Annotated in this window: 51 protein-coding genes and 1 pseudogene (1 of these 52 running past the window's edge); 26 read left to right on the top strand and 26 right to left on the bottom strand. The window is 48.3% G+C overall.

The window, feature by feature from the left end:
* Positions 1 to 821, top strand: the 3' portion of a protein-coding gene (locus KO512_RS07510) for an alginate export family protein (protein WP_215951715.1). 460 nt of this gene lie to the left of the window's left edge; only the last 821 of its 1,281 coding nucleotides appear in the window; the start codon falls outside the window, past its left edge; it ends in the stop codon at positions 819 to 821.
* Positions 822 to 916: 95 nt separating this feature from the next.
* On the opposite strand, the gene KO512_RS07505 is transcribed toward KO512_RS07510, so the two are convergent.
* Together KO512_RS07505 and KO512_RS07500 are read right to left on the bottom strand one after the other, a co-directional pair.
* A complete protein-coding gene (locus KO512_RS07505; protein WP_215951714.1) occupies positions 917 to 1,387 on the bottom strand; it encodes an NADAR family protein in 471 nt (156 codons plus the stop codon).
* A gap of 342 nt (positions 1,388 to 1,729) precedes the next feature.
* Entirely contained in the window at positions 1,730 to 2,782 is a 1,053-nt protein-coding gene (locus KO512_RS07500) for an aldehyde dehydrogenase family protein (protein ID WP_252734901.1), read from the bottom strand.
* On the opposite strand from KO512_RS07500, the gene KO512_RS07495 reads away from it, so the two are divergent.
* On the top strand, positions 2,762 to 2,959 hold the full coding sequence (locus KO512_RS07495) for a helix-turn-helix domain-containing protein (protein ID WP_215951713.1): 198 nt from the start codon (positions 2,762 to 2,764) through the stop codon (positions 2,957 to 2,959). The genes KO512_RS07500 and KO512_RS07495 overlap by 21 nt on opposite strands.
* 51 nt (positions 2,960 to 3,010) lie before the next feature.
* Here KO512_RS07495 and KO512_RS07490 read toward each other — a convergent pair whose 3' ends face one another.
* The gene (locus tag KO512_RS07490) at positions 3,011 to 3,655 is read right to left on the bottom strand and encodes an MOSC domain-containing protein (protein ID WP_215951712.1); all 645 of its coding nucleotides are present in this window, start codon (positions 3,653 to 3,655) and stop codon (positions 3,011 to 3,013) included.
* A gap of 171 nt (positions 3,656 to 3,826) precedes the next feature.
* On the opposite strand from KO512_RS07490, the gene KO512_RS07485 reads away from it, so the two are divergent.
* Positions 3,827 to 4,480: a YceH family protein gene (locus tag KO512_RS07485; RefSeq protein ID WP_215951711.1), complete on the top strand. Its 654-nt coding sequence runs from the start codon at positions 3,827 to 3,829 to the stop codon at positions 4,478 to 4,480.
* Positions 4,481 to 4,496: 16 nt separating this feature from the next.
* Here KO512_RS07485 and KO512_RS07480 read toward each other — a convergent pair whose 3' ends face one another.
* Positions 4,497 to 4,679, bottom strand: a complete 183-nt coding sequence (locus tag KO512_RS07480) for a hypothetical protein (RefSeq protein ID WP_215951710.1) — start codon at positions 4,677 to 4,679, stop codon at positions 4,497 to 4,499.
* A gap of 166 nt (positions 4,680 to 4,845) precedes the next feature.
* Between KO512_RS07480 and KO512_RS07475 the strand changes: the two genes are divergently transcribed.
* Together KO512_RS07475 and betI are read left to right on the top strand one after the other, a co-directional pair.
* Positions 4,846 to 5,250, top strand: a complete 405-nt coding sequence (locus KO512_RS07475; RefSeq protein WP_215951709.1) for a hypothetical protein — start codon at positions 4,846 to 4,848, stop codon at positions 5,248 to 5,250.
* 127 nt (positions 5,251 to 5,377) lie between these two features.
* Complete coding sequence (betI, locus tag KO512_RS07470) at positions 5,378 to 5,959, top strand: transcriptional regulator BetI (RefSeq protein ID WP_215951708.1); 582 nt, start codon at positions 5,378 to 5,380, stop codon at positions 5,957 to 5,959.
* Between the two features lie 177 nt (positions 5,960 to 6,136).
* Here the strand turns inward: betI and KO512_RS07465 are convergent, their stop codons facing one another.
* From KO512_RS07465 to KO512_RS07400, 14 genes are all read right to left on the bottom strand, one after another.
* A complete protein-coding gene (locus KO512_RS07465) occupies positions 6,137 to 6,859 on the bottom strand; it encodes a TorF family putative porin (protein ID WP_215951707.1) in 723 nt (240 codons plus the stop codon).
* 161 nt (positions 6,860 to 7,020) lie between these two features.
* Complete coding sequence (gene choV / locus KO512_RS07460; RefSeq protein ID WP_215951706.1) at positions 7,021 to 8,226, bottom strand: choline ABC transporter ATP-binding protein; 1,206 nt, start codon at positions 8,224 to 8,226, stop codon at positions 7,021 to 7,023.
* A gap of 2 nt (positions 8,227 to 8,228) precedes the next feature.
* On the bottom strand, positions 8,229 to 9,074 hold the full coding sequence (gene choW, locus KO512_RS07455) for a choline ABC transporter permease subunit (RefSeq protein ID WP_215951705.1): 846 nt from the start codon (positions 9,072 to 9,074) through the stop codon (positions 8,229 to 8,231).
* Positions 9,075 to 9,223: 149 nt separating this feature from the next.
* Complete coding sequence (locus KO512_RS07450; RefSeq protein ID WP_215951852.1) at positions 9,224 to 10,159, bottom strand: choline ABC transporter substrate-binding protein; 936 nt, start codon at positions 10,157 to 10,159, stop codon at positions 9,224 to 9,226.
* 154 nt (positions 10,160 to 10,313) lie between these two features.
* Positions 10,314 to 12,020 (bottom strand): choline dehydrogenase, encoded by a 1,707-nt coding sequence (gene betA / locus KO512_RS07445; RefSeq protein WP_215951704.1) that lies wholly within the window; start codon positions 12,018 to 12,020, stop codon positions 10,314 to 10,316.
* Positions 12,021 to 12,136: 116 nt separating this feature from the next.
* Positions 12,137 to 13,594 (bottom strand): betaine-aldehyde dehydrogenase, encoded by a 1,458-nt coding sequence (betB, locus tag KO512_RS07440; RefSeq protein ID WP_215951703.1) that lies wholly within the window; start codon positions 13,592 to 13,594, stop codon positions 12,137 to 12,139.
* Positions 13,595 to 14,300: 706 nt separating this feature from the next.
* Entirely contained in the window at positions 14,301 to 15,305 is a 1,005-nt protein-coding gene (locus KO512_RS07435; RefSeq protein ID WP_215951702.1) for an isopenicillin N synthase family dioxygenase, read from the bottom strand.
* 115 nt (positions 15,306 to 15,420) lie between these two features.
* Positions 15,421 to 16,371 (bottom strand): GlxA family transcriptional regulator, encoded by a 951-nt coding sequence (locus KO512_RS07430; RefSeq protein ID WP_215951701.1) that lies wholly within the window; start codon positions 16,369 to 16,371, stop codon positions 15,421 to 15,423.
* Positions 16,372 to 16,391: 20 nt separating this feature from the next.
* Entirely contained in the window at positions 16,392 to 17,438 is a 1,047-nt protein-coding gene (locus tag KO512_RS07425) for a GlxA family transcriptional regulator (RefSeq protein ID WP_215951700.1), read from the bottom strand.
* Positions 17,439 to 17,592: 154 nt separating this feature from the next.
* A complete protein-coding gene (locus KO512_RS07420) occupies positions 17,593 to 18,927 on the bottom strand; it encodes an MmgE/PrpD family protein (protein WP_215951699.1) in 1,335 nt (444 codons plus the stop codon).
* A 119-nt stretch (positions 18,928 to 19,046) separates the two neighbouring features.
* Complete coding sequence (gene proX / locus KO512_RS07415) at positions 19,047 to 20,075, bottom strand: glycine betaine/L-proline ABC transporter substrate-binding protein ProX (RefSeq protein WP_215951698.1); 1,029 nt, start codon at positions 20,073 to 20,075, stop codon at positions 19,047 to 19,049.
* 50 nt (positions 20,076 to 20,125) lie between these two features.
* A complete protein-coding gene (proW, locus tag KO512_RS07410; protein ID WP_215951697.1) occupies positions 20,126 to 21,061 on the bottom strand; it encodes a glycine betaine/L-proline ABC transporter permease ProW in 936 nt (311 codons plus the stop codon).
* A 33-nt stretch (positions 21,062 to 21,094) separates the two neighbouring features.
* Entirely contained in the window at positions 21,095 to 22,270 is a 1,176-nt protein-coding gene (gene proV / locus KO512_RS07405) for a glycine betaine/L-proline ABC transporter ATP-binding protein ProV (protein ID WP_215951696.1), read from the bottom strand.
* Positions 22,271 to 22,707: 437 nt separating this feature from the next.
* Positions 22,708 to 23,919 carry an aromatic ring-hydroxylating oxygenase subunit alpha gene (locus KO512_RS07400; RefSeq protein WP_252734899.1) on the bottom strand — a complete coding sequence of 404 codons (1,212 nt, stop codon included), beginning with the start codon at positions 23,917 to 23,919 and terminating at the stop codon, positions 22,708 to 22,710.
* 247 nt (positions 23,920 to 24,166) lie between these two features.
* Here KO512_RS07400 and KO512_RS07395 point away from each other — a divergent pair, with 247 nt between their 5' ends.
* On the top strand, positions 24,167 to 25,147 hold the full coding sequence (locus KO512_RS07395) for a LysR family transcriptional regulator (RefSeq protein ID WP_215951695.1): 981 nt from the start codon (positions 24,167 to 24,169) through the stop codon (positions 25,145 to 25,147).
* Between the two features lie 152 nt (positions 25,148 to 25,299).
* Here KO512_RS07395 and KO512_RS07390 read toward each other — a convergent pair whose 3' ends face one another.
* The 4 genes from KO512_RS07390 to KO512_RS07375 all read right to left on the bottom strand — a co-directional run bounded on the left by KO512_RS07390 (position 25,300) and on the right by KO512_RS07375 (position 28,276).
* The gene (locus tag KO512_RS07390) at positions 25,300 to 26,871 is read right to left on the bottom strand and encodes a GMC family oxidoreductase (RefSeq protein ID WP_215951694.1); all 1,572 of its coding nucleotides are present in this window, start codon (positions 26,869 to 26,871) and stop codon (positions 25,300 to 25,302) included.
* A gap of 20 nt (positions 26,872 to 26,891) precedes the next feature.
* A complete protein-coding gene (locus KO512_RS07385; protein WP_215951693.1) occupies positions 26,892 to 27,416 on the bottom strand; it encodes a twin-arginine translocation signal domain-containing protein in 525 nt (174 codons plus the stop codon).
* A 53-nt stretch (positions 27,417 to 27,469) separates the two neighbouring features.
* Positions 27,470 to 27,865, bottom strand: coding sequence for a VOC family protein (locus KO512_RS07380; RefSeq protein ID WP_215951692.1), 396 nt, complete (start codon positions 27,863 to 27,865; stop codon positions 27,470 to 27,472).
* A gap of 105 nt (positions 27,866 to 27,970) precedes the next feature.
* Entirely contained in the window at positions 27,971 to 28,276 is a 306-nt protein-coding gene (locus KO512_RS07375) for a ribbon-helix-helix domain-containing protein (RefSeq protein WP_215951691.1), read from the bottom strand.
* A 264-nt stretch (positions 28,277 to 28,540) separates the two neighbouring features.
* On the opposite strand from KO512_RS07375, the gene KO512_RS07370 reads away from it, so the two are divergent.
* The 14 genes from KO512_RS07370 (at position 28,541) to KO512_RS07305 (ending at position 45,330) form a co-directional block, all read left to right on the top strand.
* Positions 28,541 to 29,467: a dihydrodipicolinate synthase family protein gene (locus KO512_RS07370; RefSeq protein ID WP_252734897.1), complete on the top strand. Its 927-nt coding sequence runs from the start codon at positions 28,541 to 28,543 to the stop codon at positions 29,465 to 29,467.
* Positions 29,468 to 29,470: 3 nt separating this feature from the next.
* The gene (locus tag KO512_RS07365; RefSeq protein ID WP_215951690.1) at positions 29,471 to 30,970 is read left to right on the top strand and encodes an aldehyde dehydrogenase; all 1,500 of its coding nucleotides are present in this window, start codon (positions 29,471 to 29,473) and stop codon (positions 30,968 to 30,970) included.
* Positions 30,971 to 31,089: 119 nt separating this feature from the next.
* Positions 31,090 to 32,436: an NAD(P)/FAD-dependent oxidoreductase gene (locus KO512_RS07360; protein WP_215951689.1), complete on the top strand. Its 1,347-nt coding sequence runs from the start codon at positions 31,090 to 31,092 to the stop codon at positions 32,434 to 32,436.
* Positions 32,437 to 32,504: 68 nt separating this feature from the next.
* Positions 32,505 to 33,614: a hybrid-cluster NAD(P)-dependent oxidoreductase gene (locus tag KO512_RS07355; protein ID WP_215951688.1), complete on the top strand. Its 1,110-nt coding sequence runs from the start codon at positions 32,505 to 32,507 to the stop codon at positions 33,612 to 33,614.
* An 86-nt stretch (positions 33,615 to 33,700) separates the two neighbouring features.
* Positions 33,701 to 34,405: an AzlC family ABC transporter permease gene (locus KO512_RS07350; RefSeq protein ID WP_215951687.1), complete on the top strand. Its 705-nt coding sequence runs from the start codon at positions 33,701 to 33,703 to the stop codon at positions 34,403 to 34,405.
* Positions 34,398 to 34,730 carry an AzlD domain-containing protein gene (locus KO512_RS07345; protein WP_215951686.1) on the top strand — a complete coding sequence of 111 codons (333 nt, stop codon included), beginning with the start codon at positions 34,398 to 34,400 and terminating at the stop codon, positions 34,728 to 34,730. The genes KO512_RS07350 and KO512_RS07345 overlap by 8 nt, the downstream gene beginning before the upstream one ends.
* 107 nt (positions 34,731 to 34,837) lie before the next feature.
* Positions 34,838 to 35,770, top strand: coding sequence for a pseudouridine synthase (locus tag KO512_RS07340; RefSeq protein WP_215951685.1), 933 nt, complete (start codon positions 34,838 to 34,840; stop codon positions 35,768 to 35,770).
* A gap of 312 nt (positions 35,771 to 36,082) precedes the next feature.
* Positions 36,083 to 37,345, top strand: coding sequence for a serine hydroxymethyltransferase (gene glyA / locus KO512_RS07335; RefSeq protein ID WP_215951684.1), 1,263 nt, complete (start codon positions 36,083 to 36,085; stop codon positions 37,343 to 37,345).
* A gap of 64 nt (positions 37,346 to 37,409) precedes the next feature.
* Complete coding sequence (locus tag KO512_RS07330) at positions 37,410 to 38,663, top strand: sarcosine oxidase subunit beta family protein (protein ID WP_215951683.1); 1,254 nt, start codon at positions 37,410 to 37,412, stop codon at positions 38,661 to 38,663.
* A 12-nt stretch (positions 38,664 to 38,675) separates the two neighbouring features.
* Positions 38,676 to 38,960, top strand: coding sequence for a sarcosine oxidase subunit delta (locus KO512_RS07325; RefSeq protein WP_215951682.1), 285 nt, complete (start codon positions 38,676 to 38,678; stop codon positions 38,958 to 38,960).
* Between the two features lie 13 nt (positions 38,961 to 38,973).
* Positions 38,974 to 41,991, top strand: coding sequence for a sarcosine oxidase subunit alpha family protein (locus KO512_RS07320; RefSeq protein ID WP_215951681.1), 3,018 nt, complete (start codon positions 38,974 to 38,976; stop codon positions 41,989 to 41,991).
* Complete coding sequence (locus KO512_RS07315; RefSeq protein ID WP_215951680.1) at positions 41,984 to 42,655, top strand: sarcosine oxidase subunit gamma; 672 nt, start codon at positions 41,984 to 41,986, stop codon at positions 42,653 to 42,655. The genes KO512_RS07320 and KO512_RS07315 overlap by 8 nt, the downstream gene beginning before the upstream one ends.
* 142 nt (positions 42,656 to 42,797) lie before the next feature.
* Positions 42,798 to 43,670, top strand: coding sequence for a formyltetrahydrofolate deformylase (purU, locus tag KO512_RS07310; protein WP_215951679.1), 873 nt, complete (start codon positions 42,798 to 42,800; stop codon positions 43,668 to 43,670).
* A 280-nt stretch (positions 43,671 to 43,950) separates the two neighbouring features.
* Positions 43,951 to 45,330 carry an L-serine ammonia-lyase gene (locus KO512_RS07305; protein WP_215951678.1) on the top strand — a complete coding sequence of 460 codons (1,380 nt, stop codon included), beginning with the start codon at positions 43,951 to 43,953 and terminating at the stop codon, positions 45,328 to 45,330.
* Positions 45,331 to 45,423: 93 nt separating this feature from the next.
* Here the strand turns inward: KO512_RS07305 and KO512_RS07300 are convergent, their stop codons facing one another.
* Positions 45,424 to 46,515 carry a GlxA family transcriptional regulator gene (locus KO512_RS07300; RefSeq protein WP_215951677.1) on the bottom strand — a complete coding sequence of 364 codons (1,092 nt, stop codon included), beginning with the start codon at positions 46,513 to 46,515 and terminating at the stop codon, positions 45,424 to 45,426.
* 426 nt (positions 46,516 to 46,941) lie between these two features.
* On the opposite strand from KO512_RS07300, the gene dctP reads away from it, so the two are divergent.
* The 3 genes from dctP to KO512_RS07285 all read left to right on the top strand — a co-directional run bounded on the left by dctP (position 46,942) and on the right by KO512_RS07285 (position 49,940).
* Positions 46,942 to 47,949, top strand: a complete 1,008-nt coding sequence (gene dctP, locus KO512_RS07295; protein WP_215951676.1) for a TRAP transporter substrate-binding protein DctP — start codon at positions 46,942 to 46,944, stop codon at positions 47,947 to 47,949.
* Positions 47,950 to 48,132: 183 nt separating this feature from the next.
* Entirely contained in the window at positions 48,133 to 48,636 is a 504-nt protein-coding gene (locus KO512_RS07290; protein ID WP_215951675.1) for a TRAP transporter small permease, read from the top strand.
* A gap of 14 nt (positions 48,637 to 48,650) precedes the next feature.
* The gene (locus KO512_RS07285) at positions 48,651 to 49,940 is read left to right on the top strand and encodes a TRAP transporter large permease (protein ID WP_215951674.1); all 1,290 of its coding nucleotides are present in this window, start codon (positions 48,651 to 48,653) and stop codon (positions 49,938 to 49,940) included.
* A 138-nt stretch (positions 49,941 to 50,078) separates the two neighbouring features.
* Here the strand turns inward: KO512_RS07285 and KO512_RS07280 are convergent, their stop codons facing one another.
* From KO512_RS07280 to KO512_RS07270, 3 genes are read right to left on the bottom strand one after another with little or no spacing between them, the layout of a single operon-like run.
* Complete coding sequence (locus KO512_RS07280; protein ID WP_215951673.1) at positions 50,079 to 52,394, bottom strand: ATP-binding protein; 2,316 nt, start codon at positions 52,392 to 52,394, stop codon at positions 50,079 to 50,081.
* Positions 52,391 to 53,185, bottom strand: coding sequence for a substrate-binding periplasmic protein (locus tag KO512_RS07275; protein WP_215951672.1), 795 nt, complete (start codon positions 53,183 to 53,185; stop codon positions 52,391 to 52,393). The genes KO512_RS07280 and KO512_RS07275 overlap by 4 nt, the downstream gene beginning before the upstream one ends.
* A complete protein-coding gene (locus tag KO512_RS07270) occupies positions 53,182 to 53,910 on the bottom strand; it encodes a response regulator (protein ID WP_215951671.1) in 729 nt (242 codons plus the stop codon). Before KO512_RS07270 ends, KO512_RS07275 begins: the two co-directional genes overlap by 4 nt.
* A gap of 580 nt (positions 53,911 to 54,490) precedes the next feature.
* Between KO512_RS07270 and KO512_RS07265 the strand changes: the two genes are divergently transcribed.
* The 3 genes and pseudogenes from KO512_RS07265 to KO512_RS07255 all read left to right on the top strand — a co-directional run.
* Positions 54,491 to 55,618 (top strand): GlxA family transcriptional regulator, encoded by a 1,128-nt coding sequence (locus KO512_RS07265; RefSeq protein ID WP_215951670.1) that lies wholly within the window; start codon positions 54,491 to 54,493, stop codon positions 55,616 to 55,618.
* Between the two features lie 114 nt (positions 55,619 to 55,732).
* Positions 55,733 to 57,205 carry a diguanylate cyclase gene (locus tag KO512_RS07260; protein ID WP_215951669.1) on the top strand — a complete coding sequence of 491 codons (1,473 nt, stop codon included), beginning with the start codon at positions 55,733 to 55,735 and terminating at the stop codon, positions 57,203 to 57,205.
* A gap of 339 nt (positions 57,206 to 57,544) precedes the next feature.
* Positions 57,545 to 57,671, top strand: a pseudogene (locus tag KO512_RS07255) (peptidase M19); the annotation flags it as partial.

The following is a 57,671-nucleotide window of genomic DNA, read 5'->3' as shown; positions in this document are numbered from 1 at the left end:
TGAATTTTGGTGAAGGTGTTTTTCCTGATTCGGACCGCGGTGGTGCATACTGGTTGGCTGCTCGTAAGGCGTTTGATAAAACGGCTATTGCTCGTATTGGTGGCGATGATGGCCTACGGGGTGATCTGTTCTATCTGCACTCTGACAACACAGGGCAGGCTGAAATGGAACTGGCCGGTGTAAATATCGAATATGTAACCGATAAAGGTACCTTTGGTGGTACGTATATTAAAGGTCTGGACGCGGTTAACAATCCTGCTCGTGATGGCCAGAAAACCATGAGCATACGTTATCAGGGGAATGCTGGGGTTGAGAATCTGTTCCTGTCGGCTGAATATGCGGATCAGAGCCAAGGCGATAACTCGGATGATGCCAATGCTTGGTATGCTGAGGCGGGCTGGACCTTTGCTGATATAGCATGGTCGCCACAAGTGACTTATCGTTATACCAAATATGATGAGGGTTTTGATTCATTGTTTTACGGCTTCAACCGTGGTTACGGTACTTGGTTCCAAGGCGAAGTGGCGGCTAACTATGCAGGGCCTTTTGGTTCATCTGCCACGATTCAGCATGTCGGGTTGAAGGCTTCACCCACCGAGATGTTATCGATCGGCGCACTCTATTTTGATTTCAGTGATTCCAGTACCTTTGGTGCTAACTCTGAAGGCCAAGAAATCGATCTGTACGCGGAATGGGTGGTTAATGAGCATCTGATTATTAGCCCATTAGTCGGTGTGTATTCACCGGATAATGACAATCAAACTCAGAACACCGGAGATGATAACTTTTACGCGCAGGTTATCGCGATAGTCCCGTTCTAATTAAACAACATAATGATAAGTGAGCCGGTGCCTTTAATCATGTTAAGGCATCGGCATTTCGGTAAGAAAGGAATATGAGAATGAAACAGTATTCGTTATTGCTTCATCTCCTCGGCAAGCTTGTTGCGGATATCCATCAGCATTTGACCGTAGGCATTATGACCTCGCATATCGCGGCCACTGCCCCAGAAATAGTCGTATTGGCTGACATTAGCAATGCCTATATCACCGCTATCTAATAGTGTTTTAGCGATGTCGGGATAGGTACGGCATTTGATGTAAGTACCACGGGTCATGACGGTCACCTTAACCTTATCCCAGTCTTTGCGTTTATCGTGTTGCTTGCTTTTGCCGAGCTTCGCCGCGTCTGTCGGGGTGGGTGCCTGACGGATCTGCTCAGCATACTCCGCATCGCCAAATTTCATTGCCTGATAATAGTGTTCTACCGAAGGCCATTCATGACCGTCCAATTCAAATGTGTGCTTTGAATATGATGACAGTGGGTTATTCGGATCACTACGGTTGACTGTCAGGAGCTTTTTCTCTTCTTTGGGTTTAAAAAACATGTTTATTCCAAGTGATTAACGGCGTTTACCTAACAGTAATAGAATTAGTAGCATTAGAGCGAGTGAACCGTTAAGTGTAAATTTCAGTTGATCATCGGCTGTCAGCCTAGAGCGCTTAACTGATTAAATTAAAGCATTAAATTAGCGGTTTTACTGCTTGAGGGAAAGCGTTGTTTTTACGTGTGCTAATGGGCGTTTTGTGATGAGGCGCTGCTTAGCTGAAAAATAGCGATAATAATCATGGTGAAAAATCGTTTTAGGCGTCGCTGCACCATCTTGATGGGGACAAAAAAAGAGCAACAGATCGCTCTATCACTCTTTTTTGTTAACCGCTGATCGGGTTTAGATGCTCATCAATACCGATTTCACTTCGGTGTAATGTTCAATAACATCACTGCCCATCTCTCGGCCTAGGCCTGACTGTTTATAGCCGCCAAAGGGTAGCGCAGGGTCGAGTGCGGTATGGCAGTTAACCCAAACCGAGCCGGATTTGATGCGCGGGATCATCCGGTGTACCTGCGAGAGGTTGTTTGACCAGATGCTGGCCCCGAGTCCGTATTGGCTATCGTTAGCGATACGCACCGCTTCTTCAATATCATCAAAGGGCATCGCGACCAGCACCGGGCCAAAGATCTCTTCCTGTACCACCGCAGAATTTTGGTCGACATCCACCATCACTGTTGGTTTAACGAAGAAGCCTGGGCCATCTACGGCACCGCCACCGGTGGTGATAGTGGCACCATTCTGACGTCCTTGATCGATATAGTTACACACCCGCTGTTGCTGTTTCGCCGAGATCAATGGCCCCATCTGCGTATTAGGGTTCAGGCCTGCACCGATGGTCATCTCTTCGGCAATGCTTGAGATATCGGCGACGACGTTATCGAAGTGTTTTTTGTGCACATATAAACGTGAACCGGCACAGCATACCTGGCCTTGGTTAAAGAAGATGGCATTGGCTGCACCGGCCGCTGCAGTAGGGATATCGGCATCTTCTAAAACGATGGTGGGGGATTTACCACCGAGTTCTAGCGTCACCCGTGTCATGGTATCCATCGCCGCTTTACCGATGAGCTTGCCGACCTCTGTCGAACCGGTAAAGGTGAGTTTATCAACATCGGGGTGATGAGATAGGGCTGAACCCGCTTCGATACCGGTGCCGGTCACAACATTCAAGACGCCCGGTGGATAACCCGCTTCCAGTGCCAGTTTACCTAGCATCAAGGCGGTGAGTGGTGTTTCATCTGCAGGTTTCAGTACCACGGTACAACCTGACGCGAGTGCTGGGCCGAGCTTCCAGCAGGCGAGTAACAGAGGGAAGTTCCAAGCGACAATAGCGCCGACCACACCGACCGCTTCCCGACGGGTATAGCCATGGAACTGAGCATCCGGCATAAAGGGCACGGAGACATCAACACTGCGTCCCTCGATTTTAGTGGCAAAACCAGCGAGTTGTTAACTATTCAACAGGTGCTAGAGCAGCATGAAGGGAATATTTCGGCAGCCGCCACAGAACTCGGTATCAGCCGAGCAACCCTGTATCGTAAACTTAAGCAACTCGATGATGCTTAGTTGAATGAATGAGTAAGCGTTTTTAGGGGCACTTCCGACTCTTGTACGCTTCTATTCAAAACGCCACTCATCCGACAGCCCTGGGATCTTAGCATTCCCTAAAGGTGCCGGTTGTTTATTTAAGCGTTGCAACAATATCTGCCAGATCTCAGCCACTGGAATACTATTATCCAGCCGCTCGAGAAACTCAATGTTATCTCCGAGACGCAGCTGACCGGCTTCTAATACTCGATAATACCAGCCCGAAATCGCTTCAGACATCAGCAATGAGGCGATATGGGCGTTGCCATATTTATGATTGACCTTCCAGCAGGGTCGGCGGGGCTGGGATACCTGCACAATGGCGCTGCCAAGCCGAAAGGTGTCACCGATATGAACCTCGGTATCGATTAGTCCGTGGGTCGATATATTCTCTCCGATAGAGCCCGGTATAAAGCTATCGCGGAGGTGGGGCAGCGCTTCTTGTAACAGGGCGTAATGTTCCGCTGGGTAATGATAGATCGCCTTTTCTGGCCCACCATGAACCCGTTTATCCACCTGAATATCACCACTCAAACCTAATTCACCGATCGCGTGACATTCATCCGAGGAATGTTTGAAAATGCCAGTGGCCGTGTTGCCTGGACCGATGGTCGATACTTTTCCGATATATAGACCGTCTATCGAGGCTTCATGCTGTGTTCTTTTATTATTCATGAGCGCTACTCGTTATTAATATCCGCTGCTCAGTGTAGGGCTGTATGGCTGGCACCGCCAGTGTCAGCCTTGGATGTCGGGGTTTGAGATTAGAGAATAATTAGGATGCCATTTCCTGAAAATAGGGTAACCTTATGAAAGTGTTAATAATTTATTGTAAGAGGGTACAACATGGATATGGATCTGAGTCTTTTGCAAACCCGAGTGATTGGCTGTCTGATTGAAAAAGAGAAAACCACGCCGGATCAGTATCCTCTCACGCTGAATGCTTTAACCACCGCCTGTAACCAGAAAAGTAATCGTGATCCGGTGATGGATCTATCGGATACCGATGTGCAGGCGGTGATTGATGAGTTGAGTCAGAAGCGCTTGGTGCGTGAAGAAACCGGCTTTGGCAGTCGGGTTGCGAAATATAAACACCGTTTTTGTAATACGGAGTTTTCTGAGCTGAAATTAAGCGAACAGGAACTGGCGATTGTGTGTACGTTGTTTCTACGTGGGCCACAAACCCCTGGTGAGTTACGTAGCCGTACTAACCGTCTATGCAGTTTTCGTGATGTCCATGAAACAGAGACCGTCTTACAAAAAATGAGTGAACGGGAAGAGTTTCCGCTGGTTGTGCGTATGCCGAGAGAGCCGGGTAAACGGGAATCCCGCTATGCACATCTGTTTAGTGGCGAAGTTGAAGCCGCTGATCCATCGGAATATAACGTACCGGCACCCAGTGTTCGGGTGAATCCGGAGATGATCCAAGCATTGGAGGCGCGCGTTACGCTACTTGAAGCGACTGTCGCTGAGTTACAGGCAAAATTAGCGGATAAATGAACGCTGCTGCTTTAGCTTAGTGGCCACTGCTCTTTTTTTGTTGTGAGCCCTGCATGTGGGGGATACCACTAAAACCGGTTGGTACTACGGTCACCTTGCCGCCCTGTTGTAGAAATTGACTCGTTTGCTGGCGAATGGATTCGTGTGTTTCTTCGGCTGGGCGTGGTTTGGGTGTGTTTCTTTGACGCAGGGCTTTCATTTTATTTCTCGCTGGTTGTTAGGTCAGGAATAGAGAAGTATAGGCGATATTTGTCAGGTTGCTCAAAAAACAGCCAATTAAACTAGAGCTATATCCAAGTAAGACTATGCTTATTCATGTAACAGGTTGAATCGTTTATCTAATCGAATGAATGGGGGTTGCAGGGATGAGACATCTGATGGTGTTGGTCTTGATGGCGGTGTTGTCCGGTTGTTCAAGCAGTAAAGATTTAAAACCCTTTACCAGTGATGGTTGCAGTTCGTTCCCAAATGGTACGCGGTCTGAGAATACGCTTTGGCTTTCCTGTTGCGAACAACACGATTTAGCATATTGGCAAGGGGGTACTTATCAACAGCGGCTTGACGCCGATAATGAGTTAAAAGCCTGTGTGGCTGGCGTCGGTAAACCGGACGTCGCTTTACTCATGTTGGCGGGCGTCAGAGTGGGCGGCAGTCCTTTCTGGCCGACCAAGTTTCGTTGGGGTTATGGCTGGTCCTATTTTAAACCTTACGGTGAGCTAAGCGCCTCGGAGCAGGCGCAGGTTAAAAAGCTATTGCCGCCTAAACCCTAGTTCGTTTCGCTAGAGCGTGACTTATTTTTGTCTGTTATCGGTGCTAGCGTCTGATTATGGGTTGACAGTCTAGGGTCAGAAGAGCATTTTTAATTAAACGACTATTTAAGTATACGGATTTCGATTAATGCCTAAAGTGGGAATGTCTGAAATAAGAAAGCCACAGTTAATCAACGCGACGATGGATGCGATTAATGCTGTTGGTTTACATAAAGCCAGTGTGGTGATGATTAGTAGTTATGCTGGCGTATCTCCCGCCATTATTAATCATTATTTTGGTGGCAAAAGTGGATTGCTTGAGGCGACGATGCGCTCGGTTTTGAAACAACTGTCTGAAGGCGTTAAAACGCGTTTACGGGATACCGATCCAGATGATGCGGTGTTGCGTATTCAGGCGGTCGTCGGCGGTAATTTTTCGTCTGATCAGATGGATAGTAAAGTGGTTAAAACCTGGTTGGCATTCTGGGCTCAATCGATGCACGATGAAACGCTGTTTCGCTTACAGCGCGTTAACGAAAAGCGGTTGCTGTCATATCTACAGCTGGAGTTGAAAAAGTTATTGCCTGTGGATAAAGCGATTTTTGTCGCGCAGGGGATTGCGGCATTGATCGATGGTATCTGGTTGCGAGGCGCATTATCGCCGGAGGGGATTAATGCTGAGCTGGCGCAGCGAATGATTTCTGACTATTTGGCACTTCAGTTGGCTTAATTTTTATCGTGTTTTTTATCTTTTGCTGAATGAATAACACCGTGTTGATTCACAGATGCACCGCGTGAATATAAAAAGCCCCAGCTTAAACTAAACTGGGACTTTTTTACGGTTATAAAGCGTGAAGGGGACTACTTTATCACCTTGGCTTTTATGTAAGCCTATCTGCGAGTGGATTTATTCAAAGGTGCGACCGATGCTAAAGACGGCCCGTGCATCAGCGGTGTCACCCCAGTAGTTATCTTCGATATCCGTGTCGGTATAACCTAACGCTAGATCAAATCCAGCAAGAGATTTAGCGACAGAGATACCCCAATGGTTGTAGGAATCGTCATCTACATCAGAGCCGAAGTAGTAATCGCCACCGTCTTCTAATAACTTGGTATGAGAAGCCTCTAGCGTCAGTGCAAAGTCCTCAGGTAGGTTGAACGTATGGCTCAGGATCAGTACCACCGAGTGGCCAACTTCACCAAAGTAATCATCAGAATAAAGTACTTTAGCGGTGGTGTTGTCTTTGTAGGTAATGGCACCGTAGAGTTCACCGTAATCGAACTCAGCACCGGTATCGTTGGCGCCAGGGTAGGTATAGTAGGCATAACCGACATCATAGCTAAAGTCGTCGTTGATGCTGCTGGCGTAACCCGCATAGTAATCTATTTCGACTTCAGCGCTGCTGTAGCCTGTTTCATCTAAGCCTGAGGCCCAAGCACCGACATAGAAACCGGCATCGTTATACCAATCGACACTCCCTTGAAAGGTGGCATCCCCATCGGTACTACTAACGCCGTTGTATACGTAGTCAGATACCAATGAGACGGTGGCAGACACTTCCGCATGAGCTTGCAGTGCGAAGCTGGCCGATGATGCGATTAAGGTGGTAAGGGCTATTTTCTTTAACATGTTGAATCTCCGCTATTGGTTTGTGTGTATTCGTTATGTTTTCGAGTGTTTGCCCGAATTTAGGTTGTGTTTGGCCGCTACCTGATAAATCAGGTAGTGCGTAAACAGGTTTATGAAAAAGAGCAGGTTACCTATTCAGGTCTCAGCTCTAGCGATCGGTGTTAGCCGCTGGTGACTTCGGCATCAGAGGTAAAGTGTTTACCCAGCAGGGCATGATAGAAATCTTTATCGGAAAGCACGCCTACGAGGCTCTTGTTTTCGCTTAGCAGTAAGGGGAGTCCGGTGTTATAACGAATCTCGATGGCAGCTCGCATTGAGATGTCGGGTGATGCGATAACAAGGCTACCTTCTGTTAGCGAGTCTATATTTTCGCCCTCCTGCCAGTGATACAGTGCTAGAGGTTTATCTTGGCGGCTAGCCGACATCACTTGGCCTGAGGCATCGAGACTGATACGGGTGTTGTCGTTAGGGTTAAGGATGAGCATATCGTCATCACGTGCTAATTGAGCCGTTTCGGTCATCAGTGAACGGCCCTTTAATACATTCAGAGGGTTAGTATGGGCGACAAAGTTTTCCACATAGGTATTGACGGGATTGAGTACAATATCTTCGGGTTTGCCGTGCTGAATAATTTCAGCCGATTCCATAATGGCGATGTTTGTGCCGATTTTTAGCGCTTCATCCAAATCGTGGCTGACAAACAGGATGGTTTTATTTAACCGTTGTTGTAACTCAATTAGCTCATCCTGTAGTTGGCTACGAATCAGAGGGTCGAGTGCCGAAAACGGTTCATCCATCAGTAAGATGTCGCTGTCCATGGCAAAGGCTCTGGCAAGACCAACCCGTTGCTGCATACCACCGGACAATTCATGGGCGTATTTGTCGCTCCACTCATGCAGTCCAACCATCTCTAATTTTTCCATCGCCTTGGCGCGACGTTCCTGTTTACCGATGCCCTGCATCTCCAGACCAAAGGCCACGTTATCCAGTACGGTTAACCAAGGCATGAGGGCGAAGCTTTGAAACACCATCGAGATCCGACGGGTACGCATATGTCGTAAGGTGGTTTCATCGCAGGAACCGATATCGACCATCTGATCGCCATCTTGCACTAACAGCTCACCGCGGCTAACAGGGTTTAATCCGTTGACGGCGCGCAGGAGGCTCGATTTACCTGAGCCAGAAAGGCCCATCAAAACACAGATTTCGCCTTCAGCTACTTCGATATTGGCGTTATGAACACCGACAACACTGCCCGTTAGGTCGATGATCTCCTGACGAGTTTTACCCTGATCCAGTAGCGTTAGGCTGGCTTCGACACTGTCGCCGAACACCACATCTAAATTGCGAATACTGATAGCAGACATGATTAACCTTCCTCTTTAGAGCCTGGATTTTTGAAGATACGATCGAGAATGATAGCGACGAGCACAATGGCTAAGCCTGCCTCAAAACCTTGAGAGATATTCACGGTATTAAGTGCACGGATAACCGGTTTGCCGAGGCCGTCAGCACCGACCAGCGCGGAAATAACCACCATCGATAACGACAGCATGATGCACTGGGTGATACCCGCCATAATACTTGGCATTGCCGCTGGCAGTTCGACCTTAAAGAGCAGTTTAGACGGTGTGGCACCAAACGCTTTGCCGGCTTCGATGAGTTCATCTGGCACCTTGCTAATGCCTAAATAAGTCAGGCGAATAGGGGCTGCAATGGCAAATATGATGGTTGAGATGAGACCGGGTACCACGCCCAAACCAAATAGCACCAAGGTGGGAATTAGATAAACAAAGGTAGGAATGGTCTGCATCATATCCAGAATGGGGCGTAGATAGGTATAGAGTCTGGGTTTATGTGCTGCCAGAATGCCGATGGGAATACCCACGATGATGGAGATAGTCGTCGCGGTAAGCACTAGCACAAAGGTTTCCAGCATCTCTTGCCAGTAACCTAGGTTTAAGATTAATAGCAGTGCCACGACGACAAAGATTACCAGTGGAATGCTGCGGTGCAGAGCCCAAGCAACCGCTGCCGCCATAATCATCGGAACATAGGGTGGAAACCACTGAAAGATATCCACTACCGAGAGGATGACCCACTCGAGGGAGATAGATATCGCATCGAAGAATCCCGCTGCATTAAATGTCAGCCAATCGACGAAAGCTTCCATCCAGCTACCCAATGGGATTTTATGTTCTGTAATCCAGTTCATACAACTGCCTTTTTATAGTTGGGTTGCCGATATTCAGGTTAACGTTGTTGAATATCGGCGGGTAAAGATCACCTCACTATCGGATTAAGTATGCTGATACTTAATCCGATAGCGCTTGAAGAGTATTGCAGGTGTTACAACCCAGCGTACTAAAGTTCTAAATATTGGCGCACAGCAGGCAATGACGCTTTGCCATCCAGTGTGGTGACACCGTCAAGCCAGTTGTTCAGTACTTCAGGGTGGGTTTTTAACCAAGCGCGGGCCGCGGCAGCAGGCTTCATACCATCATCCAAAATGGAGCCCATGATCTGGTTTTCCATTTCTAAACTGAATGAAAGGTTTTTCAGTAGATGGCCGACATTCGGGCATTCTTGGGTATAGTTTTGTCGCACATTGGTATAAATGTTGGCGCCACCATAGTTAGGCCCAAAGACATCATCGCCACCGGATAGGTATTCCATATCAATATTGGCGTTCATCGGGTGTGGTGCCCAGCCGAGGAAAACAACCCATTGCTCACGTTTTGCTGAACGGCTGACTTGAGAGATCATACCCGCTTCGCTGGATTCAACGAGTTTGAAACCTTTTAAGTCGAATGCATTTTCATCGATCATCCCTTGAATCAGGCGGTTGCCGTCATTGCCAGGCTCGATACCGTAGATTCGGCCTTTCAGTTGATCCTTAAATTTTGCAATGTCAGCAAAACTTTTCAGGCCAGCGTCATAAGCGTATTTAGGCACGGCCAGCGTATATTTCGCGCCTTCAAGGTTAGCGCGAACGGTTTCAACGGTTCCCGCTTCACGGTAGCTGGCAATATCTGCTTCCATAGTGGGCATCCAGTTACCCAGAAAGACATCGATATCGCCATTGGCTAACGAAGTATAGGTCACGGGTACGGACAACAGTTGGGTAGAGGGGTTGTAACCTAGGCCAGTAACGACCTCACTGGCGACGGCGGTAGTGGCCGTGATGTCGGTCCAACCGACATCTGAAAAACGAATGTTATCGCACTGACCAGCAAAGGCGGTGGAGGCTGTTAGGCTGGCGACGGTAAGCCCTAATACGCGAGTGAAGCGGTTAAGCATCGGTGTTGAACTGGTGTTTTTCCGTTGTACATTCATGCGTGAATACCTTTGTTGTCATTAAATTAGATGCGCTAGTTTTCTCTTCTATTGTGTTTCTTTGAACGCTGCAACGATCCCTGTGCAGCAAGGCAGAACAATATTCTGCCGGTGTCGATTAATGTGCGTTTATGAGCGGTCTTTTGGCGTTACCTAGACGTTGACGGTTTTGCCATTGATCATCAATCCAGACATCAACATGGGCCGCGGGTAATGGCTGCTTACCTAGAATAAGGTCGGCTGCTTTTTCGGCCACCATAATGGTTGGGGCGTTGAGGTTGCCATTAGGGATCGTTGGGAAAATAGATGAATCAACCACTCGCAGCGCTTCGATTCCTCGGACTTTACACTGGTTATCCAGTACAGCCATAGGGTCGTTATCCGCTCCCATCTTACAACTACAGGATGGGTGGTAGGCGCTCTCTACATTTTCACGCACCCACTGATCAATCGCTTCATCGGATTCAATGTCAGTGCCGGGCTGAATCTCTTCGCCGCGATAAGCATCCATGGCCGGTTGATTGAGTAGTTCGCGGGTGAGACGGATCGTATCGCGCCAGTCCTGTTGATCCTGTGGGGTACTGATGTAGTTAAATAGGATGCTCGGTTTTGCTTTAGGGTCGGCAGAGGTTATTCGAATTCGGCCACGGCTTTCGGGTTTGTTAGGCCCGACATGCACCTGGAAACCATGTCCATCAATCGCTTTGCCGCCATCGTATCGCATGGCCGCGGGTAGGAAATGATATTGAATATTGGGCCATTTCAAGCCAGCTCTTGAACGAATAAAACCACAGGATTCAAAGTGATTGGTTGCGCCGAGACCATCTTTAAATAGCATCCAGCGAGCGCCAATCAGGCCTTTGTTAAAAAAGTCGAGTTTACCGTTCAGAGTGATCGGTTGTTGGCAGTGATATTGGAAATAGACTTCGAGATGATCCTGTAGGTTTTCGCCTACACCGGGTAAGTTTTGGATCACGTCGACCCCTGCATCCTGCAGCACCTTTTCAGGACCGATACCCGAGAGTTGTAGTAGTTGCGGCGAGCCGACAGAGCCTGCTGCCAGAATAACCTCTTTAAGCGCTGTTACTTGAGAGACCTGCCCTTTTTTCTCATATTCGACAGCCACTGCACGCTTACCATCCAACACCACTTTACGGGAGAGTACACCACTGATCAGGGTTAGGTTACTGCGTTTCATGGCATCACGCAGGTAAGCATTAGACGTGGACGCCCGCACACCGTTTTTAACGGTCATATGCATGCTACCAAAGCCTTCCTGACGGTAACCGTTGTAATCATCGGTGGTGGGGTAACCTGCGTCTTCTCCTGCATTAATAAAGGCCTGATAAAGCGGGTTGAGCTGCATATCATTACCACCGCAGGTGGTTAGCGGGCCGGTGGAACCACGATATTGATCGCCACCATGATCCCAGCTCTCTGCTTTTTTGAAGTAGGGCAGACACTGTTGATAACCCCAGCCAGCCGCACCGTGAGCTTCCCATTCTTCGAAGTCGCAGGCATGACCACGGACATACACCATGCCATTTATAGACGAGCCGCCCCCGAGCACTTTACCGCGAGGGCAGTGCATTGAGCGACCGTCTAGATAGGGTTCCTTTTCGCTATGAAACTGCCAAGCGTATTTGGGGGTGTTCATTGGGTAGGATAGCGCGGTGGGCATCTGAATAAAGATACTTTTATCACTACCGCCCGCTTCAAGGATCAGCACACTGTGTTTGCCATCCTCGGTCAGTCTATTGGCTAGAACGCAACCCGCAGAACCTGCGCCAACAATAATGTAATCGTACTGTTTTTTATCTGTCATAGGTCTACCGCTGAAAAATAAGCTGAATATACTGGCCACTCGGTGCCATACCATTTCATCGTTTCGTGACGCCCTTTCTGTTTAAAAGGACGATTGTTAAGAACGATGGGGAAGCGCTATTCGTAAGGGCACTCGACATCACCCAACTCAACATAGACGCTCTTAACTTGGGTGTAATGATTGAGGGTCTCAATCCCATTTTCCCGGCCAACCCCAGACTGTTTATAACCACCGACGGGCATCTCAGCGGGTGAAGCGCCCCATGTATTAATCCAACAGATACCTGCCTGAAGGCGGGCAATGACTCGATGAGCACGGGAGAAGTCGGTTGAGAAAACACCGGCAGCCAGTCCGTATTCGGTATCGTTAGCCCGTTGGATAACCTCGTCTTCGCCGCTAAAGCGCAGAATCGACATCACCGGTCCGAAGATCTCCTCTTTGACATTTGGCATCTCGTCGGTACAGTCAGCAAACACGGTTGGTTTTACAAAGCAGCCTTTCTCAAGGCCGTTTTCAGTGGCCCGCTCACCACCGCACACTAGGCGGGCACCGGCTGCTTTAGCCGCAGAGATGAACCCCAGCACTTTTTCCATATGGTCTGTTGAGATCAGCGCGCCGACCTGCGTATTGAGGTCGGTAGGATCACCAATAATCATTCGCTCGGTTCGTTCGGCAACTTTCTGGACAAACTCATCGTAGATACTATCGTGGACGAATACCCGCGTGCCGTTGGTGCACACCTCGCCTTGGGTATAGAAGTTAGCCAGCATGGCACCGGCAACGGCGTTTTCAACATTGGCATCAGCGAACACAATCAGAGGCGACTTGCCGCCTAGCTCCATGGTGACCTCTTTGAGTGATCCGGCAGCATCGGCCATCACCTTTTTACCCGTACCGCATTCGCCGGTGAAGGATACCTTGGCAATGTCAGGATGACGGGAAAGTGCTTGGCCGACCCGATAATCACCCTGCACAACATTGAACACGCCATCGGGCAAGCCCGCTTCGCTAAAGATTTCCGCCAGTTTAAGCACACTCAGCGGGGTTTCTTCTGAGGGTTTAAAAATCATGCAGTTACCGGCAGCAAGTGCTGGGCCTGATTTCCACATCGCAATTTGAATAGGGTAGTTCCATGCACCGATACCGGCACAGATGCCGAGCGGTTCGCGACGGCTATAAAAGAAGTTTGTGCCGCCTAGATCCTGTTGTTGTCCATGAATGGTTGCTGCCAATCCCGCGTAATATTCGATCACATCCGCGCCGGTGGCGATATCAACACAGTTAGCTTCTTGCAGTGGTTTACCGGTATCCAGCACTTCCAGCAAGGCTAATTCATCATTACGTTCGCGCAAAAGGCTCACGGCTTTCATCAGAATCCGGCCCCGTTCGGCGCCACTCATTGCCGACCATACCTTGAAACCTGCTTGAGCGGCGGCAACGGCTAGATCAACATCGGCTAGAGAGGCCTGTTGCACCTCGGCAAGCACCTCACCTGTTGCTGGGTTGATGCTGTTAAAGGTTTCGCCGGAGGTCGCGTTTTGGTAGCGGCCGTTAATATATAGAGCTGTTTGCATGAGGCTTAGTCTCACTTTTACGGTGCCCATCAATCAGGGCAGGCACCGGTTATGTACAACGAGTCCCGATGAGAAGGGCTGTCGTTAGCGTTATCAGGAACGATCGGTTTTTATTGATTGATCGTTTAATTAAAAATAATACTGGCTATTTAGTGAGCAAATGTCAAAAGTGAAAGGTGTCGTTTTTAGAACTTAAATTTTTTAAGTGACAAGATGGAACCGATCATTATTTAAACATCAGTTTTAATTGTTAATATAAGTATTTGATTTAAATGGATTAAATTTTTTTGGTTTTTTTGGTTGATTTCTGGCTAGGAGAGAAGATATGTCGCAAAAAGATATTTATTTGACGCGAACGGTCAGTGATTTCATGCCGATAAATTGACCATTAGAGAGTATGTCGTTTCTGATTCATGTCGTTTGACGGTTTTAAGCTGCGACTTATCGTTGAATATCTGGGCGAAGACGTTGCTGAATGCTTTGACGTTAACATTCGGGCTTAATCGTCAGTCTCAATGAGTGGGTTATCTGGACGGCTTATCTGGATGACTTATCGATAAGGGATAGAGTATGGAAGTTGTATTATAGCTCTGGAGTGATCGATGTTAATGATTTGAGATGTGAGTCGCTCGAGCATCACTTGGCTCACATCAACGTTGGGCGAGTCCGCTTAAAAAGCGGACCGGCCCTGATTTATGCCTATCGATCAGTGTGCTTGATAGTCATTAAGGTGTTCATAGCTATCAACAAAGCGACGGTACTTATGTTGTCCACAGGTATAGGGCTGATAGCGTGGTGGGTTATCTATCCCCTGACATTGATCAATCACTTTTACTTCAGCATCGAAATCCAGATCCATAAAGAAGGGGATTGAGTAGCGTTCTTGGCCACTGGTGTTAACCACCCGGTGAAGCGTAGAGATATAACGATCATTGGTAAATGTTTGCACTAGATCGCCAATATTAACAATAAAGGTATCATCGATCGGGGGCGCACTGACCCATTCACCATGGGCATTCTGCACTTGAAGTCCGCCAACATTATCCTGCGACAGTATGGTGAGAAAGCCATAATCGGTATGTGCACCGATACCAATTTCACGTTGGCTCACTGCACCTGTCTGCGGTGGGTAGTGGAGTAAGCGTTGAATGGTGATGGGGTTTTGTTGTAGCTTTTCAAAATAATCAGCCGGTAGTCCTAGGCTTAACGCGATACCGCTGACTAAGGTACGCCCTAGCTTCATCATGGCTTGATGGTATTGTTCGGTGATGATGCGAAAACCATCGGGGTCATTTGCGGGCATCAGGTTTGGGCCGAAGAAGGGTGAAACCTCATCCTCGTGCAGGCCAAAATCAAAGACTTCCTTATAATCACGGGTATTGTCTGGGTCTACATTTTCGCCATACATGGGAATGTAGCCGCGTAATGTTGGCCCTGAATGAATAATATTGAGTTTCTGCTTCTCTTCCATGGGGCGATCAAAGAAAGCTTTTGTTTGTGCATACATCTGTGAGATGAGTTGCTTATCGATACCGTGATTTTTGATATAGAGGAAACCGATATGCTCACAGACAAAGGCCAGTTCTTCAGCGACTTGTTGAGGGTTACTACCATCGATCAGAGGTGCTATATCGATGACCGGTATTTCGTTGAAGGTCGTGGTTTTACTTTGTAGTCCTGGATCCATTTGAACTGCAGCGGTAGTAGACATGATATCACCCCTAAAATGATGGTCTGAGTTGTTTTTTCTGTGATCTTAAGTGTCAGTGATGAGGGGGTGTGTGGACTATCACCAAAGCGAAAATATAGCGTGTTAAAACGAGAAATTAATGTTTTCTGAGGGCCGAGGGGGAACAACCGTAGCGCTCTTTAAAACATTTGCCAAAGTGGCTTTGTGAACTGAATCCGGTAGCCTGAGCAATGGCACTGAGATTCAGATGGCTTTCTTCCAGTAACTGTTTGGCTTGCTGTAAACGCAGCTGAACATAGTAACGGCCAGGGGTTGTCTGTTCATATTTTTGGAACACCATTTCTAAATTGCGCTGTGTCGTGCCTATCCGCTTGGCCAATGTGGCAATGGGGTAGGGATTATCAAGGTGCTTCTTCATGAGTTCGACCGCCGCCCCTAAGCAGGGTGATTTAATTCGCAAGCTGACTTGCTGGCAAGTGGTCTGCATCTCAGCACTACTACGGATTCTTTCTTGCATAAATTGCTGCGAGACTTGATAGATAAAATCGCGTCCCTGATCCTGTCCGATAAGGTAGAGCATCAGATCGAGAGTGGCAGTGCCACCGGCACTGGTGCAAATGTTATCGGTGACGGTATATAGGTTTTCCTGCAGAGTAATCTGCGGGTAAAGCTCAGCAAAAATATTCAAATGTTCAGGCACTAAGGTGCAACTCTTACCTTGTAATAAACCACATTTTGCAAGAATAAAGCTGGCGCTACTCAACGAGACAATTCGACGACCCTGTCGGTTTAATTGTTTGAGCAGATGGGTTAACGCTTGGTTGTGATAGCGAGCGCAATGTTGATAGCCGGCAATAAAGACAAGATCGCTTTGGTAGGCGCTATCTAAACTTGCCGTGACCTCAACGGGTACACCATTAGAGCTGATAATATGGTTGAGGTGAGGGCTGCTTTCAGGTGAACAGATAGTGAATTCATATAGCGCTTCACCACTGAGTTGATTGGCAACACTGAGGGCTTCAACCGCCAGCGAAAACGAGGTTAGGGCGAACCCGGGCAGTAGTATAAAGCTAACATGGATACTCAAGGCCGCACCTTTCTTTATGCTCAGCTATTCTGCTTTTGTCGTGCAGCGCTGGGTGATAAACCGAAATAGTCTTTAAAGCAGTTGCTAAAATGACTCGTGCTAACGAAGCCGCAGGCCAGTGACACATTGGTGATACTCTCATTGCTCTGTAGTAACAAGCGGCGAGCATGGGTGATTCGCAGTTCGAGATAATAGCGTGACGGACTGGTTTCTAAGTGTGACTGAAACAGGCGCTCCATCTGGCGGCGGGAGATATCGATACAATCAGCCAGTTCTTCAAGGCTGAGAGGCTCTTCGATATTATTACGCATCAACACCATGATGTTGCGTAGCGTTTCCGGAAAGGTTGGGTTATCACCGACCTGTAACGGAATCGATTCTTGATTTTCAGCAACCTGATCGCAGCTTAAGATCTCTCTTACGGCGCGAACAATGTCATTACCTTGCCGTTGAGCAATCAGTTTCAGCATCATCTCTAGGGCGCTCACGGGGCCGGCACAGGTAGCGCGTTTTTCACCAATTACCAGCGTTTTGTCGGACACCTTGGTGTTAGGGAACTGTTCGCGCATATAAGCATGGTTGTCTGGATGGGCGGCACACTCTTGTTGTGCCATTAGGTCGGCATGTGCCAGTGGAATGGCGCCGTTCCATAGGCCTGCTAAGGTGATCCCCAATTTATCCGCCGCTCTTAGGCAGGTGGTGAGTTTGGCATTGGGGGCGAGTGAACAGCGAAAACCACCGCAGACAACCAGTATGTCCAGCTCATTACGATGTTGAATAGGCAGGGTTTCAATGGTGCCGCCGGTGGCGATATCGATGCCTAGATCACTGGTGACCATACGGGAATCGATCCCGAGGGTCATATAATCAAAGCGTTGCCCCGGCAGTACCAGATTGGCGGTTACCAGCACATCGACCGCGCCAGTAAAGGCTACCATCGAGAAGTTTTTCTGCAGAATGAAACCGACTTTAACCAGCTGTTGCTCAGCGTTATTCTCGTTTAAAAATACCTTGTTGGTATCACTGATCGCTTTGCTGAAGTCTCGTTTGGTCGGTGAGTCTGTCATTGATCGCGTCTCTATAGATGAAAAGATGGGCCGTTTAAGGAGGTAATTGTACTGCTATTTTTAACAATAGATGTAGTCATTACGACCTTAACGGCTTTTTATCTCGCTTTATCAACGGGTTGTGTGGGGCTGGAAAAGCGTTCCAGCGATCTTTTTAGGGTTGCATGATTAGATTAAATAGCGTGTTACAGTGTGGGGCGTTATCCAATTGTTCAACCGCAGCCACTATCTGCTTGCATCGGGCTAGCTCAAGGTTAACACCGGCGAGTCGGGCAAACTTCTCTTTAAACTCTGAGTCACTCATCGGTGTGTCTGGATCGCCTTTGGCCTGGGTGATCGGGCTAGTGAAACAGCGACCGTCTTTCAGCGTTAGGGTAACGCGGGACAGGATCTCTTGCGGAAACCGTGCAGACAGGTCAGCCGCTTCTTTAATCTCGATCTTGCCACTGATCGCTAGAATATCATCGGCAAAGATAGCGTCCCCGGTGACTTCAGACGGGCCTACCTGACCCCTAGCAATTAAGGCGGCGACCGGAAAGGCCAGTCCATATTGCGCTTCATCGGCATTGCGGGGGAAATGCCCTTGGAGTCGCATCGATTCATGAAACGTTTCAATCTCGATTGTATCGACACTGTCTCCGTTAATCTCTGGATGCGCCTGCAGCAACGCCGTGACCGCGGTCAGTGATGGCTGTGCCCAGCGGCAGACAGGCCAAGGCTTAAAGTATTGGGCATCGATCTCCCAGCGTTCACCTAGATCATCCCAACAGTGGGCGATCGTGTCGTCGGCAACGGTTTCTGCCGGTGCGCCGGTAATACCCGATTGCGCCATAAAGACCGCATTAAGACCGGCATAGGCCCCCGCGCCATGAGCATCCCGGAGGTTGGATGGGAAATCAATTAAACGCATCATTGGGCAGCGTGGGCCAAAGTATTCGGCGATCCCCAACGCGTGCATAAAGGTGTCTTCATCCAAGTTCAATAGGCGGGCTGCGCCGCACACCACGCCTAGTCCAGAAAAGGCGCCCGATGCATGGTATTCAGGGGCGTTGTGCATGAGCGCAACACCGGCACGCAGCCCCGTTTCGTAGGCCACGGTCAATGCTGATAAGAAGGTTTCACCGCTGATCTCATGACCCTGCTGACGATAGGCATCCGCCAGTGCCAGTAGGGCAGGTACGACCGTCGCGCCAGCATGACCTTTAGAGGTAAAGTGACCTTCGTGGGCGTCCAAACTATCGGCACTGAAACCACCGGCCCAGGCTGCACCGAGAGGATGCACCGAACGTCCATCAAACAGTAGCCGAGCGTTATGGTTGACGCCAGGGTAGTGTTGTTGGGCATAGTCGCGGATGTTCTGGCTGGTTTGGTTATTGATGGCGCCTGCTAGCACGCCAATAATGTCCAGCAATGAGATGCTGACACGGTGACGGGTTGCTTCCGGTAGGTTAGAAAAACTCAGCGTTTGCACAAAGTGATACAAATTCATGGCAAATAATCCTGCTGATAAAGACTCTGTAGAGGGTAAAAAAGGCACTCGAGAGTGCTTCTTGAAAGTGCTTCTCGAAAGCGTCTCTCGAAAGTGCCTTTGTTTAGCTTAGGGTGAGATTATTTTTCAACGGCACGGGCAGCGGCTAACCAGCTATCAAACTTAGCTTGGTGAGCGGCAATCCAGTCGTGCGCATGACGCTTGATATCAGCAATGGATTTTTCGCCATTTTGCATCTTCAAGTTCTGAGCACTTTCATCACCGGCAGTGATCTGTACCAATGATAGGAACTTAGTGGCGACTGGGTTTTCTTCAGCGAATTCGCGATTCAATACGGATTTCACCTGATCGACCGCAAAACCAAGATTTTTACCCTCGAAGCTGGTGTTAACATCGTTGTTGCCATCGGGAAGTGACGTGTAAGGCACTTCCAACCAGACAACATCTTCACCTTCTACCAGTACACCGGCGATCCATTGTGGAACCCAAGTGAAGTAGAATACTGGCTGACCTTCTTTGTAACGGGTAATGGTATCGGCCATTAGGGCAAAGTAAGATCCCTGATTGTGGCTAACGGTGTCTTCTAGATCATAGGCTTTCATATGATGGTTAATCACCAGTTCACAGCCCCAGCCTGGGTTACAACCGGTTAGATCGGCTTTACCGTCGCCATTGGCATCGAATAATTTGGCAATCTCCGGTTTTTGAAGATCGGTCAGCTTGGTGATGTTGTATTTATCGGCGGTCTTTTTATCGATCAGGTAACCCTGTAAAACACCGGGAATGATATCCCCTGCTTTAACCATGTATTTATCGCCACCGGCCTTTTGATAAAAGCTGTCATGGAGGATATCCCACATGTGTACACTGAAGTCTGCATCACCGTAAGACAGCGCCAGCATCATGGTGGCATATTCGGTTTCTTTAGGCTCTTCAACTTCGTAACCGAGGGCTTCCAATCCGGCAATGGCTATTTCGCCACGAAAACGTTCTTCGGCAATACTAGGAAAGATGGGGGTAACTTCAACGCCTTTGCCCGGCATGGATTCCGCTTGGCTGGTCGCACTGAAGGTCAATGCGGCTAGGGCAGCGGTTGCGGTCAGTTTGACCATAGAGCGGTTGAGCTTTTTCAGGTGTGACTGGATCATGTTTAAATCCTCATTTATTTTTTTAAGTTGAGTTTCATTTAGCTAACGGATTAGCGGGTTTGCATGCTGCGATAGCCACGCACGAAAAAACCAACGGGACCGGTTTCGTACCAGTGCAAGGTATTGCTTGTATCGGAACGTTCACCCATTGCTTGTGTTAAACGATCAAGGAAGATGGCCAGCAGTACCAGACCTGCTCCGCCAACGGTTGCCAGCCCCATATCTAAACGACCAATACCTCGCAATACCATCTGACCAAGCCCGCCGACCGAAATCATTGAGGCGATAACGACCATTGAGAGTGACAGCATCAGGGTTTGGTTTACGCCAGCCATAATGGTTGGCATGGCTAAGGGGAGCTGAACCTTCATGAGCATCTGTTTGGGGGTGCAACCGAACGCGCGGGCGGCTTCAATCTTATCTTCAGGCACCTGACGGATACCGAGGTTAGTGAGGCGAACCAGCGGCGGCAGGGCAAAGATGATGGTGACCAATACGCCGGGCACATTACCAATACCAAACAGCATGACGACCGGCACCAGATAAACAAATGCGGGCAGTGTTTGCATGGCGTCGAGTAGTGGACGGACGATTCTTTCTACGCGGTCACTACGGGCTGACAGAATGCCCAGCGGCACACCGAATACAACACAGAAAAACAGTGAGGTGAGCACTAGTGAAAGGGTGGTCATTGATTCAGACCAGACACCGATCAAACCGAGGCTGAAAAGGGTAATGGCACAAAATACCCCCATTTTTTTACCGGCGAGTTGCCAGCCCAAGAGTGACGATAAGATGATACCGATCAGTGGTGGAATCGATTGTAATATCGCTTCGGAGAACTCTAAGACCTGATCAATTGGCCAGCGGATAGCGCGAAAAAATTCACGAAAATTTTGTACTAAATAGTTGAGAATGCTCTCGACCCAGTCACCCAGCGGGATAGTGAGAAACTGAAAAGGGTCTAGCAGGTTAAATTCTGACATAGTTCTTCCCCGAATTATTGTTATTAAGAGTGATTAGCTGTGGCTCATTGTTTGCAGTAGTAGATCTTTGGAGATCACACCACAGAAACGACCGTTGCGAGCGATGACCGGCACCGGATAGCTAGCATTGGCGACTTTTTTGATCACATCTTTGATCATGTCGTCGCTATAAATGGATTGATGCTGCTTGACCTGCCGAGAGAGTAGGGCATCAACACTGTCGGAGGCGTCAACCTCGTTAAGCGGCACAATTCCCTGTAACTTGTCCTGGCCATCCAGTAGATAACCAAACTGGCTATTGGCTGGATCAAACGGCTGTACAGCGCCATTGATGCGAATGGTACAACCGCTTTCTTTACAGGCAATGTCGCCAGCTTTAAGAAACTTACTGACATCGACACCTTTGAAGAAGGTTTCAACATACTCATCAGCAGGGTTGCTCATAATCTCTTTCGGGGTGCCGACCTGAATAATCCGGCCGCCTTCCATAATGGCGATACGATCGCCGATACGGATCGCTTCATCGAGATCGTGGGAGATGAAAATAATGGTCCGTTCCTGTTCTTTCTGCAGCCGGATCAGTTCACCTTGCATCTCATAGCGAATCAATGGATCGAGTGCCGAAAAGGCTTCATCCATCAGGAGAATGGTTGGGTCATTTGCCAGCGCACGTGCTAGACCGACGCGCTGTTGCATACCGCCGGACAACTGGTGTGGAAAGCTCGAGCCATGTTCACCTAAGCCCACCTGTTCGAGTGCTTCAAGGGCTCTGCGTTCGCGTTCGTGGCGTTCGATACCGGAGATCTCCAGACCGAAAGCGGCATTTTCCATCACGGACATATGTGGCATTAGCGCAAAGGACTGGAACACCATGCTCATCTCTTTACGGCGAACATCCAGCAGGTCGGCATCGCCTAGGGCGGTAATATCTTTGCCGTTTAACTCAATGGTGCCGGCGGTTGGTTCGATCAGCCGATTGAGCAACCGAACCATCGTTGATTTGCCTGAGCCTGAAAGGCCCATGATGACAAAAATTTCACCCTTCTTAACGGTAAATGACGCATCGAAAACACCGACCGTCTGGCCCGTTTTATCAAAAATTTGATCTTTACTTTCGCCGTTACGGAGCATCTGCATTGCCGTATCCGGTTGGTCGCCGAATACTTTATAGACGTTTCTGATAGACAGAATATTTGTGGAGTCTGTCATGCTGCCCTCTATCAATTTTTATGTTTGTTATCTTTATGAACTGCGGTGAGCGTCTCCCCCAGTCCTTTAATGACTGTACCGCCAGTTGATCGTCAAAATGATCAATTTTCGGTGCAGCATTTTTCTTATTGTTCTGTTGTTCACCCCATTTAAGTTAAGGGGTTTAAGAAAAATCGTCCAACGACTAATTTTCCGTAAAAACCATAACGTTTGGTTATCAGTGATGATAAAAATGCAGCTTAAAACTGTATTAATAACTAAAAATGAGGGAAAGGAGGGTGAGAAGGTGAACTAGGTCTATCGTCATATGCAGGGCGTGCGTGTGGCGAGTGTGGTATTGAGAACTATTTTGAAGGACTGTCTTGAGGGCTGTCTTGAGGAGTATAAACAGAAATGCCCAGCCTGCAGAAACAGGCTGGGTTGTGGTCAGTTGCGACTTAACTCAACTTGCTTTTCATTGTGTCGCAGTACCAATCAACAAACTGGCATACGCCATTTTCGGCAACTTCAGAGAATGGACCTGGGATATAAGAGGGCGAGCTAACACCTCTAAAGGTTTCTTCGACGAGCTGACGGTCTTGATCGTTAGTGGCCAGCCAAACTTTGGTGAGTGTGTCGAGATCATAATCGACACCTTCAACGGCATCTTTCGGCACGATCCACTTGGTGGTGACCAATGTTTCGCCGGAGGATAGCGGCAATACCCTGAAGCTCAGTGCATGGTCGCCCAAAAAGTGATTCCAGGTGGATGGGTAGTTGAAATAGAGCAGTGCGCCGATATCTTCAACATCGGTATTATCCAAACGACCATTGACCGCGGGCTTGCCGTCCATGGTGTAACTCACCGCTTTGGCGGCCAGTGGAATACGGGTCATGCGGTATTGGCCCGCTTTATCCATCACTAGGCGGCTTGGTAAACCTGCTGCTTCGCACTTATCCCAATGGGCGGTCAGTTCTGGATCATCGCTACCGCCAACGCCGGCAACCGAGAGGTTTTCGACGAATGAATTTAGCAACTCTGGGTGGTTACTGTCGCAGTGATAACATTCGCGGTTGTTTTCAAATACCAGTTTCCAATTGCCTTTTTCAAGCAAGTTGGCTTCATGGGCGACTTTACAGTTTTCTAAGTTGTGAGGCGCAATAAAGGGTGAAACATCCTGACGAAACTGCTCGAAATCCGGAGCCTGCTCTGCAACACAGATATAGATGAAGCTGTTGACGATCTCGCAGTGTACCGGCATCAGACCGTGATCATCATTGTTGAATTTTTCGCCCATGTTACCCGCGAATAGAAGCTTACCATCGAGGCCGAACGTCCATTTGTGGTAAGGGCAGACTAATTTAGCGGTTTTACCTTTGGCTTCAGAGCAAACGCGCGAACCCCGATGACGACAAGCATTATGAAAGGCGCGCACATTATTTTGATCGTCACGCACAATAACGACTGGATAATCACCCACCTGAATGGTGAGATACTCGCCAGATTTTTCGATCTCAAAAGTATGACCGGCAAAAATCCACTCTTTATGCCAGATCTGTTCTAGATCTTGCTGATAGACCTCTTCGTCACGATAGATCTCGCGGGTGAGTGCATGTCGAGGTTTACGTTGATTGATGAGCTCCAGAGTTTTGGCTTTGCTGGTCATCATTGTGGCTCCTATGACCCTACACTACGGTAGGCTTTTATTGTTATGGCTTTATTGGCCGCTGAAGTTACACTGGTGCTGCTGTCGTTGACGTTCACGCTGGTGTCGTAAAACTGAGAGACGAAACCAGTAGCACAGTTTAAACTGCTGTAAGTAAGTTGAATCCTGCTTATATTTACAATTTCAGTTTATGGCCGGGTGAGAAACCGATAAAGCGACTTTTTATTAAGAGAATTGAATACCTGACGTTATGGTTAAACATGTAGAGCCTGATCAGATTTTGGTGAAGATGCCGTCGTTACGCGCGGTTAGGTCTTTTGTTGCGGCCGCGAAGTATCAAAACTTTACCCGTGCCGCAGAAGCGTTGTGTGTTACTCAGGCGGCAATCAGTCGTCAAATAAGAGAGTTAGAAGCTTCTCTAGGGGTTAGTTTATTTAAGCGAGCAGGTCGAGCCGTTGAGCTAACCGAAGCGGGCACTATTTTGTATGATGCGGCTTACCTATCGTTTGTGAACATTGCTCAGGCAGCGCAGCGGATTAAAAACAGCGATAAACGCAAACAGGAACTTATTATCTGTTGTTCGCCGGCCTTTTCTGCATTTTGGTTATCGAGTCGTCTACCCAGTTTTTTTGCGGATCATCCAGATATTGATGTGAATATTGTTACCACCAATAATTTTTTACAGATGGAGCCGGGTGTTCATCCAGATATCTTTATCAATAAAGTGAGTGATCCCCGCGAAGGCTATCATTCGATTCCGCTGTTTTATGATCTGATCTATCCGGTTTGTTCACCACTGTTTTTGAAGCAGAACCCGGATATCGTGACGCTGGATGGTTTGTTAAACACCACCTTACTTAACCTAAGTCCCTATGGTCGTTCGCAGATTGCGGAACATGTTGATTGGGAAGTGTGGTTGGCCAGCCAGGGGGTGTCCATTGATGTGGATGATTCCGATGGCCGTCGACATGTTTTCAATGCCAATGATTACAATATGCTGATTCAGATGGTGCTCAACCATCAGGGTGTTAGCCTTGGCTGGAATCAGTTAGTGAAACCGATGATCGAGCAGGGTTGGCTGGTGCGGGTCGGTGAGTTTAATACGGATTATCGAGAAAAGCTCCATTATTTAACCTATTCCGAAAGTCGAAAAGATAACCTCGCTTTTCGTTCATTCAGAGACTGGTTTTTGGAGGTTATACAGGCAGAAGAAACGTGGGTGGGGGAGTAGCGTCGCTGAGTTAACACTCATTACTTTTCTATTATCTTTAATAAAAAGCCCCCCGAAACCGAGGGAAATCACTTAGGTTAGATCGCTGACCAATCGTCTCACAGTAAGCACTGTGCCGAATGGCGATCAGTCAGGATCGAGTGAAGAGCGCTTTAGATATTCATGGCCGCCATTTCACGGGCAATGTATTCAGACTGTCGAATGGCTAAGGCGACAATGGTGAGTGTTGGGTTTTCAGTCGCCCCCGTGGTGAACTGACTACCATCGGATATAAATAGATTAGCAATATCGTGGCTCTGTCCCCAGCCATTAACGACCCCATCCTTGGCGTTGAGGCTCATTCTGTTGGTGCCAAGGTTGTGGGTGCTAGGATACGGAGGCACTCGAATGGTATTGAGCGCACCAATCGATTCATATACCGCGGCCCCTTGCTTGTAGGCATGTTCTCGCATGGCAACATCATTCGGGTGATCGGTCACATGAACATTGGCAACCGGTAGACCATATTGGTCTTTGACCTCATGGTTTAGGGTAATGCGGTTGGTTTCTTGCGGCATATCTTCACCAACGAGCCACATGCCTGCCATGTTTTCATAGTTGTCCAATTCGCCGGTAAACTCTTTGCCCCAACTACCTGGATTCAGGAAAGCGGCTAAAAAGGGTAGACCGAGTGATATGGTTTCCATTTCATAGCCTGCGACAAAACCCCGTTTTGGGTTATGTTCGGATTCATCCTGAATAATACCTGCCATGGTGGTGCCGCGATGCATATTGACAGGTTTCTCAAATACACCATAAACGGAACCGGTCACATGGCGCATGTAGTTTCTGCCAACCTGCCCTGAGCTGTTAGCCAGTCCATCTGGAAATAATGCGCTGGCGGAATTGAGTAATAGGCGCGGGCTTTCAATTGAGTTACCGGCCACGCAGACAACGCGAGCCTTCTGGTGATGTTGCTGACCGTTAGCATCGACGTAAATCACGCCGTCGACTTTACCCGCCTTGTTATGGGTTATTTTTAATACATGCGCTTCGGCTCGCAGTTCAAAATGGCCGGTAGCCTGTGCTTTAGGGATCTCGGTATAGAGGGTGGACCACTTAGCGCCCATTCTGCAACCTTGGAAACAAAACCCTAGCTGGCGGCATGATGCTCGGCCATCCCGTGGCTGTGAGTTAATGGCCATCCGTCCGGTGTGAACTTCCTTATAGCCAAGCTGCTTAGCACCTGCTTCCATCACCTTATAGTTATTGTTACCGGGTAGTGCGGGAATGCCGTTGGTTTGCGTGACGCCCATTTTATCTTCGGCCATATCATAATAAGGCTCTAGGTCTTGAAGCGTAATCGGCCAATCTAATAGGTTGGCGCCCTCGACATGGCCATAGGTGCTAAGACCTTTAAATTCGTGTTCTTGAAACCTCAAGCTGGCACCCGCCCAGTGCAATGTTGAGCCGCCGACGGTTTTACAGATCCAAGCGGGTAGGTTAGGAAAATCTTTAGCCACTCGCCATTCGCCGGACGCGGTGCGTTTGTCCAGCCATGCTTCTTTGGAAAACATTTCCCACTCTTTGTTGACGAAATCCGTTTTAAAATCGAGGTGCTTACCTGCTTCGAGACAGACGACGTTAATACCTTTCTGTGCTAATTCATTACTGAGTGTACCGCCACCTGCACCGGAGCCGATGACAACCACGACACTGCTATCGTTTAGATCAAATTTTTTCATTGTTATTGTCCTTAATCTTATTAGTGGTTAGGCAGCCAATCGATATCGTTGAAACCGCGCTCTAGATAACCACCGTAGGGAAAGGAGGGGCCTTCATAACCAAACAGATTCCAGATTTTGTCATTGTTATACAGTGCCACCACGATGTGACTACGTACCTGATCAAAGAAAGGGCTACCCTCGATCTGCTTTACGACAATAAGTTGCTGCTCGGCGGACAGGGCTAAGAAATTGTGTTGGCTGTGTGAGTTGAGGGTTTTAACGCCGTCGTTAAGCAATTTCAGCAATGCAGGGTCGTTTTTGGCTTTCGCATCCAGACTTTCAACGCAAGCGTCATAGTAGACATCAGTCAGTTGGCTGTGAGGGTATAACGTTCGACAGAAAGCCGAGAGGCTCTTGCCGGTTGTATTATCGATGGTTGTCAGCGTCATTGCCCACGCACTAGGACTAATGCTGATGCCTGATAGGGCGAGCGCAACCGCACTTGCAGCGGTAATCGTGCCTTTTTTTAAGAAGCTTCTACGGCTCAAGCTTTGCTTTTTCATACTCAACTCCGGACTTTTATTGTTGTGGTCTTTCGGAATGGTGTAGCGGGTCTCTATTGATAGCGGCCATGTTTTTCTAAAAACTCGATTTTGTAACCGTCTGGATCGGTGACAAAAAAGAAACGGGCTAATAATTGATTGTCACGGTGAAACTCTTTTACCTCAGCAGGTTGATAGCCTAGTTTTGTGAGCTTCTCTTGCGAGGCGGCGGCATTGTCAACACAAACGGCGAGGTGGCCGTAGCCGGTGCCATGGGAGTAGGGTTCGGTTTGGTTGTGATTATGGGTGAGCTCTAATTCGAAATCGTTTTCGTCGTTACGCAGATACACCAGTGTGAAATCGTCAAAGTCGAGACGTTCTGCGATATTCAGGTCTAGCGCCTGTTGGTAAAAAGAGAGTGAACGATCTAAGTCAAATACTCGGATCATAGAGTGGATAGCTTTGGCCATTTCTGAATTAACCTCATCTGATTGATACAGTAGAGGTTAATTCTTTCCGCGCAAGCTTGGTGGTACTGGAGTACCACACGGAAGGTTAGTCAGAAAAAAGATGGTTTAGCTCGCTACCGACAGTTGCTCGTGGGCGGTTGTCATGACTTCGTCGGGTTGTTCTAAGTAAAGGGCGCAGGCACAACGTAACAATGAAGCGAAATTCGGAACATCGCCATTAATAACCAGAGCCTCATCATAAATCTTGGAGAGAAACTGCGGTGTACTCATGACCTGCTCAGCGGCGACCCCATCGAGAATATTCCAGAATTTAGCTTCCAGCTTAACGCTTGTCGAGTGGCCACCTAGACGGAGTGAGCGTGATATGAATTTATAATTCTCAGGATTCTGACCAGCAAAAATATGGCACATGGTGAGGTCTCTTTTTATTTTTAGAATATTTATTGGACAACAGTATAGGTATTAGATGGCTGTGTTTCCAGAGTCGTTACCGGCTACCTAGCGCTTTTTTTCGTTATCTATGGTGGCATGGTCAGCTGATTTATTATTTATTTTCATAACCTAAAGTTATGAATAGCGCGCAAAAAAGGTTGATTGCGGAGATATCGGCCCTGTCGTTACCATTTTAGTAAGTTCGGATAGCCCATTCAGTAAGAAGAATCCGGTCATATAACAATGATAACGAAGGTAAATGAAATGTATTTTGAAGGGATCTATACACCCGTTGTTACGCCGTTTAAAGCCGATTATACGGTTGATTATGATGCTTATGCGATGCATGTACAGTATCTGCTTGATTCAGGTGTTCAGGGCTTAATGATTGGTGGCACCACGGGTGAATACTATGTTGAGAGCCATGCAGAAAGGGTCGAGTTGCTGAAAATAGCGCGCCAGATCTGCGGCGATAAACTACAAATTATTTTTGGTACCGGCTCTCTTAATCCTCTTGAGTCGATCAAATTAGCCGAAGATGGCGCTAAATATCAGGCCGATGTGATTCTTATCTCTACGCCGCCTTACTCTTTGCCAACCCAGAAAGAACTGGCTGAGCATGCGTTAACGATTGACCGAGCCGCTAACCTACCGGCCATGCTTTATAACTACCCAGATCGCATGGGTGTGAATATGGAAGCTGAGTTTTTCGATCGTATCGCCGACTGCAGCAATATTTGCAGCATTAAAGAGAGCTCAGGCGACATTAACCGGCTGCATATGCTGATCAATGACTATCCAAACATTCAGGTTGCCTGTGGTATGGATGATCAAGCGCTGGAGTTTTTTGCTTGGGGCGCTAAAAGCTGGGTTTGTGCTGGATCTAACTTCTTACCGCAGGAGCATAAGGCTCTCTATCAAGCCTGTGTTGTCGATAATGACTTTGCCAAAGGCCGTCGCATTATGGCTGAGATGATGCCGTTGATGCATGTGTTGGAGCAGGGCGGTAAGTTTATCCAGAGCGTTAAGCATGGTGTCACACTGGACGGTCGTGTTGGCGGGGAAGTGCGTAAACCGCTGCTGGGGTTAGATGATGCAGAGAAAGAAGCGATGGCTCAGGTTGTCGCGCAATTAAAAGCGAATATTGCCAACATTGTAGCGGAGGGTTAAGCGATGGCTGATTTACTGACACATGATGAGTATAAAGCGATTGCGGCTCAGCTGACGCCGCCGTCTATGAGTTTTATCAATGGTAGCTTACGGCCCGCCAGCGATGGCGGCACTATCGTTGTGACCAATCCAGCGACCGGCGAGCGGATTACCGAGATTGCCGCCTGCACCACTGAGGATGTTGATTATGCGGTCGCGAGTGCGCGTGCGGCGTTTGAAAGCGGCTGCTGGAGCAAGATGCATCCGTCTGAACGTAAAGGCATCTTGATTAAGCTAACCCAGTTGATCGAACAGCACGGTGATGAACTGGCGGTGTTGGAATCGATCGATTCGGGTAAACCGATCTCTGATTGCGTCACCATCGATATTCCTGAAGTGGTGCATACCATTAGCTGGCATGCGGAATTGATCGATAAAATTTATGATCAGACGGCCCCTGTTGGCTCTGGTGCGATGGCGATGGTGGTGCGTGAGCCGGTCGGTGTGGTCGGTGCGGTGTTGCCGTGGAACTTCCCCATTTTGATGCTCGCTTGGAAAATGGCCCCTTCACTGGCGGCGGGCTGTTCAGTGGTGCTGAAGCCTGCTGCGCAGACGTCGTTGACGGCCATTCGAGTGGCTGAATTGGCCGCTGAAGCGGGCGTGCCTGCGGGTGTGTTCAATGTGGTGACAGGTTCCGGCCGTGTTGTGGGCGAGGCGATTGGCCGTCATATGGATGTTGATATGGTGACCTTTACGGGTTCTACCGTCACTGGACGCCGTTTCCTTAACTATTCTGCGGACTCTAATATCAAAGAAGTCGTGCTGGAATTGGGCGGTAAAAACCCCTGTGTTGTACTCGATGATGCGGAAGATCTTGATACCGTTGCCGAGCAAGTGGTTGCCGCAGCTTTCTGGAATATGGGTGAAAACTGCTCTGCGGGTTCTCGCTTGATTGTGCAGGAAGGGGTTAAAGAGGCACTGCTGGCAAAAATTGTAGAACATGCCAAAGAGTGGAAAACGGGTGATCCCCTCGATCCTAGCAATCAATTAGGTGCGCTGGTCGATAAAGGTCATTTCGATAAGGTTACCGAATATTTCGACATCGCCAAACAAGACGGGCACCGGCTGATCATGGGTGGCGAGTCTGTTGATGGTTGCTATGTTCTGCCGACGATCTACGACGATGTTAAAAACAGTGATCGTTTAGCCACAGAAGAGATATTCGGTCCTGTTCTTTCGGTGATCACCGTGAGTAGTTATGAAGAAGCGATCGCCGTTGCCAATGATACTGAATATGGTCTGGCCGCCTCTGTCTTTACAGCGAATGCGCGTAAGTCTATGCGTGCAGCTCAGGCGCTGCGGGCGGGTACGGTCACGGTTAACTGCTTTGGTGAAGGTGATATCACCACGCCATTCGGTGGCTATAAGCAATCGGGCTTTGGTGGCCGTGATAACTCCATTCATGCCCATGATCAATTTACCCAGTTGAAAACGATCTGGGTCGATCTCGGTGATGAAGCGTAGACCGTTGCGCTGACTGACAGCTAAAGCACTCGATATTCAGGTACAAAACTCAGGGCGAACCGCTGTGAAGGGGTTCGCTCAAGGGGTGCGTTTGCCTGATGATAGGGGCGGAAAAAGTTATGAAGAACACGATAAATGTAAAACGATTGCCGAAAGACCCAGGTCCCGCCGCGTGGAATCGTATTCTGCCATCATCCGCCGGATATCCGACGTTGAAGGATGATATTCATGCGGATTGGGTGGTGATCGGAGGTGGATTTGCCGGGTTAGCCGCGGCCCGTCGCCTCAGTCAGTTAGTGGGTGATGAATCCATAGTGGTACTGGAAGCCAGCCGGATAGCCGATGGCCCCGCCGGTCGTAATAGTGGTTTTATGATTGACCTGCCCCATGATCTGAATTCAGATAGTTATGCTGGTACTCAGCATCAAGATCAACAACAGATTCGACTGAACCGTGCTGCGATTGAGTTTGCCCGTGAAACGGCAGAAGCCTACGGCATGGGGCGTCAGGTTTTTGATCCTTGTGGAAAAATGACCGCTGCAGGCACCGCCAAAGGTATGGCGCATATCGAAAGTTATCGCGGCCACTTGGATGCCCTCGGCGAAGCCTATGAACTGAAAAGCGCGGCCGATATGAAAGATTGGACCGGTAGCGATTTTTATCAACAGGGATTATTCACCCCAGGAGCGGTGATGATTCAGCCCGCCGCCTTTGTTCGTCAAGCGGCGAGAGGCATGAGCGAGCGAGTATCTATCTATGAGAATAGCCCGGTAACGTCGATGCAACTTGGTGCGCAGCACCGTTTAATCACACCGAGTGGAAGTGTACGTGCCAAACGGGTGATTCTGGCGGTTAATGGGCATATTCAATCCTTTGGCTTTTTCCCTAGTCGGTTGTTGCATGTGTTTACCTATGCATCGATGACTCGGGCGCTGAGTCCGCAGGAAGTCACCCGTTTAGGGGGCGCGCAAGACTGGGGTATTTTACCTGCAGACCCGATAGGCACCACGGTGCGGCGCAGTTCGGATTACCGTGGCAGTGGCAACCGGATCGTGATCCGTAACCATGCAACCCTGAATCAGTCGATTGAAGTCAGCCCTAAAAATATGAAGCGGGCAGCGGGCTTACAGGATCGTTCCTTTGCCAACCGTTTTCCTATGCTAGAAGGGGTGGAGATGGAGTATCGCTGGGGTGGACGACTCTGTTTGTCATTAAACTCTATGCCTGCGTTTGGCGAGATTGAAGAGCGGGTTTGGTCGGCTTGCTGTCAGAACGGACTCGGTACTGTTAAAGGTACACTGTCAGGCATGATGGCAGCGGAGATGGCGGTATTAGGCCGTTCCGATCTGTTAACTGATTATCTTGATCATCAACAGCCGAAACGTTTACCGCCGGAGCCATTTCTATCGCTGGGGGCGAATGTCACCATGCGCTGGAAAGAGTGGATGGCCGGTACGGAACTCTGAGGGAATATCCCGAACAGCGTTTAAATAATAATGATAAACACCAGCCAATAATTGGATGGGAGAGACTGATGAGTGAATTTAATACCAGCGATTTTATGAATCCAATGATGACCCAGACTTGGTCTAACGGCCGTCATCTGGTGCGATGCGTTAAAGTCATTGCTGAAACCCATGATGTCACAACCTTTACCTTTGGTATGAATCAACCGGTATTGTTTTTCTTTAAACCCGGTCAGTTTGTGACCCTAGAGCTGGAGATTAATGGCGAGCGGTTAATGCGTTCTTATACCATATCGAGTTCGCCATCGATCCCTTACAGTTTTTCGATTACGGTTAAAAAAGTCCCAGGTGGTAAAGTCTCGAACTGGTTGCATGAAAACCTGAAATCAGGGGATCAGGTTGCGATTCACGGCCCTGTTGGGCAATTTAACAGTATGGATTCCCCCGCTGACAAAGTTTTGCTGCTTTCCGGCGGTGTGGGTATTACGCCGGTGATGTCGATGGCGCGCTGGTGGTTTGATACGGATTCTGAAGTCGATATGGTGTTCGCCCATAGTGCCCGAACGCCAAAAGATATTATATATGCCCGTGAATTGGAATATATGAGCACGCGGGTGGAAAACTTCCGTTTGCATCTTATCAGTGCTCATACGGAAATAGGCCAAGCGTGGGGAGGCTATCGAGGCCATCTAAATCTACCGATGCTGAGTTTGATTGCGCCGGATTTTCTGCAACGGGAAGTTTTTTGCTGTGGTCCTGAACCTTACATGGCGGCGGTTAAAACGATGCTGCAGGAAGCCGGATTCGACATGGACCATTACCATGAAGAATCCTTTGGTGCGACCCCGGTTAAGGATGTCGAACGGGCCGAAAAACATGCCGATGAAGCAGAGGTCGAGGCGCTAGAGCCTAAAGACCTCGTTGAGGTATGTTTCACCGATGCGGGCAAATCCACCGCCGTTGCCATTGGGGTCAACCTAAATGAAGCGGCAGCCGAGGCGGGCGTTAATATCGCTAAGGCTTGTGGGGTTGGTATCTGTGGTGCTTGTCGGGTGAAAGTGATCTCCGGCGAATATGATATGCAGCACAATGGGGGTATTACAGAAGAGGAAATTGCTCAGGGATATGTCTTGTCTTGCTGTACTCAAGTACAGAGTAATATGGAAATTGATTACTAATTTCGTCATCTAGTGTAATAATCGCTACCTCAATACAGGGCTTCGGCCCTGTTTTGTTTTAAAGTTTCTGCTTTAAGGGATTAGGTGTGAAGGACGATCGTAAACAGTTTTGGTTGGGTGTGCGGGATCTGCTGCCGTTGATGTCAGGTGTGCTGCCGTTCGGTTTGATTACCGGCGCTACTGGGATGTCATTAGGTATGGACCCTGGGATGGTAGTGGGAATGACGGCGCTATTCTTTGCGGGATCTGCGCAGTTGGCGGCTTATTCACTGATTCAAGACAATGCGCCATTCATTATTATCGTGGCAACTACGATGGTGATTAATTTACGGTTTGCGATTTATAGCGCTTCTTTTGCCCCGATACTGGGGCCGTTACCTAAACGCTACCGTTTTTCGTTAGCCTATATCTTATCGGATCAGGTCTATGGGCTTTGCTCAATGCCCGTGCAGATGGCAAAGAATCGCTCGGAACGGATTTGGTATTTAGCCGGGGTGGCATTAGCGCTCTACGTTACTTGGATGATATCGGTGATACTGGGGATCGTATTAGGCGCGGGGATTCCTGCCCATTGGTCGCTGGAGTTTACGATTCCCTTAGCTTTTCTGGCGATGTTGGTCACCACCATTACGAGTCGTCTGCTATTGATGGTGGCCGTGATCTCCGGCTGCTGTGCCATCGCTTTTCAGCTGTTGCCTTTTAATAGCGGCTTTATTGTTGCTGTGGTGGCAGGCGTGCTAGGGGGTTGGTTGTTACCGGGTTGGTTGAAAATGAGGGGAACCCATGAGTGATAACCTGCAACTCTGGTTACTGTTTGTGGCCGTTGGCTTGGGTACCTTTTTGATCCGGCTCTCTTTTATTCAATTTCATGGTAGTGCGGAGGCGCTGATCGCCCGCAGTAAGCATGTTTTAACGTTGTTGCCTCCGGCGATTTTAGCCGCGCTCTGTATTCCGGCGATTGTTTTTACCCGTCCTCTAACGGCGTATCAGCCGGACTATTTTCAATGGATCGCTGCCCTTATCGCTATCTTAATTGCTCGGTTTAGCCGCAGTGTTTTCTGGCCTGTTGCCGGTGGGATGATCTGTTTATGGTTATTGCGCTATCTGACCAGTTAGCAGCGCTAGTCGTTGGCGTCTGTTGCTATTAGGTGAATCGCTGCGATGGCGCGCATGTGAGTAGGGAGTTAAGTTGAACGTATATTATTCAGCCTTAGGGGGCGTGAATGGCTATTGCTAAATCGCCATCTAAATTAACTCTGCCGCAGGTTAATCCTGGGGTTGAGACGGTATTAGAGTATCTGATTGGCAAGTTTCCTCAGGTCGATGCTCAGGTATGGCGACAACGGGCGATCGATGGCAAGTTGCATTGGCATGACGGCACGCTCATTCATTCAGCATCCCTCTACCGGCCCCAGCAGCGAGTGTATTATTATCGCGAGGTTGAGTGTGAACCGATTATTCCGTTTGCTGAAACCATCTTGTTTCAAGATGCGGATATTCTGGTGGCTTATAAACCGTCTTTTCTTCCGGTCACCCCCGGTGGTAAATATGTGAGTCAATGTCTGCAAAATCGGTTACGCCAGACGACCGGCCTAAGCAACCTACAGGCGGTACACCGGATCGATCGGGTGACGGCGGGGTTGGTGATCTTTTCGGTTAATCCGCAAACCTGTCACCTCTATCATCGGCTATTCGAGACCCGACAAGTCAATAAGACCTATCAAGCGATCGCTAAAATCGCCCCGCAGGCTGATGAGCCGCAGATCGGCCAACAATGGCAGGTGATCAATCGGTTGCAATCGTCACAGCCACGTTTTCTGATGACGGTTGTTGACGGCGAGCCGAACAGCCACTCCCGTATTCGCTGTATCGATCGCTGTCAGGATAAAGCGTTATTTGAATTACACCCCGTGAGCGGTAAGACCCATCAACTGCGAGTGCATATGCAAACGCTGGGATGGCCTATCTTGCATGATCGTTATTACCCCAGCTTACAACCTGAGTCTGCCGATAATCTTGCTCAGCCTTTACAGCTATTGGCACAACAGCTACGTTTTATCGACCCAGTGACACAGCAGCCTAGAGTGTTTCATAGTGGTTATGGCATGAACCCGGCTACTTGGCAGTTTGAACGCGAGTCGTTCACGATAGACTAACCTGTCGCATCAAGTTCGGCGGTACATCTCTATCGCTAGATGATGTTTTCGGCCCGCCCCGTTCTTTTATCTTGGCGGTAATCCCTTATAAGGCCTTAGACTTGGGTCGCTAAAGTCACTTTTCTTTTCTCTGTCGTAATTGGACATTCCCGAGGCGTGTTCGAGCATAGCGCCTTTAAGCAGACCCGCTACTATCAATTTTAAGAAACCTAGTTCGGCTTTAATTTGCATGATGGCCATGCAGGGTATTCGCAGACATAACGATAAATTGATATTAAGGCTCGCCTGCTTTGGTCTGGCGTGGAGGTTCAGATGTTTAAGAAAGATGACTTGATCCAAGGGTATGATGACGTATTGTGGAATGCGATCTGTAACGAAGAAGTGCGTCAAGAAGATCATATCGAGTTGATCGCATCTGAGAACTATACCAGCCCTCGGGTAATGCAGGCGCAAGGCTCTGCTTTAACCAATAAATACGCTGAAGGTTATCCTGAGAAGCGTTATTACGGTGGTTGTGAATATGTTGATGTGGTCGAACAGCTAGCGCTAGACCGCGCTAAAGAGCTGTTCGGTGCCGAATATGCCAATGTGCAGCCACACTCAGGCTCTCAAGCGAATGCTGCCGTCTACATGGCGTTGTGTGCTCCGGGCGATACGGTGTTAGGTATGAGCTTGGCTCACGGTGGTCACTTGACTCATGGTTCTCATGTTAACTTTTCCGGCAAGATCTATCATGCGGTTCAATATGGACTAAACGAAGCGACCGGCGAGATCGACTACGATGAAGTTGAACGTCTGGCGTTAGAGCACAAGCCTAAAATGATCGTTGCCGGTTTCTCGGCTTATTCACAGATTGTTGACTGGGCCCGTTTCCGTGAAATCGCGGATAAAGTCGGGGCTTATCTGTTTGTTGATATGGCTCACGTGGCGGGTTTAGTGGCGGCGGGTCTTTATCCAAACCCTGTACCGATTGCTGATGTCGTTACCACGACAACACACAAGACATTGCGTGGCCCTCGTGGCGGTTTGATTCTGTCCCGTGACAATGAGTTGGAAAAGAAACTGAACTCAGCGGTATTCCCCGGTGGCCAAGGCGGCCCACTGATGCACGTCATTGCAGCGAAAGCGGTCGCTTTTAAAGAAGCCTTAGAACCTGAATTTAAAGTCTATCAAGCGCAGGTGATCAAAAATGCCAGTGTGATGGCTGATGTATTGACTGAGCGTGGTTATGAAATTGTCTCCGGCGGTACTAAAAACCACCTATTCCTGTTGAGTCTGATCAAGCAGGGCCTGACCGGTAAAGATGCCGATGCGGCCCTCGGTCGTGCCAATATTACCGTTAATAAAAATGCGGTACCGGGCGATCCACAGTCACCGTTTGTTACCTCGGGTTTACGTATCGGTTCTCCCGTGATTACCACCCGTGGCTTTAAAGAAGAACAGTGCAGCATTTTGGCGGGTTGGATTGCCGATCTGCTAGATGTACTGAACCAGCCAGAAGCGCTGGAAGCAAAAATCACTGAAGTGAAACAGCAGGTTAAGGCGTTGTGCGCTGAATACCCGGTTTATAAGTAAGAATTTAAACACCCAGCGGCCTATGTGTGAGTGACTGGCCGCCCATTAAATTGGAGCTGATGTTATGCAGAAATATTCAGGTTTCGGGCTGTTTAAACACAGTCTGAGTCATCATGAGAATTGGCAGCGCGTTTGGCGTAACCCAACGCCAAAGAAAAAATATGATGTGATTATCATCGGTGGCGGTGGCCACGGGTTGGCAACTGCATATTATTTGGCGAAAGAGCATGGTATCACCAATGTGGCGGTACTGGAGAAGGGTCATCTAGGTGGCGGTAACGCTTGTCGTAACACTACGATTGTACGTTCTAACTATCTGTGGGATGAGTCTGCTGCACTGTATGAACATTCCATGCAGTTATGGGAAGGCCTTGCACAGGAACTGAACTACAACGTCATGTTCTCCCAGCGCGGTTGCTACCATACGTGTCATACACTGCAAGATATGCGCAGTAACGAACGTTTGGTTGCGGCTAACCGTTTGCAAGGTATCGACAACGAAATGGTGGATGCCGAACAGCTGCAAAAAGAAATCCCTACGATGGATTGCTCGAAAAATGCCCGTTATCCCATTATGGGAGCATCGGTTCAGCGTCGTGCCGGTAATGCGCGCCATGATGCTGTCGCTTGGGGCTTTGCCCGCGCCGCAGACGCTTTAGGTGTCGATCTGATTCAAAATTGTGAAGTGATCGATATGGAGATCAGTGACGGCAAAATCACCGGTGTTAAAACCAAGCAGTACGGTGTACTGAAAGCCGATCGTGTTGGTTGTGTTGTCGCGGGTAACAGTGGCGTACTGGCGAAAATGGCTGGTTTTGAACTGCCGGTTGAATCTCACCCGCTACAGGCGCTAGTGTCTGAACCGATCAAACCGTTCCTTGATACGGTGGTGATGTCCAACCATGTGCACGGTTATATGAGTCAGTCTGATAAGGGTGACTTGGTTATCGGTGCCGGTATTGATGGCTGGGTTGGTTATGGTCAGCGCGGTTCTTACGGCATTATCGAACATACCATTCAAGCGATTGTGGAAATGTTCCCCTGCACTAGCCGAGTACGCATGAACCGCCAGTGGGGCGGTATCGTTGATGCGTGCCCAGATGCGAGCCCGATTATTTCTGAAACACCGATTAAGAATTTGTTCTTCAACTGTGGTTGGGGAACGGGCGGATTTAAAGGGACGCCGGGTTCAGGCAATCTGTTTGCGCATACTTTGGCTGATGGTAAGCCACATCCGATTGCGGAACCTTTCTCCATACAGCGTTTCCATACCGGAGCACTGATCGATGAACATGGCGCTGCCGGCGTCGCACACTAATAGGGGCTTAACATGTTACATATTTACTGCCCGCATTGTGCGGAATACCGTGAAGAAGACGAGTTTCACTGCGCTGGTCAGGCACATATTGCCCGTCCGCTAGATCCTGAAGCTTGTTCTGACCAAGAGTGGGGTGAGTATCTGTTTTTCCGTAAAAACCCACGGGGTCTTCACCATGAACTATGGGTACACGCTGCCGGTTGTCGAAAGTTCTTCAATATGACTCGCGATACCCAGAGCTACGAAATTAAAGAAGTCTACAAGATCGGCGAACAGCCATCTGTAGTCGCTGAGTAACAGGAGCGGAATCATGACACAGCAGAACCGCCTCACTAGCGGAGGTCGAATTGACCGTTCCACTCCGCTGACATTTACCTATAACGGTAAACAGTATAAAGGCTTTAAGGGTGATACGCTGGCATCAGCGATGCTGGCAAACGGCATCGATGTGGTTGCCCGTAGTTTTAAATATAGCCGTCCTCGCGGTATCGTTGCCTGTGGTGCAGAAGAGCCGAATGCGGTACTGCAACTGGGTGCGACTGAAGCGACACAAGTACCTAACGTACGGGCCACACAGCAAGAGCTGTTTGATGGCTTAGTATCGGCTTCCACCAATGGCTGGCCGAGTGTTGATACCGATGTGATGGGTATGATCGGTAAAGTCGGTGGCAATATGATGCCACCGGGTTTCTATTACAAAACCTTTATGTTCCCCGAATCCCTGTGGGATACCTACGAGTCTATGATTCGTAAGGCGGCCGGTATTGGCCGTGCTCCTCGGGAAAGAGATCCTGATACCTATGATGCGGTCAATCAGCACTGCGATGTGATGATTGTGGGTGCTGGACCTGCCGGTTTGGCGGCTGCATTGACCGCCGCTCGTGGTGGTGCCCGGGTCATTATTGCTGATGAGCAGAATGAGTTTGGTGGTAGTCTGCTAAACAGCACCGAACAGCTTGACGGTAAGCCTGCCGCTGAGTGGGTTCGTGCTGTGGTTGAAGAACTCAGCACTTTCGATGATGTTATGCTGTTGCCACGCTCAACGGTAAACGGTTATCACGATCATAACTTCCTCACCATCCATGAGCGTCGTACCGATCATCTAGCGGATATCGCGCCTGTTAATACGGTTCGTCAGCGGATTCACCGGGTACGGGCTAAATGGGTTGTATTGGCAACCGGCGCCCATGAACGTCCTTTGGTTTATGCCAATAATGATGTGCCTGGTTGTATGATCACCGGTGCGGTATCAGCTTATATCAATCGCTATGGCGTAGTGCCGGGTAACGAGTTAGTGGTCATGACGACCAATGATTACGGCTATCAAGCGGCGTTAGATTGGGCCGATGCTGGGCGTAAAGTTGTCGCCATTGTCGATACCCGTGAAGCGGCGGTCGGTGATCGTACTGAAGCGGCGCGTCAGCGTGGTCTCAATATTATTTCGGGCTCTGCAGTGATTGAAGTGCAGGGGACTAAACGTGTTACTAGCGTGTCAGTAGCCGGATTGAGCTCGAGCGGTACTAAAGTCATCGGTTCCGTGACTAAGCTGAAAGCCGATACAGTCGCTACTTCTGGCGGTTGGAGCCCAGTCATTCACCTGTCTTGCCATACCGGTAGTCGTCCAGTTTGGAGTGACTCCGTCGTCGGTTTCCTGCCGGGACCAACCGTGCAGAAACAACTCACTGCGGGTGGTATTAATGGTCAGTATGAAACAGCCACGGCATTACAAGAAGGTTTAGATGCCGGTCAGAAAGCGTTGGCTGAAGTAGGCCTAGCGGCTGCTGATGTGGTTCTACCTGATGTGAAAACCTTGAAAGTCGCTGCGCCGATGAGCTTGTTCCACATACCTCATATAAAACCGACCTCTCAAGCACCTAAGCAGTTTGTCGATTATCAAACCGATGTGACGGCGGCGGGTATTGAAATCGCTTGCCGTGAAGGCTTTGAAGCGATCGAGCATGTAAAACGTTATACCGCGATGGGTTTTGGTACCGATCAAGGTAAGCTGGGTAACATCAACGGTATGGCGGTTGCGGCTAAAGCGCTGAATAAATCGATTCCTGAAACCGGCACCACCGTTTTCCGTCCAAACTATACGCCGATTGCCTTCGGTGCGGTGATTGGCCGTAACTGTGGTGCGCTGTTTGAACCCGAACGTTACACCGCGATGCACAAGTGGCACGTTGAGCAAGGCGCCATGTTTGAGGATGTGGGTCAATGGAAACGTCCGTGGTACTACCCGCAGAAGGGTGAAAGCATGCAGCAGTCACTTAATCGTGAGTGCATGGCCGTGCGTAACTCTGTGGGTATTTTGGATGCTTCAACCCTCGGTAAGATCGATATTCAGGGTAAAGATGCGCGTGAATTCCTAGGCCGTGTTTACTCGAATGCTTGGGCTAAGCTAGCTATCGGTAAATGTCGTTATGGTCTGATGTGTGGCGAAGACGGCATGGTCTTTGATGATGGTGTTACCGCCTGTTTAGGTGAGAACCATTTCGTCATGACTACCACCACTGGCGGTGCGGCACATGTGTATGAATGGTTGGAAATTTACCATCAAACTGAATGGCCAGAGCTGGAAGTTTACTTTAATACGGTCACCGATCACTGGTCTACCGCGACAATCACCGGCCCTAACAGCCGTAAGTTGTTGGAAGAGCTGACTGACTTTGATGTGAGTAATGACAACTTCCGTTATATGGACTGGAAACAGATTACTGTGGCGGGTGTTCCGGCGCGTGTATTCCGTATCTCCTTTACCGGTGAGCTGTCGTTTGAGATCAACGTGCAGGCGAACTACGGCATGGCTGTGTGGGAGCAACTGATCGAAGCCGGGGCTAAATATGGCCTGACGCCTTACGGTACAGAAACCATGCACATCCTGCGTGCCGAGAAAGGCTTTATCATTGCCGGTCAGGATACCGATGGTTCGGTTCATCCGTATGACCTTGGCATGGGCTGGTGTGTCTCTAACCAGAAGCCGTTCAGCTATATTGGTAAGCGTGGTATGAATCGTTCGGATTGTACCCGTGCTAATCGGAAACAGTTGGTCGGTCTGAAAACTAAAGATCCTAAGCAGGTGATTCCGGAAGGCTCAGCCGCGGTATTGGATCCTAAAGGTCCTAAGCCGCTGGAAATCCAAGGGCATATCAGTTCCAGTTATTGGAGTGAAACGCTAGGCCACTCGATTGCGATGGGCTTTATTAAAGGCGGTCTCGATAAAATGGGTGAAACGGTCTATTACCCAATGGCCGATGGCACGGTGATTGAAGCTGAAATTTGCAGCCCGATCTTCTTTGATCCGAAAGGGGAGCGTCAAAATGTCTGATCTAAATAACATGACGGCTGCAGAGAGTGCAGCCACCAAAGCCGCGGTGATGAATCAGGTGCCGGGCCCTGAAATCGAGGGTCAGTCGCCACTGCACCATGCGGATTTAGCCAGCCTTGCGAAGCAGGGACCTAAAACTGGGGGTATCCACCTGCGTGAGCAAAAGTTGTTGGGTCATCTGACACTGCGCTGTAATGCAGAAAATGCAGAGCAATTAGCCGCTGTGGAACGTGTGTTGGGGGTAGCGTTACCGCTGCAGCCATTGACCTCTACCGAGAACGGTAATTACTCGATTCGTTGGATGTCACCGGATGAGTGGTTGATTCTGGTGCCAGGGTTGGAAACCTTCGACATTGAAACCAAGTTCCGTGATGAGATGCCCGGTCACTATTCGCTGGTTAACAGCAGTGGTGGTTCAACGGTGTTAGAGCTGTCTGGTGAGAATGTGGTGGATCTGTTGAAGAAAGCCACCCCAGTTGACCTGCATTCAAAATCGTTCCCTGTGGGCAAAGTGGTATCCACTTTGTTTGCTAAGAGCACGGCGACTATTCGTCGTACCGGTGAGCAACGTTTTGAACTGGTGATTCGGCGCTCGTTTTCAGACTATCTCTGGCTTTGGCTGCAAGATGCTAGCCTTGAGTTTGGTCTAGTGGTCGAAGCCTAACGTTAGGCTAGTTTTAATCGAATAAAAGCCAGTCCTGAGAGGGGCTGGCTTTATCTGTTAACTCGGTTGATAGGGTGTTTAATATTGCCCTAAACACGGAAAATGTATCTTTCGGGTTTTACAACAGATTAGGAGTTTTCTTATGACAACAATAACAAAATCAAAGCCTTGGATCTTTACCGCACACTGCCCAAGCATGTTGGGCACCGTTGATGTGGTCACTCGTTTCATGGCTGAATCAGGCAATTATGTCGATGAGATCCACTCATTTGATGACCGAATTTCTAAACAATTCTTTATCCGCATTGAGTTTCAACCCATCGGTGATGATTTTACTGAGGCGAAATTCGATGCTGAGTTTGCCCCACGAGCCGCTGAGTTCGGCATGGAGTGGGCGCTAACACGACCAGATCACCGCCCACGGGTAGCGATTTTGGTTTCCAAATATGATCACTGCTTAAATGATCTCCTGTACCGTTATCGCACCGGTCAGTTGAACATCGAAGTGCCGGTGATTATCTCTAACCATCCGGATCTTGAATCGCTGGCGCAGTGGCATGATATTCCGTATTACCATCTGCCGATTACGCCGGAGACTAAGCCGGAGCAAGAAGCTGAGATTATTAAACTGCTCGAACAGTATGATATTGAGTTGACCGTATTAGCCCGTTATATGCAGGTGCTCTCGCCCTGGATGTGCGACAAACTCAACGGTAAAGCGATCAATATTCATCACTCACTACTACCAGGCTTTAAAGGGGCAAGACCCTATCATCAGGCTTGGGAAAAGGGTGTGAAAATGGTCGGCGCAACGGCTCACTATGTGAATAATGATCTCGATGAAGGTCCGATTATTACTCAGGGGATTCAGACCGTTGATCATGCGCTTTATGCGGAAGATTTGATCTCTAAAGGTCAGGATGTTGAGCGGGTAACACTGTTTAACGCTATCCGTTATCACATAGAAAAACGTGTGTTTCTTAATGGCGGTCGTACGGTGGTTTTTTCTAGCTAATCGTTTGTCTGCCTATCGTTTTTAAGCATTTTTCAGCCTTGGAAAATGTGTCTTTTTGAGGTTCGTCGGGATTACTTCTTCCAGAGAGGTATGTAGTGTGTGGCTCATCCTGACAAACCTCCGTTTCCCCTTTTATTGACTATTGCTGCTTAGCTGAATAGAGATCAATCGCTGTAGGAAAACTTCAGGTCGTAAACTGGCATACAGCTAGACTGATATCAGCCCATAATGGTTTCTTTTTAGTATAAATACAGCGCACAGAATGCGCGGTGGAGCCTCTATGTCTATCTCTGTTTTTGATCTTTTTAAAATAGGCGTTGGTCCGTCCAGTTCCCATACCGTCGGTCCTATGGTGGCCGCGGCTAATTTTGCTGAACATCTCGCACAACAGAATCTAGCGCCAGCGGTCACCCAAATTCGGGTTGATCTGTATGGCTCGCTGAGTGCCACGGGGATTGGGCATGGCACGGATAATTCGGTGATTGTCGGTTTGATGGGCGAGCGTCCAGCGACTATCAATCCTGAGATGATTCTACCCGCCGTGGCTACTCTGAAAGAGAGCAATACACTGCAGCTACTAGGACAATATCCTGTCGAGTTTATCTGGCAGCGAGATATGAATCTGTTAGAAGAAAACCTGTCTTATCACCCGAATGCGATGCGTTTAAGCGCCTTTGGTGCCGACGATCAACTACTGTATGACAATGTTTATTATTCGATCGGTGGCGGGTTCGTCATTGATGAAAGCGAAGCGACTGCGGATGCTCATCTTGTTCCCCAGTTCGATCTCCCCTATGAGTTTAATAATGCGGTAGAGCTGCTAAAGCTTTGTGAAGAGAATAATTTCTCGGTCAGTCAGTTGATGATGGAAAATGAAAAGGTTTGGCGTACGGAGCGGGAGATCCGTGATGGCTTGATGGATATCTGGGCCGCAATGAAAGACTGTATCGCCAACGGCCTGCATAATGAGGGGATCCTGCCGGGTGGCTTAAATGTTAAGCGTCGGGCGATGAGTCTGCATAAATCACTGATCCGCTCGACTAAACCCAATATTATTTCATCTACATTGGGTGCGATGGATTGGATTAACCTGTATGCGCTAGCGGTGAATGAAGAGAATGCTGCTGGTGGTCGTATGGTTACTGCACCGACCAACGGAGCCGCGGGCATTCTGCCTGCGGTATTGATGTATTACACTGAATTTACCCAAAACTCGACCGAAGAGAATGTGGTGGATTTCATGTTAGCGGCGGCGGCTATTGGTGCTCTGTGTAAGAAAAATGCCTCAATCTCGGGTGCCGAAGTGGGTTGTCAGGGTGAGGTGGGTTCTGCTTGTGCAATGGCTGCGGCGGGGTTATGTGAGGTACTCGGAGGCACACCCGAACAGGTTGAAAATGCCGCCGAGATTGGTCTTGAACATAACCTAGGGCTGACCTGCGATCCTGTGGGCGGTTTAGTGCAAGTGCCTTGCATTGAACGTAACGCGATTGGTGCGATGAAGTCGATCAATGCTGCTCAGATGGCGCTGCGCGGAGATGGTAAGCACTTTATCTCCCTAGATAAGGTGATTAGAACCATGCGTGATACCGGCATGGATATGCAGGACAAATACAAAGAGACATCCCGTGGTGGCTTGGCGGTTAACGCGATTGAGTGTTAACCCAGCCTGAGTATTGTTTAATACCCTCTCTTAAAACGCCCCTAAAACATTCTCCGTCTTAGGGGCGTTTTAGTTGATACGCTCTAATCGATTTCAATCACCTAGGTTAGCGGCGGCCTTTGGCATCATGGTGGTTTCGCCATGAGTACGTTTGGCTTGCTCCCGTGCATGACTCGGGGAGACGCCGAAATAGTCTTTGTAACAATTACTGAAATGGCTGGTACTGACAAAACCACTGGCCAGCGCAATATTGGTGATCGATTCATTACTCTGTAAGAGTAAGCGACGAGCATGGGTAATGCGCAACTCTAAATAGTAACGTCCCGGCGAAGTCTCTAGGTGGTTCTGGAATAAACGCTCGATTTGGCGGCGCGAGATACCGGTACAAACGGCTAACTCTTCAACGCTAAGCGGTTCTTCAATATTAGTCGCCATTAACGCCATAATATCGCGTAAGTTTTGCGGTAAACAGGGGTTGTCCCCTGGCTGATTAATTCGCACATGGCTACTTTCTGAAAGCTGATCACAACTAATAATCTCGCGAATTGCGCGGGTGATATCCTTGCCCCGCAGTTGGCTGATCAACTGTAACATCATCCCCATTGCACTCATCGGTCCAGCACTGCTAAGGCGTTTTCCTTCGATGATGCTTACCTGTTCCCTGACCCTCACTTTCGGAAACTGTTCACGCATATAGGCATGATTATCTGGGTGTAAAGCACAGCTTAACTGATCTAATAATCCGGCATGAGCCAACGCAATCGCGCCATTCCAAAGGCCGCCAATCAATCGGTCTTGGCTATCGGCTAACTTAAGTAGGCGGGTAAGGGTGGCATTCGGTTGGGTTGAGCAACGGTAGCCACCGCAGATAATCAACAGGTCGGGTAGTGGCTGGTTCATCAGGGTGCTGAGCGACCCCTGAGCGGCTATCTCGATACCAAGGTCACTCAACACCGGAGAGGTTTCAGCAGCATAGGTTTGATAGTGAAATAACGGTGTCGTACAGACGAGGTTAGCGGTGACCAGTGTATCGACCGAGGCGGTAAAGCTGGCGAGGGAGAAGTGCTGTTGAAGCACGAAACCAACTTCTACGGTGGCTTCGTCCTGTCTGTATGATGGCAGAAAAGCACTGTTCGTATCACGCATCAGTGCACTAAAATGTCGTTTGTCTTTTATGATGGTCATGGCTTAACTCTTTTATTATGTCTGTGTTATATCAGTTTTATCCTCGCGGTGATAATTAGGTGATGCGTTTTTTTAAATAGTGTAAAAGATTGTAAATAGATGTTAATGAATATTTATTTTAAAGTTTCATGATGTAAATATTGTTGTTGTTTGTAATATTTATATGATCGTTGTCGGGTTGATTTAGGCGTTTAGGTCGTCTGGGAACGGTTTTGTTTGTTTTGGTTTACATTTGTTTTTATGAATAAAGTTTATGCGTTTTTGCGTGATTTTTTAGGGGCTTTTTAACTGAGTTTTATCCCTGTATAAAATAGGTGTTCGTTTTTAAAAGACTGATTTAAGGCCGACAATACGTTGATGGCTGTTTTGATGTCTATGTTAATCAATACATAAAAATAACCTGCTTATAAAAACGCGGAGACCACAATGAAAAATATCGATAGTCGCTATAGTTTAAAATCTGTTATCGCCTCCACCCTGGTATTGGGCGCTGTATTGGCGACACCTATTGCCTCTGCTACCACCTTGCGTATTGCCAGTCAGCACGCCCCCGATCAATATGCATCGCAAGTATTACGTCAGATCAAAGCCGACCTGGAGGGGGCGGGTGTTGATTTGAAAATCAAACTCTATCCAGCAGGTCAGCTTGGCTCTGGCGAGCAACTGCTCGGTGAAGCGGTACGTGGCAGTATCGATATTGTTCACTCATTTGTTTATAGCCATAAAGACCCTGTTTTGGAGATTAATTCGCTGCCATATCTTGTGTCTAACTACGATGAGATGGAGAAGGTATTTAGCCCCGGCTCTAATTTCTACGGTATCTTCGATCAGCATATGGATAAGATGGGCCTCAAACTGTTGGGTGTGACAGCAGAAGGCTTTATCGGCGTGATGTCCTCTTCTATGCCAGATAACTACACAACAACCGGCCCTAAAGGTCAGAATATCCGTGTATGGAGTGCTCAGTCTGCTAAGTTAGCCACTAAAGATATGGGTTATAACACTACCACTATTGATTGGAGTGATGCATTTCCTGCGATTCAACAGGGTGTGGTTGACGGTATGATTGGCGCGACACCTGAAGCCGCTTACACAACCTTTAAAGAAGCGATTAAAAATTATATTCCTTACAACGCCTTTGTTGAAAACTACGCTTATTATGCCAGTAAGAAAACCTGGGAGAAAAAGCTAAACGAAGAACAACGTAGAGTGATTACCGAGGTATTTGCTAAAGCGGCGGCGGGCTTTGTTGACTGGAGCCGTGAAAACGATGCGGCTAACCTGAAAAAGCTTGAAGAGTTTGGCGTTAAGGTCTTACCGCTGACGGATGCTGAACGCAGCGCGATTGCCACTGAAATTCGAGCTAAAACTTGGCCTAAACTGGAAGATCGATTAGGTAAAGATATCTTAGAAAAAGTAAAAGCTGACCTTTAAGTTTGACTCTTGACTCCCCTCCGTATGGTGGGGAGTATTGCGTCGATATTATTTAATATTCTTATTAATACATATGAAATGAATTTTTAAATGATTTTAATATGTGGTCGATATATTCAACAATAAGAGTTTAGCTTTATGCATCTAAATATACCTCGCCCATTGGGCTCGCTGGTAAATGTTATGATCCGTTACCAAGGATATATATTGGCAACGGCCAGTTTGATCATGGCATTTGTTTTTTTCTTTGTCGTTATTCTTCGTTATTGGTTTCAGGCTGATCTGTTTGCCTACGAAGAGTGGGTGTTAATGATCGCCTTCTGGGTTTATTTCCTCGGGGGAGCAATGGGTAGTTATGAAAACACTCATGTAAAAGCCGATTTTTTGCTATCGGTGATCGACAATGTGCGTACTAAATGGATCGTTGTGAATTGTACGCTGTTCTTGGAAATCGTTATTGGTATCGTCCTCTGCTACTGGGGCTGGCTGATGTTGTGGGAAGAGATTAGTGCTTACCCAGATTGGCAACGTACTACCGGACTGGAACTGCCTTTTTTTATTCCTAAGCTCGGCATCTTTTTGGGTTTTGTCCTGATGTCATTCTACAGCGCGTTGCATCTTTGGAGCGGTCTACGGGATGGACCAACCGAAGAATGGGCTTCGGACGAAGCACCACCTCATATCTAATTTAGGTATTCCTTATGTTGATTTTACTGACACTTCTGGTGATCTGTGCTGCCTTGGCAGTGGGTATTCCCGTCCCTTTCGCTTTTGGCTTGGCATTGATCTATATGTCATTGACCGGTGATCATGATCCGGCTGGTTTTCTGACGTCCGGTCACTGGCGTATGAATGTTCTGGTGCTACTGGCTATTCCGCTGTTTATTATGGCGGGTACTATTATGGAACGGGGTAAGATTGCTGAGCCCCTTGTTGAGTTGGCTGAGCTGTTTGTCGGTCGTTTCAAAGGTGGTATTGCTTATACCGCGGTGGGCGCAAGTGCTATTTTCGGCTCGATTGCTGGTAGTGCGACGGCTACTCTCACCTGTATCGGCAGCATTATGATGCCGCAACTACGCAAAGCGAACTATCCGGAAGGGCTATCAGCGGCGTTGATTACCAATGCTGCACCATTGGGTTTGTTAATTCCCCCCAGTGCTATCCAGATTATCTATGCGTGGGTTACTCGGCAATCGGTACTCAAGTGTTTCTTAGCGACGATTATCCCAGGTCTGATTTTGGTGTTCTTGCTCTGTGTTGTGAACTACGTGCTGTTACGTAAACACAAAGATATTAGAGTGCTGCCAAAATCCGATAATTTCACTAAAGAGGTAGCGAAGAAAACCCGTTTTGCATTTCCTGCGCTGTTGATGCCGTTTATGATTTTGGGCGGTATTTACGGCGGTATCATGACGCCGACTGAAGCGGCGGGTATCGCGGTGGTCTATGCTATTCCAGTTGGTTTCTTTATCTATCGTGGTTTGAACATTGCTAACTTTAAAGAAGCATTAGTACAATCAGCGACCACCACCGGTGTGGTGATGGTGATGTTCTTTATGGTGATGATTGTCAGCCGTCTGCTGATTTTTGAAGATATCCCTGATCTAGCTAAAGAGCTGATCTTCTCCGTATCAGATAATCCTATAATTGTGCTGATTATGATCAACGTGGTGATGATTCTGATTGGTATGTTGATGGATGATGTCAGCGGTGTACTGCTCGCATCGCCGTTGCTATTCCCGATCGTAGTTGAGTTGGGTATTGATCCGATTCAGTTTGCGGCCATTGTTGGGGTGAATCTAGGTATGGGTAATATCACACCACCTACCGCGCCACTACTTTATCTTGGCTCTCGGGTGACCGGGGTCAGAGTCAGTGCGATGCTCAAACCGACACTGATTATGATTCTGTTTGCGTGGATTCCAACGCTCATTATCACTACATATATTCCTCAGGTATCACTCTTTCTACCGGAGATGTTCTTTGGTTAATTATTCCCGTTAGGCCATGGGTTATCGAGAAAAACAAAAAGCCCCTAAGTGTTTAGCTTAGGGGCTTTTTTAGGTTTTAAGTCTGATGACGTTTAGGCATCAATAGACTAGCGGGACATAGGAGAAGTAAGTGCTTAGTCAAGCTTTCCACTGTTGCGCCAGTTCGAGGGTATCCGCCATCACTTGCTGCAGTGTTTCGAGCAATGCGAGTGGTGCGATATCACCGTTTTCAGCCAGTTCCTCAAGCTGTCGGAGCAGATGGCTGGCATGGGTAAAACCTATGGTGTCGCAAGCCCCTGCGAGCTTATGTGCCTGCTGCGAAATTTCATAGTCGTCGACCGCTTGCAGACTTTGTTGCAGTGTCGGCCAGAGATCACAATGGACTTTGCAATAGCCCTGCATCAGGGTGGCGAGTTTTTCCGGTCCGAGCATCTGTTGGTGAACCTGGATCACCGCCTGATCAAGTAGCGGTTGTGTCTCTGTGGGTCGTGTTGGCGCGGCAGTAATCTGTTGCTCGCCGGAAATCGCGTTGAGTAGTTGCTTTTTACGTACCGGTTTAGCAATCACACTACTGATACCCGCTTCCAGATAACGATGGATATCTTCTGGTCTGACACTGGCGGTTAACGCGATGATGCGGGTATGGTAATTAATACAGTCGGGATCATTATTCAGTCGTGCGCTGACTTCTAGGCCGCTGAGTCCCGGCAGGTGCATATCCATGAGAATGAGGTCGAAGTGTTGAACCCGGCCAAGCTCTAGGGCTTTGATACCATCGCTCACGATCGTCACCTGGTGATGAGTTTCCTCAAGTAGCCCCAATACAACCTGTTGATTTATTTTGACATCTTCAACTAATAATATTTGCTGGCCGCTGTTATTCTGCAATGCCGGTTCAGCTATATCTAGTGCCCTTGTTGGCGCTGCGATAGGTATATTTAATTCAAGCCAGAAGGTGCTACCACTGCCAAGGCGGCTAGATACCCCTATTTTCCCGCCAAGGTGTTCTGCGAGCTCTTTACAAATAGCCAAGCCGAGACCCGTACCTCCAAAACGACGGGTAATGGTTTCATCTGCCTGGGTAAAACGGTCAAAAATATGTTGTTGAAATTCTGGTTCAATACCAATGCCTGAATCACGGATGCTAAACTTGATTCTTTGTTTTTCAGCATCCTGAGAAAGTAATTTGGCAGTCAGGATGACATCGCCTTGGTCGGTAAATTTGATGGCATTGCTTAATAGATTGGTGATGATCTGTCGTAGACTACTCTCTTCGGTATAAAACAGGTCAGCTATCTCATGGGAGTATTTGAACTGAAGGTTCAGCTGTTTACGATTTGCTTCTGGGGTTAATAGGGCGGTGAGGTTATGGAGTAAGCTTTTTAGTGAAAAGCGAGACGGACTGATGCTGTAGGCTCCCTCAACTAATCGACCATATTCGAGGATATTATTAAAGGTTTCCAGCAGTGCATTAGTGGCATCGTGGAGCACCTGTATATGTTGTTGCTGACTCAGATTTAGTGCTGAGCTTTCTAACAGTTGAATCATCCCCAGCATGCCATTCATGGGCGTGCGGATTTCATGGCTCATGGTTGAAAGAAAGCGGGATTTGGCATTACTGGCTTCTTCGGCCGCCTCTTTCGCTTGCAGTAGGCTAGCGGTTCGCCGCTCAACCATTTTTTGTAGTTGATCTCTATTATAGCGAAGCTCTTGCTGTTCCTGCTCTCGGTGATGAATCTCTTGACGAATTGACTGACGCATCTCATTCAGCGCAGTGACCAACTGATCTAATTCATCACTACTGCTGGGCGGTTGCCGGTCGAGGGTTAGACTGTGCTCCAGTTGCCCAGCACCGATATCGCGGCTGTAGTTAGCCATCGCTTCTAAGTGGCGAGTGATTTGCCGATGAAAGATGATCAATATGACCAGTACAATCAAGATGACCAAGAGGGTCTGGGTGAGCAGAATGCTAAAGCCTCGACTCCAGATACCTTGGTAGACGGCTCTTAGATCAAAGCTAACTTCTAACTGTCCTAGCTTGCGTTGTTGTTCCGGCGTTCGGTGAATGAGATCAAAGCTTTGAGTTTGCAGTGGACTGTCAGAAAAGAGATCAAGTTTCCCTTCACTGCTTGTTTCACCGGTATCAGTATTTTTAAGCACTAAGTAGCTGACATCGGGAAGGTTATGTATCCCTTTGAGTTGCAGTGCGATTTGCGCATGATCAACATCCCAAAGACTTTTCGCCAGACTGGCAAGGTAACTGGTGCGAATAAGTTGTACCTGTTGGTCAATGGCGCGAAACTCACGGCGATAATCGAGGGTCAGTTGTAGGGCGGTGGAAAAGAGGATGAATAAAAAGCTGCAGCTACAGACATATAACATAATGCGGTATCCCAGTGGGTGTTGACTGGAATAGCGGGTTATTTTCGGTATCAGCCCTTTAGGCTGGATCATTGATCGGGCTCCGTTGCTATTTGGTCGAGATATTGCAGGCTATATTGATCGGTTAATCGCTTGATTGTGCCATTTTGATGCAACTCTTTTAACCGGTGGTCGATAAAGGGTAGGTGTTTTTGCAAACCACTCTTCTTACTGACCGCAAGAAAGTAGAGCTCGGTGCTAACCTTTTCATCTAGGGGCATTATCTGTTCATGAAAGCCCATTTTTCGACTTTGTAGGCGACCACTGAGCAAACCGATCGGCATAAAATCGATTTTTTGATGGGCGAGTTTATCAAAGTTCTGTCGATTGCGGGAAACGTACTCAATACGAGTGTTTTGTGACAGAAATTGATCTAGATCTTCGCCAAAACTATCGCCGAGTAGTAGGCCGGTGACCTTCCCCCGTAAGTCATCTCGGGTTTTATAAACGAGGGGACTCTCTCGGTTAACAAACAGGGTGATTGGGTCGGCAATAACCGGTTCGTGACTAAACCAGAGATAGGACTCACGGCTAGGAATGTGATAGGCGGCAACGACGATATCGGCATTACCCCGTTGTACTTCCAGCAGGCAACGTTTCCAGTTATAACCTGCTCGTAGCTCCACTCGGTAGCCCAGTTCGGCAAACAACTGCTGGGTCACTGTAGGTGCAAGGCCCATCAATTGTTTATCACTGATCCAAGATACCGGTGGATAAAAGGGATGGCCGCAAGCCTTCAGTGTGCGGCTATAACTGCTGGTGGACAATAGAACTAATGCCACGCTTAATAACGAGATCAGCAATATCTGCCCGCGGCGAGTCATGACATATCTACAGGCTTGGGCGTGAAGAGGTAGCCGGTACCATGCACCGTTAGTATCGTTCTAGGGTTAGCGGGATCATCATTGAGTTTGCGTCGCAGTCGGCCAATCAACACATCAACGGTACGATCGCTCGGAATCCATTCTCGGTTGCGGATCTGTTCCAATATCTGTACTCGGCTCATGACTCTGCCGGTATTAACCATCAGTGTATTGAGCAGTTGGAACTCTCCTTCGGTCAGCTGCGTTGTTTGCTGCTGTTCATCAACCAATTGACGTCGGTCGAGGTTTAGTTTCCAGCGATCAAAGCTTTTAAAGCTGTGGGGTAGGGAATCGGTAGGCTTCTGATCAGTACAGTGGCGTACTCGACGAACTAGGTTTTTGGTTCGCGCGAGAATCTCACGAGGATTGAAGGGCTTGGTGACATATTCATCAGCACCGCATTCCAAACCGATTAAGCGGTCGACTTCGTCCTGCCTCCCTGTGACTAAGATAATGCCGACCTCAGTACTGACTCTGAGCTCACGGGTGAGGGTGAGGCCATCTTTACCGGGCAGGCGGATATCTAACAGCAACACGTCAATTGCTTCGCTGCGAAGAATCGCTTCGGCCTGTTCTGCTGTGTCTGCGGTAAAGACATTGTAGCCTTCTTCTTCGAAATAACTTTTCAGGCAGTGCCGGGTTAGTTCTTCATCGTCGACTACAAGAATTCGGGCATCAGTGCTCATAAAAGCGTATTTTCCTCAGCACAGGTATGTGAGTGATACCGTTGTGCTTTATTGTTATTTATAATCTCTTGGGTGGATATGAACTTGTGTCCTGAAAGTAGTGCTTTTTAGGAGGGGTTGGCAAGCCCGTTTACATATTGTTTACAAAGTTTTACATATTAAGACTTTTACGTTGGTATGAGTTAATCCCTCAAGGCTATGCTCATTTTGTTCATCGATAGGGGTATCGAGTATGAAGTCCTATTCTTAAGTCCTATTACTAAGCTCTATTACTAAGACTGAATACTCGGTTTTATGATGAGTCGCGCTATCGAGGAATTTGGGTAGATGTTAAGCGTCTACAGCCCACGCATTAATCGGCAGTATAAGGGTTTCTGTGGATAAAGAGTTCTCATTCTAAGTGATTGATGGTAAATATGAACTCAGGCCGTTATAAAAGAAAAGGCCGCTATCAATAAGTCCTATACTGCTAAGGCTGGCTGCTTGGATGATGTGCTTAAGTTCTCTGAGATGGCTTGCCGGTACCAATGAATAGCCTAGTTAATAATGCAACAATACTGATGTAGGTGCAGGTCTCCTTATGATCGATGAAGTGAGCGGTAGCCAATCCCGTGCTATCGGTTTTCTGTTATTAGATAATTTTACGATGATTTCATTGGCCTCCGCGGTTGAAGCGCTGCGGATGGCGAATCAGCTCAGTGGTGAAAAACTGTATTACTGGTATACCTTGACGATGGATGGTCAGCCGGTCAGTGCCAGTGACGGTATTACCATCACTCCGGATGCCAGTGTTACCCATTGCCCCCCGTTAGATACGGTTATTGTGGCTGGTGGTCTAAATATTCCCAGAGCTTATAGTCAGCGCCATATTGCTTGGCTACAGGCGAAAGAGCGTCAGGGCTGCAAACTTGGGGCTATCTGTACGGGTAGTTACCTGTTGGCTGATGCGGGGTTATTGGATGGCCATGAATGTAGCACCCATTGGGAATATCTGGCGGCGCTGCAAGAAGCTTTTCCTCGGGTTAAGTGTTCCAATCGATTGTTTAGTTTTGATCGTGGGCGTATGACTTGTACTGGTGGGACAGTACCGCTGGATATGATGCTTAAGATGATCAAGTTGGAACATGGTTATCAGCTATCGACGGCTATTTCTGAGATGTTTATCTGTGATCGTGTGCGTGATGAGAGCGATCAGCAGAAAGTTCCGCTGCAACATGTGTTGGGGACGACACAACCGAAGCTGTTGGAACTCGTTGCCTTGATGGAAGCGAATATTGAAGAAGTGATCGAGATGGATGAGTTGGCTGGTTACGTCAATCTGTCTCGGCGACAGATGGAGCGGCTGTTTCAGAAATATCTCGATTGTTCCCCCTCACGTTATTATCTGCGCTTAAGATTACTTCGGGCGAGACAATTGCTCAAGCAAAGCACCATGTCGATTATCGATATTGCGGCGGCCTGTGGTTTTGTTTCCAGCCCTCATTTTAGCAAGTGTTATCGAGAACAGATGGGAATTCCTCCACGTGATGAACGCACCGCCGTGCGGCAGAATGACAAGTCTGGCGCTCCGGAAACAGACAGCGTCAAACCACCGGTGATTCATAAGCCGGAGAGTGAGGCGCCTGGCTTGAGAAAGACATTCTCTGCTGCCAGAACAGAATCGACCTTTGGTTCGGTTAATCTAGGCGATAAAAAAGAGTCAAAATAGCTTATATCACTTGATCCCCGTGCGTAGTTTGACGGCTAGCTATTCAAGTACACTTGTATACATAAACCAATGGTGTCGTAATGATCTATTGGTATGAAGCCTTGGGTACTTTTTATGACCAAGATCGTTGCTCATCCGGATCGCCAGCGACTCATTCGTGCACTGTTTGACGAGTATATTGAACTCTATACTACTCGCGATGACCGTCTAACCTGTCTTTTTAGTGACGACTTCAGTGGCTATGCGGGCGGCGGCTCTGAGTTAATTACCGATCGTGATGAGTGGGTTAAGATCACTCGGCAAGACTTTGCTGAGGTCTCTGGGCGGATACATATCGACCTACTCGATATTGCTATGCAGGATCTGAGTGAGACGGTTGTCGCGGTGACCGCTTTTTTTAATATTCAACTGCCGATTCCCGAACACATTTTATCCCATGAAGTGGCACGATTAGTGTTGATCTTTCGTCTTGAAGGCGAGACGTGGAAAATTGTCCACAGTGGCATCTCGATTCCTTATCATTTAGTGCAGGGTAGCGAAGTTTATCCACTCACTAACCTGTCAAGGCGCAACCGAGCACTGGAAGCTCTAGTTGAACAACGTACCCGCGAATTGAACGAACGGGAGTCTTTTTATCGATTGTTAACGGAAGATGCGATGGATGTTATCTGGCGCACGGATAGCGAACTGCGTATCACCTATATCAGTCCTTCCGATGAACTCCATCGAGGTTTCAAGGCCGAGGAGGTGATGGGACATCATGTGTTTGAACTATTCAGTCAAGAGGGCGTGGCCATTGTTACCGAGGTTTTTCGCCAACGACAGCAAGCTGAGCGCGAGGGAAATGTTGAGGGCTTTGTTAAATTTGAGGCCCCCTATCGTTGTAAGAACGGTAGCGTCATTTGGGGTGAGGTGTTTTCTAAGGCGGTGCTGGACGCGCAAGGCCATATTACCGGCTTTCATGGCATTACGCGGGAAATTACCCAACGTAAGCAGATGGAGGACCAGATTAGACAGTTGGCGTTTTATGACACACTGACCGGGCTCCCCAATCGTCGTTTGCTGATTGATCGCTTGACTCAAGCGCAACTTGCTAGCCAACGCTCGGGGCATCATAGCGCCTTAATGTTTGTTGATCTGGATAACTTTAAACCCCTCAATGATAGATATGGGCATTTTGTGGGTGATCTGTTGCTCATCGAAGCGGCCAATCGATTAACAGCTTGTGTGCGAGAGATGGATTCAGTCGCTCGCTTTGGCGGTGATGAGTTTATCGTGTTGTTAGGGGATCTCGTGGCGGATCGCGAGACCGCCATCGCCTATGCTAAGACGGTGGCTGAAAAAATACGCGTTAGATTAGCCGAAGTGTATCAGTTGCACGTTAACCGTGAGAATGAGGCTGAGATACAGGTTGAACATCATTGTTCGGCCAGTATTGGCGTGTTTGCTTTTATAGGTCATGAAACCGGTGTGGATGACATTCTAAAATGTGCCGATAAGGCGATGTATCAGGCGAAAGAAGCAGGGCGCAATACCTTTCGCTGCTATGCCAACGGGGCTGTAACAAGCAAGGATAGCCCTCACTGAAGTCACTCTTTTTTGATGCTTTTTAAAATGCGGCGTCTGGCAACGCCGTGATTACCTCTACTTGCATGCTTATTTAGTTAAGTTCAGTTATTTATGTCGCTTAAGATGGTCGTCAATCCTATTGTCACTTCTTGTTGGTTGTTACTTTCCTTTAGGCGTTAGCCTAAATCTTTTTCGGCTCGTCGCTTTTAGTAGTGTGTAAGTCGTTTCCAGCCCCTTTTTGTTTTGCACTAAAAACTACACTGATCTTAATGATGAAAGGCCGCCAAAGGTCTTTTTACCTGAGGGCCTGAGCTTGATTTGCCGAGGCCTTAACTCTGATTCATAAGGATATCGACAATGAATGCAGCTGATCTACACAAGGACGCCATTGTTATCGATGGTTTGATCTGCGCCAAATGGGAACGCGCGCTGTTTGAAGATATGGCGAAAGGCGGCCTGACGGCAGCGAACTGTACCGTAGCCT

The organism is Amphritea atlantica (genome assembly GCF_018860855.1).
Lineage (GTDB): Bacteria > Pseudomonadota > Gammaproteobacteria > Pseudomonadales > Balneatricaceae > Amphritea > Amphritea atlantica_A.
This window is presented reverse-complemented; position numbering and strand designations above follow the sequence as displayed.

Excerpts from the sequence above, each read along its gene's own strand:
- KO512_RS07505 (WP_215951714.1), bottom strand. The coding sequence starts at position 1,387 with ATGTTTTTTAAACCCAAAGAAGAGAAAAAGCTCCTGACAGTCAACCGT.
- KO512_RS07495 (WP_215951713.1), top strand. The coding sequence starts at position 2,762 with ATGGAACTGAGCATCCGGCATAAAGGGCACGGAGACATCAACACTGCG.
- KO512_RS07500 (WP_252734901.1), bottom strand. The coding sequence starts at position 2,782 with ATGCCGGATGCTCAGTTCCATGGCTATACCCGTCGGGAAGCGGTCGGT.
- KO512_RS07490 (WP_215951712.1), bottom strand. The coding sequence starts at position 3,655 with ATGAATAATAAAAGAACACAGCATGAAGCCTCGATAGACGGTCTATAT.
- KO512_RS07485 (WP_215951711.1), top strand. The coding sequence starts at position 3,827 with ATGGATATGGATCTGAGTCTTTTGCAAACCCGAGTGATTGGCTGTCTG.
- KO512_RS07480 (WP_215951710.1), bottom strand. The coding sequence starts at position 4,679 with ATGAAAGCCCTGCGTCAAAGAAACACACCCAAACCACGCCCAGCCGAA.
- KO512_RS07475 (WP_215951709.1), top strand. The coding sequence starts at position 4,846 with ATGAGACATCTGATGGTGTTGGTCTTGATGGCGGTGTTGTCCGGTTGT.
- betI (WP_215951708.1), top strand. The coding sequence starts at position 5,378 with ATGCCTAAAGTGGGAATGTCTGAAATAAGAAAGCCACAGTTAATCAAC.
- KO512_RS07465 (WP_215951707.1), bottom strand. The coding sequence starts at position 6,859 with ATGTTAAAGAAAATAGCCCTTACCACCTTAATCGCATCATCGGCCAGC.
- choV (WP_215951706.1), bottom strand. The coding sequence starts at position 8,226 with ATGTCTGCTATCAGTATTCGCAATTTAGATGTGGTGTTCGGCGACAGT.
- choW (WP_215951705.1), bottom strand. The coding sequence starts at position 9,074 with ATGAACTGGATTACAGAACATAAAATCCCATTGGGTAGCTGGATGGAA.
- KO512_RS07450 (WP_215951852.1), bottom strand. The coding sequence starts at position 10,159 with ATGCTTAACCGCTTCACTCGCGTATTAGGGCTTACCGTCGCCAGCCTA.
- betA (WP_215951704.1), bottom strand. The coding sequence starts at position 12,020 with ATGACAGATAAAAAACAGTACGATTACATTATTGTTGGCGCAGGTTCT.
- betB (WP_215951703.1), bottom strand. The coding sequence starts at position 13,594 with ATGCAAACAGCTCTATATATTAACGGCCGCTACCAAAACGCGACCTCC.
- KO512_RS07435 (WP_215951702.1), bottom strand. The coding sequence starts at position 15,305 with ATGTCTACTACCGCTGCAGTTCAAATGGATCCAGGACTACAAAGTAAA.
- KO512_RS07425 (WP_215951700.1), bottom strand. The coding sequence starts at position 17,438 with ATGACAGACTCACCGACCAAACGAGACTTCAGCAAAGCGATCAGTGAT.
- KO512_RS07420 (WP_215951699.1), bottom strand. The coding sequence starts at position 18,927 with ATGAATTTGTATCACTTTGTGCAAACGCTGAGTTTTTCTAACCTACCG.
- proX (WP_215951698.1), bottom strand. The coding sequence starts at position 20,075 with ATGATCCAGTCACACCTGAAAAAGCTCAACCGCTCTATGGTCAAACTG.
- proW (WP_215951697.1), bottom strand. The coding sequence starts at position 21,061 with ATGTCAGAATTTAACCTGCTAGACCCTTTTCAGTTTCTCACTATCCCG.
- proV (WP_215951696.1), bottom strand. The coding sequence starts at position 22,270 with ATGACAGACTCCACAAATATTCTGTCTATCAGAAACGTCTATAAAGTA.
- KO512_RS07400 (WP_252734899.1), bottom strand. The coding sequence starts at position 23,919 with ATGATGACCAGCAAAGCCAAAACTCTGGAGCTCATCAATCAACGTAAA.
- KO512_RS07395 (WP_215951695.1), top strand. The coding sequence starts at position 24,167 with ATGGTTAAACATGTAGAGCCTGATCAGATTTTGGTGAAGATGCCGTCG.
- KO512_RS07390 (WP_215951694.1), bottom strand. The coding sequence starts at position 26,871 with ATGAAAAAATTTGATCTAAACGATAGCAGTGTCGTGGTTGTCATCGGC.
- KO512_RS07385 (WP_215951693.1), bottom strand. The coding sequence starts at position 27,416 with ATGAAAAAGCAAAGCTTGAGCCGTAGAAGCTTCTTAAAAAAAGGCACG.
- KO512_RS07380 (WP_215951692.1), bottom strand. The coding sequence starts at position 27,865 with ATGGCCAAAGCTATCCACTCTATGATCCGAGTATTTGACTTAGATCGT.
- KO512_RS07375 (WP_215951691.1), bottom strand. The coding sequence starts at position 28,276 with ATGTGCCATATTTTTGCTGGTCAGAATCCTGAGAATTATAAATTCATA.
- KO512_RS07370 (WP_252734897.1), top strand. The coding sequence starts at position 28,541 with ATGATAACGAAGGTAAATGAAATGTATTTTGAAGGGATCTATACACCC.
- KO512_RS07365 (WP_215951690.1), top strand. The coding sequence starts at position 29,471 with ATGGCTGATTTACTGACACATGATGAGTATAAAGCGATTGCGGCTCAG.
- KO512_RS07360 (WP_215951689.1), top strand. The coding sequence starts at position 31,090 with ATGAAGAACACGATAAATGTAAAACGATTGCCGAAAGACCCAGGTCCC.
- KO512_RS07355 (WP_215951688.1), top strand. The coding sequence starts at position 32,505 with ATGAGTGAATTTAATACCAGCGATTTTATGAATCCAATGATGACCCAG.
- KO512_RS07345 (WP_215951686.1), top strand. The coding sequence starts at position 34,398 with ATGAGTGATAACCTGCAACTCTGGTTACTGTTTGTGGCCGTTGGCTTG.
- KO512_RS07340 (WP_215951685.1), top strand. The coding sequence starts at position 34,838 with ATGGCTATTGCTAAATCGCCATCTAAATTAACTCTGCCGCAGGTTAAT.
- glyA (WP_215951684.1), top strand. The coding sequence starts at position 36,083 with ATGTTTAAGAAAGATGACTTGATCCAAGGGTATGATGACGTATTGTGG.
- KO512_RS07330 (WP_215951683.1), top strand. The coding sequence starts at position 37,410 with ATGCAGAAATATTCAGGTTTCGGGCTGTTTAAACACAGTCTGAGTCAT.
- KO512_RS07325 (WP_215951682.1), top strand. The coding sequence starts at position 38,676 with ATGTTACATATTTACTGCCCGCATTGTGCGGAATACCGTGAAGAAGAC.
- KO512_RS07320 (WP_215951681.1), top strand. The coding sequence starts at position 38,974 with ATGACACAGCAGAACCGCCTCACTAGCGGAGGTCGAATTGACCGTTCC.
- KO512_RS07315 (WP_215951680.1), top strand. The coding sequence starts at position 41,984 with ATGTCTGATCTAAATAACATGACGGCTGCAGAGAGTGCAGCCACCAAA.
- purU (WP_215951679.1), top strand. The coding sequence starts at position 42,798 with ATGACAACAATAACAAAATCAAAGCCTTGGATCTTTACCGCACACTGC.
- KO512_RS07305 (WP_215951678.1), top strand. The coding sequence starts at position 43,951 with ATGTCTATCTCTGTTTTTGATCTTTTTAAAATAGGCGTTGGTCCGTCC.
- KO512_RS07300 (WP_215951677.1), bottom strand. The coding sequence starts at position 46,515 with ATGACCATCATAAAAGACAAACGACATTTTAGTGCACTGATGCGTGAT.
- dctP (WP_215951676.1), top strand. The coding sequence starts at position 46,942 with ATGAAAAATATCGATAGTCGCTATAGTTTAAAATCTGTTATCGCCTCC.
- KO512_RS07290 (WP_215951675.1), top strand. The coding sequence starts at position 48,133 with ATGATCCGTTACCAAGGATATATATTGGCAACGGCCAGTTTGATCATG.
- KO512_RS07285 (WP_215951674.1), top strand. The coding sequence starts at position 48,651 with ATGTTGATTTTACTGACACTTCTGGTGATCTGTGCTGCCTTGGCAGTG.
- KO512_RS07280 (WP_215951673.1), bottom strand. The coding sequence starts at position 52,394 with ATGATCCAGCCTAAAGGGCTGATACCGAAAATAACCCGCTATTCCAGT.
- KO512_RS07275 (WP_215951672.1), bottom strand. The coding sequence starts at position 53,185 with ATGACTCGCCGCGGGCAGATATTGCTGATCTCGTTATTAAGCGTGGCA.
- KO512_RS07270 (WP_215951671.1), bottom strand. The coding sequence starts at position 53,910 with ATGAGCACTGATGCCCGAATTCTTGTAGTCGACGATGAAGAACTAACC.
- KO512_RS07265 (WP_215951670.1), top strand. The coding sequence starts at position 54,491 with ATGATCGATGAAGTGAGCGGTAGCCAATCCCGTGCTATCGGTTTTCTG.
- KO512_RS07260 (WP_215951669.1), top strand. The coding sequence starts at position 55,733 with ATGACCAAGATCGTTGCTCATCCGGATCGCCAGCGACTCATTCGTGCA.